Here is a 57425-nt window from a genome sequence, read left to right as displayed (position 1 = left end):
TCGAGGACCTGGTCAGGTTGCTCGACCAACAGTTCACGGACCCTGGACAGACTGCGGAGACGATCCGGGTGGGGCATCCCCGCACTGCTGGTGACACGTGGTGTCGTGGGAAGGTGCACCGTCATGCTGCTCTCCTCGCCCGGCACGGTCGCCAATCCGACGCCCGTTGGTCAGGGTTCCCGACGAGATTGACAGCTTGTCATGCCATTCGTCAAGACAGGTAAAGATTGAGTCATGGTGAGTGGCGGTCGTTCGTCCGGTTGCCAACGGGCGTCGGGTCCGGCCGGCGCGGCTGAATCGTCGCGGATCCGTGGAGCGCCGGGACGGGGTCGAGGTCGAGGTCGAGGTCGTGCAGGCTGGACGAGCGCCAGGCGAGCAGAGTGACAAGTAGGTAACCGCTCGCCAGCGCCACCATTCCCGCCACCAGCCCGGCTGTCCCGACGATCAGCGTTCCGACAGCGATACCGACGGGCGCTCCAATGCCCGCACAGGTCGCCAGCGTGCCGGCCACCCGGCCGTACGCCCCTTCGGGAGCCGCCCGCTGGACCGCCACCGTGGTCATCAGGTCGACCGGCGCCGCCGCGCAACCGACCAGGCCCAGCAGCACCGCGCTGACGGCGAGCCGCTCCGCGCCGCCACCTCCCGCCAAAGCCAGACCACCCACCCCCGCCGCCACCACGAGGCCGGCGATCAGATAGACCGGTCGACGAGGAAGCCGTCCCCCCAGGGCGCCGTAGAGGACGCTCCCACACAGCGCCCCGGCGCCGAACGCGCTGACCAGCACGCCCAGGCTGGCGGGATCACCGATTCGCTCGTAGGCGAACACGATGAGCAGCACTCCGACAAAGGCGCCGTCGAGGACGCTGTAACCGGTCGCCACCTTGACGAGCGTCCGGAGCAGGCGCGTCCGACCGATCACCGCGAGGCCGTCCCTGAGCTCGCCGCTGTATCGGCGGAGCCCGGCCGCGCCTGCCGGTCGGACCTCCTCGTCTGCCGACTGCGGCCCTACGGGGCCGCCCGGCGGGGCGCGCTCCGGTCGGGCGGCAGGTCCGGCCGTTCCTACCACCACCGCCATGAGCAGGCACGCCAGGGCATCGATTACCAGAACCCAGGTGGCCGATCCGATCGCGATGACGCCCGCCCCCAGTGCCGGCCCGAACAGCCCGGCGGAGTTCGCGGCCGTCTGCATCACCCCGTTGACCGGCTCCAGCTCGACGCGACTTGCCCGCGCCATCTGGCGCACCCGGCCGCGCAGCGCGACCGTGCCGGGAGTGTCCAGAACACTGCCCAGGACGACCAGGAGCAGGAGCACCGGGAACGACAGCAGGCCACGCGAATCAGCCAACGGCACCGCCCCGACAGCGAGGCCGCCGAGCGCATAGGTGACCACGGACGCCCGGCGGTGACCGACGCGGTCTATCAGCGGCCCGACCAGGAGACCCACGAGGGCCGAACTGATCGCGGCGACCGCGACGAGCAAGCCGGTTCGGGTCACGCTGCCGGTCGTCTCGAGAACGAACCACGGGATGGCCACGAGGGTCATCGACTCCGCGACAGCGGAGACGGTGTACGTGCCCAGCAATGTCCCCAGGGCGGATCGGCCGGCTCTCGCGTGCCGTCCGGCTGTCATGGAGTTCGACATTACCATGACAATCCTTGATCGTGACAGTGCGTCATGACAAGTCGACTCGTCACTGGTTGCATCCGGGATCTGTCGGTAAACTGGGGCTTCGACCAGTTCACGCGGTGTCGAGCCGTTTGTTGATGTTGATCGCACCTGCGGTACCTTGCTTAATCGTCGCGGCGACGCATCCCCGGTTGGAACGGATTGTTTCGCCACAGCCCGCGCCGCGGTAGGGAGGTCGTCTGCGACGTGACAAAATCAGTGACGCGGTCGCTAGGCACACGGGACCTCCGACGATGAGCGTTCGGGTGCCCACGGGATTCGGGAGGTACGGGGTGGAGCAGCCCGCTTTTGGGCTTCGGCTCAGAGAAGTGCGACGCGCCCGCGGGCTTTCCCAGGCCCAGGTCGCGGGGGACCACATGTCGCCCAGCTACGTCTCACTGGTGGAGAGTGGTCGTCGTACTCCGAATGCCGACGTCGCGAGGGCGATCGCGAACGTCCTCGGGGTTCCGCTGAGTGAGCTGCTCGAGACCCCGGAGTCCGGCGCACGCAGCCCGCATCGCATAGAGCTGATCAGCAGGCTGCTCGCCGCTCGATCCGCTCGGGCCGGCGGCGATCACCGCGTGGCCGCCGATCAGCTCCGCAGTCTCGTCGCCGCATCGGCCTCTGCCGATAACGAGGACATCATGTGGGAAGCCAGATGGGAACTGGCCGAGGCCCTCCGACTGTCGGACCAGACGACCGAACGGGGTGAGCTCCTGACCGAGCTCCTGAATGACCCCCTGACCGTCGACTCGGCCCTGCTGCACACCCAGGTCGCCACCGCGCTGGCCGAGGTGGCGCGACAGAACGCCGCTCTTCGCGAGAGCACCCGGCTCGCCGAGAGGGCCGTGGCGGCGGCCGAGCACCTGGACGCGACCCAGCCGGAGCGAGTCCGTGCCCAACTTCAGCTCGTGATCACCTACCTCTACATCGGCGAGTGGGAGCAGGGCAGGAAGGTCGCCTACGATCTACTGCAGATCGTCGACGACGTTCCACTGCGGTTGCTACGCGGTCTGGTGCACTGGGTCGCCGGTGCGGCGGCGTTCCTGACGGCACCCGAGACGCCCGACCAGACACGAGACCTGTTCTGCCGGGCGGTGGACCTGATTCTGCCGGAGACCGACCTGCGGCTGTGGGCTCAGCTGTGCCGCGCCACCGCCGCGCAGCACGCAGCGATCGGAGATCACGCGGAGGCCAAGCATAGCCTGCAGCGAGCCCGACAGTCGGCCGAGCTGCTGACCACCGAGGTGGATCGGACCCGGCTGACCGCAGTGGAGGCGATGGTCGCCCTGTCCTCCGGTGACCTCGACGTGGCAGCCGAGGCGGCCGCCCGCCTCCTCCCTGAACAGATCGATCGACTGGGCGTGCAAGACCAGGCGAAGGTACTGATGGTCGTCGCGCGGGTCGCGCGATCGACCGGAGACGACGCGCTCGCCGAGCGGAGCTATCAGAACGCGGCTTCTCGTTACGAGGCGTGCGGAGCGTACCGGTTTGCTACCCGATCGTGGCGGGAGGCAACGGCGTACCTGTCCGACGTCGAATCGCTCCCCGAATCTGACGTTCACGCGCTGATCATGCCGTAGTCCACTGACCAGGTCCGGATATCGCGGGCCGGGAGTTCAACCGCGACCGCGCCGACGGCAATGCCTCCGAAATGAAGATCAACCACGCCGATCGGAGGCTCTCCCGCAACGGTGGCGACGGCGATTCCACCGGCTGGCGGACTCATCCTTACGCCGCTGGCAGCAGCGGACGGCAGTTGGCCGGTGAGCCGCCGCGCCGCATCCTTGCGGGCGAACATCTGAGTCACGGCCCTCGGCCGATCGGCGCTTGCCTCTTGCCGGAGGTGAAATAGTTCGTGGTTGGCAAATAGTCGGTCGACCTCGGGCCCTACCGTCGGCGGAACCGCGTGCAGGCAGACACCGAGTCGGCTGCGGGTGGCCAGAGCGACGAGTAATCGATCGTCGAGGCTGTCGCAGGCGAGATGCAGGGACAGGTCTCCGATGGCCGGCTGGCCGCTGCTGTCCGACGTGATTTTCAGTGCGTGGATCGGCTGCCCCATCAGCCAGGCAAGCAGTGTCCGTAGGGTGGCCCTCCGTCGGGCGTAGCCGGCTCGCCAGTCCGGCCGGCCGGAGCGGCGGACCCGGTCACGTTCCTCAGGGCTTAGCAGTTCCAGGATGTGTTCGAGTGGGCCTGCACAGTCAACGCGAACAAGAAAAATATTCACGAAACCGGGACGGGCTTGAGCAGGGTCGACTAATCTAGCCCAGGCGGACATAAACCCCCCATTGACACCCGCCGTTATTATCTGCGTGATACAGCAGTAGCAACACTGATGGCAAGCGGCACTGCTCCCCACGTGAGCACAACTGAGGTTGCTCACGCAACTTGCATCGATCAAGACTTGCAAGGCCACTCGTGGACGACTATACAGACGTATGCAGCGCGCTGCAGTCTTGGGACCTGATCGGGCTGGAGGGTGTGTTGTTTCATGACAGCGACTTGTTAGAGCGTTCCGGGCCGGTGTCACGGCAGTCGACACCCGACGTCGCGGTGGGCAGCACCGAGGGTCCGGCGCTGAGGGCACTCGAACGGTACGCCGCAGGTCTGACCGTCGGGTCAGCTGTCGGCGGCCGCGCACCAGGGGCGGTGGGTGCCGTCCTCTCCGCGCTGCTGGAGGACGTGTCGGAGCCGGCCCGGGCGAGGGCCGTCGTACTCGTGCTCGCAGACGCGTGGACGGACTGGACCGTTCGACGGTTCGCCCGTCGCCGTGCCGACCCCCACCGCGCTCTGCGCCCTTCCGACTCGACCGGACTCGAGACCTCGGAGCTCTTCCGGCCCTACGCCGCCGGCACGGCCAGTTGGCACGGAAGCACGTACCTCCTCGCCACGACCTCGGCCGTGGACGCCATCGGCATCGCCGGCGCGATGAGCCTGAGCGCGCCGGCGGTGGTTCTCTGTGAGGTCGCTCCGGTACGCGCCGACGACTTCACCGATCCCGGGTGCCTGGTGACGGCGGCGCGCTGGCCGGCCGTGCGGCACACGGGCCGGGCGCTCGTCGGCGTACCGGCGGCGGATCTCCCGGGCGATCTCCTCCCGGCACTGGCCGCGCTCGCGGGATCACAACCGGCAACGGGTGCGGAATGACGCCCACCGACGTTGTCATCAGCGGTATCGGACTTGTCACTCCGTTCGGTAGCGGTGTGCCCGCGTTCACGGACGGTTTCTCGGCGGGAGCAGTGGCGCTCGGGTCCGTCACCGGTCGCGGTAGCCTGCTCGAGAGCAGCATCGCGGGTCAGGGGCCGCGGCCGGAAGCACAGTCCGTACCGCGCAAGCAGTTCTACCTTGATCAGGCGGTCCACGAGGCGCTCACGGACGCTCGGCTGTCGTCTCTCCCCAGCCGTAGGGCACTTGTCGCCTTCGTCGGTCAGGCACCCTGGGAGCCGGCGCCAGCCGAGGCCGGCCCGGGGTGGGACGAGTTCGTGGGTCCGGCGACCACCATGCTGGCCCGCCAGCCGGATGCCTACCTCTCGCACGCCTGCGCTTCGGCCGCCTTCGCCGTTGGATTCGCCCGGACCGTGATCCGCGGCGGCCTGGCCGATGTGGCACTGGTCGCGGGCTCGAGCGTGCTCAACGAGTACGAGTACGCCAGCATGCAGGTCGTCAGGGCGATCAGCCCGTCCGGTGGGCGGCCGTTCGACCTCGACCGGAACGGCATCAGCCTCGGCGAGGGAGCCGGTGCCCTCGTGCTGGAGCGGGCCGACCACGCGCGCCGCCGGGGGGCCGCCGCTGACGTGCTGCTGGCCGGCGTGGCCGCTCAGATCGGTGGTACCAAACCTGCCGCGTCCGATCCCCTCCTCATCGAGCGTTGTATGCGCACCGCGCTGGCCGACGCCCAGGTGCAGCGACTCGACCACGTGCACGGCCACGCCACCGGGACCCCGCAGGGGGACGCCGCGGAGCTGTCCGCCATCGAGGCGGTCGCCGCCACGATGGAGCTCGACGAATTGCCGGTGACCTCACACAAGGGTGCCATCGGGCACCTGTTGCACGTATCGGCGCTGCCCAGCATCGCCGCCGTCGTGCACGCCCTTCGGACCGGACACGTGCCGGCGGTGGCCGGACTGTCCCGGCCGGAACCGACCCGACGGGTACGGTTCGGCCGGCTGCGGATCGCCACCGGTAGGGGGACGACCGCGGCGGTCAACAGCATGGGGTTCGGCGGCAACAACGCGACCCTGGTCCTGACCAGGGTCGGCTGACAGCCGGTGCCCCTGATCGGTGACGAGGTCGTTGTCCGGTGCCACCGTGACATGAGCCGATCCCGCCCGGCCAGTCGGCCCGGACGGCGGCCTGCGGCGCCCGAGGCCGCAACTGCTGTCAGTCGTCGGGTTGGACGATCGTCCGGAGCGCGGCCATGTCGATCTTGCCGTTGCCGTTGACCGGATACTCCGGCACGACGAGCACGCTGTTGGGGTGCTCGTAGGCGGCCAGGACCGCACAGAGCTGTTCACGCCAGTGCCGAGTCGGTCGGCCCTCCGGATCGGCGACCACGAAGGCCAACCGGGCGCCGCTCCGCTCGTTCTCGATCGCCAGCACCTTGACCGGCTGCCCGCAGCGTTCGGCCCGCTTCTCGATGCTCGCCGGATACAGCGTGTAGCCGTGCCGGTGTACGGCGTGCTTGCGGCCGATCACCTGGAGATTCCCCTCCGCGTCGAGCATGCCGAGGTCGTGAGTCTGGTACCAGTCGTCGGGTGGGGGCGTCACCCGGCCGTCGTCGCTGAGGTAGCCGGTCATCAGACCTGGAGAGCGAACCTCCACCTCACCCAGCGACCCGGGGGCGGCGAGCCTCCCGGAGTCGGCGCGGATCCGGACCTCGACGCCAGGCAGGGGCCGCCCACACGCTCGGGGATGCTCCGGGGTGGCGAGGGCAACGTTGCCGACCTCGGTGAGACCGTAGCCGTCAAGCAGTGGGCTGCCCACCGTGGCCAGAAAGGCGTCACCGAGCATCCCGGACAGCGGAGCGCCGCCGACGCCCCAGGCCCGCACCGAGCCGAGCTCGGCAACCGCCTCTGGACGACGTCTGATCAGGTTGACCAGGGTGTGGTAGGTGGACGGGGTGGCGTCCACCATGGTGACGCCGCATCGTCGGACGTCGGCCAACGCCCGATCGATCCGACGGTAGTCGCTGAGGGTGAGGCCGCAGCCGGTCAACCACCAGATGAGTACGAGCGACAGGCCGTACTGGTGGGAGAACGGCAGCCACGGCGCCAGGACGTCGTCCGGGCGGTAACCCATGGCGCGGATGGTCTGTCTGCAGTTCACGAACACCGAGTGGCCTGACTTCACCACTCCCTTGGCCGGTCCGGTCGTTCCGGACGACCAGAGGATAACCGCGTCCGACCGAGCACCCCACGCGACGAGCGAGATCTTCTCCGCGACCGGCGGCGCCGGGCCGTCGACGTCGTAGCGGAGCGTCCGACCCGACCCCAGGTCGACCGGCGCGGTTGCGCCGTCGTGCAGGAGCCAGCGGGCGTTGACCCGGGTCAGGGCGTCTTCGGTTTCCGTGCGGGTCTGCCGGTGGTCGACGAGCACGATCGAGGCATCGAGATGCATCAGCGCCAGCAGGGTGACCACGTACGCGACCGAGTTGTCGCCGTGCACCATCACCCGGTCGCCGGCGCCGATGCCGGCGGAGCGGAACCGGGCCACCCGGCCGGCCACGACGGTGTGCAGGTCGGCTCCCTCGAGGCGAACGTCGGAGCCGGCAATGCGGGCCGCTCCTCCATCCTCGGCGAGGGTTGCCGAAGCTCCGAGCTTCATCGTCATGCAAGCACGATGCCGGGTCTGTAAAGTTCAGTCAAGGGCATGACAAGATGTCATCGACCGGCTCGACCGCGCCCTGCTGAGATGCCGAGGACCCGCGATGAATGCCACGCCTGACGCCTCTCGCCGAGACAACTATCTATCCCAATATGCCGATACTGACCGATTTAGTCGTGGTGCGCCAAAAATGGTGGGGCTGTCCGAGGACGGATTACGGGTCTTCTTTCTCCGCTCCGGCGGACCGACCGACGGTGAAGACCACCTCTGGGTGTGCGACGCCACCACCGGCCACACCCGACAGCTCTCCGAGGGGCAGCCCGTGATCGGCGGGTACGCCCTGAACCAGTCCGGTACGGCGGCGGCGTACCGGACCCGGGACGGCCTGCGTCTGGTCGACGCCGTCGGCGGGACGTCGACGGCACTCCCGGCAGCCCTCGACGTCGCCGACCCCCGTCCCGACCCGACCGGGCGGCTGGTCGCGTACGTCGGCAACGGCGATCTTCGGGTGACCGGCGCCGATGGCGACCGGGTGTTGGCGTCATCCACCGGGCCGACGACCAGGTGGGGCGAAGCGGAGCTGGTGGCGGCTGCGGAGTTCGGCCGGAACCGAGGCTTCTGGTGGGCGCCGGACGGCGGCCGTCTGATCGCCGCCCGGGTGGGCACGGGCGCGGTCACACCCTGGCACCTGGCGGATCCGGAGGCGCCGGCGGAGCCTCCCCGGGTCGTCCGGTACCCCTGTGCCGGAGCCGCCAACGCCGACGTGAGCCTGCACCTGATCGATCTGGCCGGCCACCGCCGCGCGATCGACTGGGACAACGCTCGATTCCCCTACCTCCACCACGTGAGCTGGTCGGCCGGCCGACCGCCGCTGCTCCTGGTGCTCGACCGGGCACAGCGCGTCGCTCAGGTGCTCCAGGTGGAGGTGCCCACCGGTGAGACAAGTGTCCTGCACGAGGATGCCGACGACCGCTGGCTCGCGCCGGTCCCCGGTACCCCCTGCTGGTCGCCCGGGGGAGGAATCGTCCGGTCGGTCGACACCGCTGGCACCGACTGCCGGCAGATCCTGGTGGATGACCGACCAGCCACTCCGGCATGGCTCTACGTCCGGGCGGTCGTCGGCGCGCTCGGCGAAGACCTCGTGGTGATCGGCAGCGGTTCCTCTCCGGCCGAGCAGCACGTGTACCAGATCCGACCGGGCGGCGGTCAACCCGAGCGCCTCACCGGGCGGCCTGGTTGGCATGACGGGCTGGCCGCGGCCGGAACCCTGGTGGTGGGCTCCGCCTTGCAGGACGCGCCCGGCGTCCGGTGGACGATCCACGGCCCGAACGGGGAGCACCGGTTGGCGGACCAGTCCGCCGTCCCGGCGTGCCGGCCCGCGCCGGTTCTGGCCCGGGTAGGTGAACGGCGGATCCCGGCGGCGGTCCTGTTCCCGCGAGACCACCGTCCGGGGAACCGCCTCCCGGTCCTCGTGCAGAGTTATGGCGGCCCCGGCCAGCAGGAGGTACGGGCCGGCTGGTCCCCGTGGTTGAACCGCCAGTGGTGGGCGGATCAGGGGTACGCGGTGGTAACCATCGACGGACGCGGGACGCCCGGCGTGTCCCCCGCTTGGGAGAAGGCGGTGTGGCGGCGTCTCGCCGACGTGGTGCTGGCGGACCAGGTCGACACCCTGCACCACCTCGGCGAGCGGCATCCCGATCTGGACCTGTCCCGGGTGGGCATCCGCGGGTCGTCCTTCGGCGGGTTCCTGGCCGCCCTCGCGGTGCTCCGTCGTCCGGACGTCTTCCACGTGGCCAGCGCCATCGCTCCGGTCACCGACTGGTCGCTCTACGACAGCGCGTATTCGGAGCGTTACCTCGGTTTGCCGGCCGACGGGACGACCTATCAGGACAACTCGCTGATCGGCTCGGCCGCGGCGCTGCGCAGACCCCTCCTGTTGGTGCAGGGACTGCTCGACGACAACGTCCTTCCCGTGCACGCATTCCGACTCTCGGCAGAGCTGCTGGCGGCCCGTCGTCCACACTGGATGATGTCGTTGGGCGGGGTCGGTCACGTTCCGTCAGCGGCCATCCTGGCCGGCCTGTTGCCACTCGAACGGCAGTTCTTCGACCAGGCGCTGAAGGGTTCACAAGTGCACAATACAGACGTATAGTGCCGTCGCATGACGGACGGAAAGCCGGCCAATCAGCGGCGGCGGCAACTGGCGGACGCTGTCCTGGCCATCGCGGGTGAGCGCGGGCTTGACGAGGTCAGCATCCGAGAGGTGGCCGCTCGGACCGGAGTGTCGATCGGTGCTGTGCAGTACTACTTCCGCACCAAGGACGAGTTGCTGCTCTTCGCGATCGAGCAGGTGACCGAACGACTGATCTCGCGGCTGGACGCGTTGCCGCCGGCGGCGTCGATCCGTGCGGAGATCCACCGCGAGATGGCAGCGATGATGCCACTCAACCCGCCCGCGGAGCTCGCGAACCGGATCTGGCTCGCCTTCGCGGCGCGGAGCCTCGTGTCCGAGTCGCTCGGTGAGGCGCATGCGACAGGTCTGCGGCAGATCCGCGCGCACTACGAGAGCAGGCTGAGCGAGGCACGTGACGACGGGAATCTGTCCGACGTGGACCCGAAAATGGCGGCCACCATCCTGCTCGCGCTGGTCGACGGCCTCACCATGCACGCACTGCTGAGTCCCGATGAGTTGCCGGCGGACTTCCTCCGTCGCGCTATCGACGTCTACCTGGATTGGATCTTTCATGTCCCGTGACGCCAGAAGCGCACCGTCGACGGCGCCCAACGCAGCTGCCCTCACCCGCGCGCCCGCCGAGGTGGTCGACTTCCTCGTTCCGCTCTGGGCCACCGCCGAACTCGGGGCCACCCCGGCTCAGGTGGGGGCCGTCGTCGCCGTCGAGGCTGCGCTCTCCCTGGTGGCCCGACCGCTGGCGGGCATCCTCAGCGACCGGTTCGACCGTGGTCGGATCGCCGCACTGGGGGCGATTCTCTACGCGATCTCACTCGGTGGCTACGCGCTCGCACCCAACCTTGCCGCGGCCTTCGGCGCCGCCGCGGTGGGTGGTGTCGGCGGTGCTCTGTTCTGGGTGGCCGTGCGCGCGAAGGTGGGGGAGACCGGTGGTGTCGCGGCGTACGGTCAACTCCTCGCCGCCGAGGGGCAGGGCGCTTTCGTCGGCTTCATCGGGGCGTTCGTCCTGCTGGACTGGCTCGGCTATCCCGCGGTGTTCGCCGCTGGTGGGGTGGCGGCTCTGGCAGCCGCGGCGGTTCTGCTCTCGGAACGGTCGGCACCGCGTCCCCGGCCGTCCGACCGGGGGATGGGTCAGGTCGGCCGGAAACTCATGCCGCTTCTCGCGCTGACCGCGGTGACGGCCACCGCCGAGGCGGGAGTCGGCCTGCTGCTCCTGCTGCATCTGCAACGCGAGTTCGACCTCAGCCCCGTCGAGATCGCCACCGTGTTCGCCCCGGGATTCCTCGTGTTCATCCTGCTGGCGGGCAACACCCACAAGGTCACCAGAGCCATCGGTCGCGGTAGCACCCTCGGCCTCGCGCTGATCGCCAGCGCCGCGACCGCCGGAGGGCTGGCCCTCGCCCCTGATCCGTGGCTGATCACCGTGATCTGGGCCGGAGCCAGTGTCTGCTTCGCCGCCGCCATCCCGGTCCAAGAGGCCACTGTCGCCGAGGCGTCAGGGGCGGCACTCGGCCGCGGGATGGGTCTCTACGAGGGTGCCCAACTGGTTGGCGCCCTGATCGGCCCGGCAGCCTTCGGCCTGCTCTACGGTGCCGGTGGTTGGCGGGCCGCGTGTTTCGCGGCGGCGGGGGTTCTTTTGGTGGCGGCGCTGCTCGTGCCGTTCGCGGTGGCGTCCCTGGGGCTGCCGAGCCGGCCGCGGACTTCGCCTCGCGAGACCGCCACGACCGCCGTCACCGGCACGGCGGCCGGCTCGCACACGGATGAGACCCGACGACAGACGGGCAGTGGCCAACAGGCAACGCCGGACGTGCCAACCGGGCCAGATCTTGACCACGCGCGTAAGGAACGGGTGCGTTGGTTCCAGCATCTGGCGCTGTTCGTCGCCGCTCAGGCGGGCATCTGGTTCGCCGGTGACTCCTGGATCCAGGCCAAGTTGCGCGGTATGGTCCCGGATGACGCCCCGACCCTGATGACGGTCAGTCGGATCTGGGTGACCGTGCTGATCGTGGACTTTCTCTGGTCGTTCTCCTACACCATCTGGCCCCGGCAGAAGCGGGCCGCCGAGACCTCGGCCCCGGCCGCCGACCGGTCATGAGAGGCCGGACCGACGGTGCTGCTGCGGCCTGCTCGACGCCATCGTTAGCGGCGGTCCCGGTCACTGGGATCGAGGACCGGCAGCGGTGCCACGGCGAGGTGGCCCGCGGATTCGAGCGGGTACGCGAGGTGTTCGAGCAGAACTTCGACCGGTACGACGACATCGGAGCCGCGGTAAGCGTCTATCACCACGGCAACCTGGTGGTCGACCTGTGGGGCGGGATCAGCGATCCCCGGACCGGGGCTCGCTGGCGCCCGGACACGCTTCAGGTGATCTACTCGGCGACCAAGGGCGCTGTGGCCACCTGTGCCCACCTGCTGGCGCAACAGGGCCGGCTCGATCTGGACGCCCCGGTCGCCGACTACTGGCCGGAGTTCGGCGCCGCCGGGAAGGCACACATCCCGGTGCGATGGCTGCTCTCCCACCAGGCCGGGCTGCCGGTCCTGTACCGCAGGGCCACCCTCGAAGAGATCATCGCCTGGGCGCCGGTGGTGACCGAACTCGCCGCTCAACGACCGTGCTGGACGCCGGGCACGCTCAGCGGCTACCACGCCTTCACGTACGGGTGGCTGGTGGGCGAGGTCGTACGCCGGGTGGCCGGGCGTGAGGTCGGCACCTACTTCGCCGAGGAGATAGCCACGCCTCTCGGGCTGGACTTCTGGCTCGGGCTGCCCGAGTCCGAGTTGTCCCGGGTCAGTTGGACGACGGAACCCGAGGCGATGAGAGGGCCAGCCATTCCCCTCGACGCGATCCACAGGCCGTGGCGGAAGGCCCTGACCGCGTACGCCGATCCTGACTCGCTCACGACGCGTGCGCTCTTTCCCACCGCCGGCGAACGCGTCGATCTCAACCGGGCCGATCTGCTGACCGCGCAGATCCCGGCGATGAACGGAGTCTGCACAGCCCGGGCGCTGGCCCGGTTCTACGCTGCGCTGGTCGGCGACGTGGACGGGTACCGCATCCTCACTCCCGCCACCCTCGCGACGGCCACGGCTGAGCAGGCCAACGGCCTGGACGAGGTTCTCCGCCTGCCGAACCGGCAGGCGCTCGGATTCGTTCTGTCGCACCCCGGCCTGTCGTGGTGTTCACCGTCCACGTTCGGCCATGGCGGGGCACGGAGGGACGCTCGGCTACGCCGACCCGGAGACCGGTATCGCGTTCGGCTACGTGACGAACCGCCTGCATGGCATGAGCCCGAATCACCGTGCGTCCTCGCTGGCGCGGGCCGTCCGCATCGCTGTGAACGGGGACTGATACCTGCTCGACACAGCTCTCGTCGACCGACTGTGCCCACGGGACGCAGGTCAGGCGCGGTCAGGCTCCGACGGCGTGCCGGCCGCCGTCCACGTGGAGGATCTCGCCGGTCGTCGCGCTGAACCAGTCCGACAACAGGGCCGTGCAGGCGCGTGCTACCGGTTCGCGGTCCTGCGGGTCCCAACCGAGCGGCGCACGGATGGCCCAGTCACTCTCGATTCCGGTGCCGTCCGGCACACTGAGCGCCGCGACCGTCCGCAGGGGACCCGCCGCCACCAGGTTGACCCGGATTCCCTCGGGCCCCAGATAGCGGGCGAGGTATCGACACGTCGACTCGAGGGCCGACTTCGCGACGCCCATCCAGTCGTAGTCCGGCCACGCCTTGGTGGCGTCGAAATCGAGGCCGACGATGCTGGCGTGGGCACGTAACAGAGGTCGGCACGCCGCGGCGAGGGCGGCAAGGGAGTAAGCCGACACCTCCATCGCGGTCGAGACGTCGGCCCACGGCGCGGTGGGAAAGCCGCCGCCGAGGCACGTCTGTGGTGCGAAGGCGATCGAGTGGAGAATGCCGTCCAAGCCATCCACGTGCGGATCCAGCCGGGCGGCGAGGCTGGCGAGCTGTGGCGTGTCCGTCACATCCAGCTCCACCACGGGAGCGGGCTGTGGCAACCGCCTGGCGACCCGCTCCACAAGCGACAACCTGCCGAACCCGGTGAGTACCACCGTGGCACCCTCCAACTGGGCGCGACGGGCGACGGCGTACGCGATGGATCTCTCGGTGATGACACCCGTGACCAGGATCTGCTTTCCTGCGAGGATTCCGGACATGTCTGCTCCTCGATAGCCATCGCACGCGGCAGAATGCACGCGTGTGAGCGGGGACAGGGCCTGGCATTGGTGCCGGTGTGCCGTGCAGGACACGGCACACCGGCACGCCACGTCGGTCTCAGAGTCAGCAGCTGTTGCTGACGGTGCTGGCCGGCGCCGCGATTTCCGCAGCGGGGCCCTCGAGACCCTGGAGGTCCAGGACGATCGACATGTACTACCCTCCCTTCCCAGTCGTGACTGACGCGTACGCACGCCCCGCGGGGCGATGGTCCGCTCAGAAACAGTTGTTGCTGACGGTGCTGGCCGGCGCGGCAGTCTCCGCAGCCGGGCCCTCGAGACCCTGGAGGTCCAGAACGATCGACATGGTGTTTACACCTCCCCCCGTTGGTTTGGTCTTTCAACCGACGATGTCACCGGTTGAGTCAATGGGGCGGGTGGGTCCAGAAATGGGAGGAAGCCCAGGTCTGGATCACGCACCGCGCCGAGTGCGAGCAACACCCCCGCGCTGCCCGTCGCCACATCCATCGAGAGACGCCGTCCCTGGTCACCGGGGAAGGCGAGGTGGCCTTCGTAGGTGATGGCGTGCCACCCGAGTCGCTCCAGGTGACGGCGGACAGCCGTACTCAATCGGTGGTTGTCGGGATGTCTGCGCGACAGTCGTCGGAGGGTGGCCAGCAGGCCCGCGCGACCGTTGAAGAGCTGCGGTTCAATCACGAACTCCGGCATGCAGGCGAGGCTGAGCGCGTCAACCGCGGCCCGCATCGCCGGATCCGGTCGCCGGTGATCGATCTCGGCGGCGACCAGTGCGATCCCCGCGCTCCCGATCTCCAGGTACGGCAGGAGCCGGAAGTCCCCGTCCACCTGGAGCGATCCGTCGACGTGGGATCGGCAGGAGGCGAGATCCCGTCGTACGGCCTGGACGGCGTGGTCGAGGAAGCGACTGTCGCCGGTGCGCTCGTGCAGGTGCAGGAAGTAGAGACCGACCCCGGACCAACCACGCAGCAGGCCGGCTCGGCTACCCGCACTCTGCCGCGCCTGGCCGGCTACCGCGTCGATGCCCTGGGCCTGCGGATCGTCGAGAGCGGCGATGAGCCGGTCGGCGATACGAAGGGCTTCGTCCACCGCCGCGAAATGCAGGTAGGTGAGGCCCAGCCCCGCGAGACCGGAGAAGAGAGTGACGTCGCGCATCGCGGGGACCATCGAGCGCGTGCGTTCGAGCAACGCCCGCGCCTCGTCCTCGTGGCCGAAGTTCCCGAGTACGTAGGCGATGCCGCTCAGACCGTCGCAGAAGCCAGCCCCGCCCTGGCGGAGCTTCAGGGCGGAGGTGACCAGCCACTTCTCATGGTCCGGAAAGCGCCCGTGGCCCGTCCTGTCCAGCGCCCACAGAATCCCAGCCGCACCGTAGGCGAACGTGTCACCGCCCGACCGAAACTGCTCGATGTCTCCCGGGAAGAGGCGATCGGAGCGATCTGGAGTGGCTGACCCGAGGATTCCCGCCGCGATCGATCGGCACGCCGCCAGCCAGTCCGGGTCCGGGCCGGTGAGCTCGACCTCCGCCGGACCACCGAGTGACCTCGATGCCGGAGCGGACGGAGTCAGGTCACCTGCGACGGTCGCGGCATACTGCGCCGGCAGATCGAAACGCGCCATCGCGATGGGCGCCAGTTCGGCCATCCGCCCCGGGTCGAGCTCGAACGTCGACGCAAGCGGAAGGAAGATCCAGAGCCGGAGGACGGCCAGGGCGTGCAGATCCCGGGCGCGGCCCCGGGCGGTACGGCTGACGAAACCGGGGTAGCCCATCGCGGGCTTGACGTCCGCCTCCGCGGGGCATACCAGCTCGAAGTCGACCAGGGAGACGCGATCGTCGTCGCTGATCATGATGTTGTTCGGATGTAGGTCACCGTAGACCAGGCCGCGCTCGTGAATCCGCTCGATGATCTCGGCCACCGCCGTCAAGATGGCCAGGGCCCGCCGGGTGTAGTCAGAAACCTGTTCCGCGGTGGGAGCCGCCATCGTCAGCGGATAGTTGATCGCCAGCCAGCTGTAGAGGGACTGTCCCGGTAGGTACTCCTGCACCAGGAACTCGTGCTCCCACAACGCGAGGCGGTCGTAGACGGCTGGCACCCCGGCTACGCCGGCCAGCTGCCTCAGTGCGGTGTGTTCCCGCACCAGTCGGGTCACCGCATCCTCGCCGGCCCCGTCGATACCCGCGTGCGGACGAGCCTCCTTGAGGACCACCTCGACGTTGTCCGACTTACGACGTGCGAGATACACCCCGCCAGCATTGGAGAAGTGCAGAACGCGTGAGATGAGGTACGGGAACTCGCTGGGGTCACCCGCATTGCGAGCGGCCAGGTGTGGTGCCAGGAAGGCCGGCGTGTCGACCCAGGGCGCGACGGTGAAGACGGGTTTGCGGCTGTCGGGGACGAGCGTTCCGTCCGGTTTGGCCAGGGCGAGGACCGTCTCGCCGTTCTCGTCCAGACAGTAGCGGTCCACGAACGCGCCGTACCGTACGAAGAGTGGGCCGGCGCCCCAGCGGAGGTCGGTCAGGATGTACGGACCCGGCTCCCCCTCGAGCTCCTTGCCGAGGTCGGTGAGGACGCCGTGTAACGTCTCCTCGTCCGACGGATAGATCGTCACCAGTTTGCCACTCGCGGTGCGGGACGCGTACTTGTAGTTGTGCGCACGGTGCACGTTGGCGCTGCGCAGAAACTTGAACGGCAACCGATTGCGCAGACAATGGGCATGCACCGTCCGCAGGACCTGAGAGGCGTTCTCGGGCCGCGCCGAGACGTGGACCTTCCAGCCCTGCTGCGGCAACTGCACCCCGACGGGGTTGAGGCAGATCCAGACGTCCCGCTCCGAGCGGTACCACCCGTCAGGCGGGCTCGACAACGTCTCCTCGAAGGCTGACGACTCGGCCTCCCAGCGGCTGTGGCTGTCGTAGAAGACCGGATCGGCCAAGCAGTACGCCTCCGGCTGCTGCCTCACTGAACCTGCTCCCGCTCGGCCACGGCCGCCGGACGGTCGTTGAGGAACTGACCGATCGAGGTGGTGTCCCGGTCACCGGCCAGGAACCGGGCCAGGGTCTCCCGGGCGGCAGCCTTGTCTCGCTCAGGAATGATGTCCGGCAGCCGGTATCGGTCGGAGATCCGGGCGGCGATCTCGGCACCGTGGTAGAACTCGTCCCGGAGCACGGACCACAGCACCGCGTCGTGCCAACGGCCGTCGAGAAAGTAGTACTCGCGTAGAATGCCTTCGCAGACGAATGCCGCCTTCGTCACGGCGTTGATGATGTGCCGGTTGTAGATCGCGGTGGTGAACTGCACCCGGTGGGCGTTCCCGGCGTGGAACAGGTGGTCGACCAGAAGAGTGAACGCCTCGATACCGTAGCCGCGTTGCCAGATGTCGGCCTCGCCGATGGCGCCGCCGATCTCGAAACAGCCGGCCGGTCCGCTGCGCTTGTAATTCACGCATCCCACCGCGCGATCCTCATCGAGGAGCCACACCATGTAGTGACGCATGGCTCCGCTCTCGTTGAGCTCCCGTACCTGCCGGGCGGTGACCAGACCGCCGGCGTCGGTGGTCAGCACCGCGGTCATCGATTCGGGGGCGAGCCACTGCTCGATCAGCTCGAAGTCCGCGTCGTACGGGCGCCGGAGCGCAACGAATCTGCCCTTCATGGCGCTGGTCTCCCTCACCTCGGCGGCTTCGGCTAGTGGGCCCACGGACGGACGACGAGCACCGCGTTGTGCCCACCGAAGCCGAAGGAGTTGCTGATGGCGGCACGGACGCGATGTTCCTGCGGCTCGTGCGGCACGAAGTTCAGGCCGGTGTCCTCGGGGTCGTCGCAGTTGACGGTCGGCGGTACGACCCCTTCGGCGGCAGCCCGGGCGGTCGCGATCAGTTCCACTGCCCCGGCCGCGCCGATCATGTGACCGGTCATCGACTTGATCGAGCTGATCGGAATGCGCGTTGCCCGGTCGCCGAAGACGGATCGAAGGACGGCCGTCTCCAAGCGGTCGTTGATGACCGTGGAGGTGCCGTGAGCGTTGACGTAGTCGATGTCGTCGGGACCCAGCTCCGCGTCGTCGAGGGCGGCCCGGATGGCAGCACGGGCGCCGGTGCCGGTCGGGTCGGGCGCAGTCGGGTGGTGCACGTCGGTCGTGGCGCCGTATCCGGCCAGCTCAGCGAGGATGGGTGCACCGCGTCGGCGGGCGAACTCGGCCTCCTCGAGCACCACGACACCGGCACCGGCACCCATCACGAAGCCGTCGCGGTCCCGGTCGAAAGGGCGGCTGGCGCGCGACGGGTCACCGTTGCGGCGGGAGAGCGCGCCCGTGTTGGAGGCGGACACCATGTCGAGAGGCGTGATTGTGGAGTCGGTCCCGCCGGCGAGCATGACGTCGCTGTAACCGTGTCTGATCTGGCGGAACGCATCACCGATGCAGGTGGCGCCTGTCGCGCAGGCGGTCGACACGGCGGCGGACGGACCGCGGAGCCCGAGCTGCATCGCGAGCGCACCCGCCGCGCTGTCGTTCGAGGCAGCCGCTGCCATGTAGGCCGGAACCTTCTGGGGTCCACCGGCGGCCATGGCGAGCGTCGAGGTCTGGATGAACTGGCCCGGTCCGTAGGCCGACCCCAGGAGTGCCCCGGTACGCCACACCAGGTCGTCGTCGAGGTCGAGCTTCGCCTCCTCGACGGCCTGCAGACCAGCCGCCAGGCCGAACTGGGCGAACTTGTCCAGCCGGCGACCGACCCGGTAGGGCATGTAGGCGAGGTGGTTGAACCCTCGCACCTCCGCGGCGATCCGGGTTGGGAGGTGGCTGGCGTCGAAGGAGGTGATCTCGTCCACGCCAGTACGTCCCGCGAGGAGCGAGGACCAGAAATCCGAGACGCTCAGGCCGATCGGGGTGATGACACCGGTTCCTGTGATCACCACCCGACGCCTGGAAGCCGACTGCCTCACATGTGCCCCTCTCCTGGGGACGGATGATCACGACACCGGCACTTCGGATGAGACATTGACACGCCAAGACACTTCTTGTCAACAGTCATGACTGCCCTGCATTCCTGTTTCGAGGCATCATGAGGCAGACGCCAACTCATGAAGGCGGTGCTTCGGGCGGCTAGCGTTGACTATTGCTGTCAACTAGCATGACAAGCGTTGCACATGGCTAAAACGGACTATTCAAGCGCAGGGACAGAGGTGCCACTCGATGTCACGCTGGAGCACACTACTTATTGACCACGCGTCACTCGGACTGCTGCCGAAGGTCCCCACCGCGGAGGTCATGCGGCACGCCGAGTTGGTGGCAGAGGCAAAGCCCAAGCCGAAGCAGCTCTATGAGCGGTGGGAGAGCCAGCAGTGGTCAGCTGAGGCGGTGGAGCTCGAGCGGGACCGGCGAGCCTTCGACCGTCTGCTTCCTTCGGACGCCAAGGAGAGTCTGTCCGAATCGATAGCGACGTTCATCATCGGCGAATACACCGGCCTGGACCTCCTCGCGCCCATCCTCACCGGTGCGCCCGAGGAGCAGGACCACCTCTATCTGGGTACCCAGATCGCCGACGAGACCCGACACACCCGACTCATGCTGCGTCTCGGCGAGGAGCTCCTAGGGCTGGACCGCGACCCCAAGATGATGCTCGCCCAAGCGTGGGCCCTGGTCACGCCGACCCACCGGACGCTCAGCGTGCTCGAGACCGAGGTGGTCCGCGAGTTGCTGAACCACCCCGGTGACTATCGTCGATGGCTGCGGGCGGTGGCGCTGTTCCACCTGGTCACCGAGGGAATGCTCGCCCTCGTCGGGCAGCGCGCCATCGTCAACGCCCTCCGCGACGCACCCTTCCTCGAGGGCGTGCGGAGTTCCTTCGTCGCCATGTGCCGGGACGAGTCCCGTCATGTGAGTTACGGACTGCACGCCCTCCGCATCGGGGTCCAGGAGGGCTACGCCGACGACATCTGCGAGATCATCGAGCAGGCAGCGCCCCTCGCGATGCAGATCGGTGACGAAGGTGCCACCGACGACACCGAGGAAGGCCGGACCCTCTGGCGGATGAGCCGGGACTCCCTGCGTCGTCAGCTCCGCCTCATCGGCGTCGACGACATGCTCACGCAACACATCGTTCAGCGTGCCATCACCCCGTCGGCACGCGACCAGTCCTGAGGAGACAAACATGAACCGTGACGAGATCCGCGCTGCCCTGGCGGAGATTCTGGAAGAAGTGGTCGGTCTGGACGCGGCGGAGGTCACCGAGGACAAGTCGTTCATCGACGACCTCGACGTCGACTCGCTCTCCATGGTGGAGGTGTTGGTGGCGCTCGATGAGCGGCTGGGCGTCAGGATCCCGGATGATGAAGTCGCCAATCTCGTCACTATCGGTGACGCCATGACCTGGATCGAGAAGAGCTCGAAGTGACCGGCAGTCTGTCATGAGGGAGGTCGGACGAGCGGTACAGGCCTTGTTCGGCCCGGCCGGATGCGCCGAACCGTACCCCCACTACGAGGCCCTGCGCCGTGCGGCGCCGGTCTGCCCGCTGCCGGACAACATCGTGCTCGTGAGCCGCTACGCCGAGGCCGAGCGGGTCATCCGCGACCCGAGGTTCCTGATGGAGGACGCGGCGTGGATCGGCCAGAGCCATCCGGGATGGACCGAGCACCCGTCATTCCGGTCGCTCATGCTTGAGATGGTCAACCACAACCCGCCCGATCACGCCCGGCTCCGGCGGCTGGTCAGCCGCGCCTTCACGCCACGGCGGGTGGCCGAGTTGCGCCCGGCGGTCGAGCAGCTCATCGACGACCTGCTCGACCAAATGGCGGCGAGGGAGGGTGGCACGGCGGACTTCATGGCTGACTTCGCTCTGCCGCTACCGGTGACGGTGATCGGTGAGCTGCTCGGAATCCCGCCGGCGGATCGGATCTGGTTCGCGCCCAGGGTCGAGGCGTTCACCGACGCGATAGAGGAGTCCATGAGGGGTCCGTCGCTGGCCGAGGCGGACCAGGCGGTCAAGGAGCTGTGGGCACGCCTCGGTGAGCTGGCCGATGAGCGTCGCCGCAATCCACGGAACGACATGGTCTCCGAGCTCGTCTCGGTCTCGGATTCGGGCGACGATCGGCTCAGCCATGACGAACTACTGGCCAACCTAGTCCTGCTCTACGCGGCCGGCTACGAGACCACGAGCAACCTACTGGGCAACGGGCTCGCCGCTCTGCTCGAGAGGCCGGCCCTGAAGGAGCGGCTGCGCCAGAATCCGACGCAGGCGTCCGCCTTCGTCGAAGAGATGTTGCGGTTTGACCCGCCGATCCAGATCGCGACCAGGTACACCGCGCAGGCGACGACGCTGGGCGGGCTGAACATAGACGCGGGAACGCAGATCATCGTGCTCATCGGCTCGGCCAACCGGGACCCGGACCGCTTCGCCGATCCAGACGAGTTCGATCCTGACCGTGCCGATGGTGGCTCGATGGTGTTCGGGGTGGGGGCGCACTACTGCCTCGGCGCCGCACTGGCGCGGATGGAAGCGGAGATCGCGTTTCCTCGGCTGCTCGATCGATTCCCGGCCATCACCGGGCACGCGCCCGGCGTGCGTCGGCGGAAGTCGCTACGCGGCTTCACCCAACTGCCGATCAGTCTGTCCTGAGATCGGGCTGGGCGGCGATCTCCCGCACCGGCGCCATACATGGTGCGTGACGCTCCTGGTCGAGGACGATCCTCGCGCCCAGCTCGACCAGCTACCGACGACAGGATGGGTGAGGTCGCCGACCCCGGTCATCAGCAACTCTTCACCGTCGGGTGCCCCGACCGGCCGATCAGTCCTGGACGACGGCGCGCTCGGCCGGGGGCCTGGCGACGCTGCCCAGCGCCCCACCAACTATGCGCGTGATCGCGACGGCGATCAGCCGGTGACCGGCCCGTGGCAGGAGGAGGGACAGGGTCGGTGCCACGACCGGTACGCCTCCGGTGCGGCCGGCGAACGCGTCCCAGAAGCGGGCCAGGCTCCTCGATGAGGCTCGGCCCATCTCGGAGATCGACGTGCGAAGCAGACGAGCACACAGCGCCTGCAGTCGCTTTGCTCCCGGATCGCCGTACATCCGGATGTACATGTCCAGGGTGTTGAACGCGCCGGCGGCCACGTCATCGTCGTACGAGGTGAGGTCCTCGCGGATCTCCTCGATCGCCAGCCACGGACGGACCAGGCGGAGAAAGCCCTCGTCCACCCGTGTCGCCCGGAAGAGGAAGGCGATACGCACCATCAGGACGACGTCGGAGGAGCGCAGCCGGGCGAGCTCGGTCATCATCCGCTCAGTCGGAGGGGTGGGCGATGTGACCATCGCGCTCTCCAACTTGAAGTAGCGGCGCAGATCGTCGATGGCCGACCGGATGCCGGCATCGTCCGCGCCGATCGAGCTGAGGTAGTCGGCCAGGTCTCGATGCCAGCCTCCCTCGGCCGTACCACCGCGTTGCCAGTCTTCGTAGTCGTGGTCACCGCGGTACACGAGGCCCTCGACGATCAGCAGGATCGGATAGATCGCACGTATCGAGCGACGACCGTACCCGGCCACCCGCAGCAGCGGCAGGGACTTCTCGATCACCTTCGCCGCCTTGAGCATGTCCCGGCCACTGAGCACCGTGCGCGCACCGATCCCCGAGCGCCCGGCGGTCAGCACCTGCCCGTGGATCCGTCGGGCGAGACGCCGGTCGGCGCGCTCCGCGAGGAGCCACACCAGGATGAGCCCGGCCAGAGCCGCTCCCAGGAGTGTCATGAGCGTGATGAGCATCGAGGACCTCGTTCCTTGATCGATGAGACCTCGCAACCGTCACAGTCCTGTCATGATCGGTCGCCGCCAAGAGGTCGCGATGTACGGACCTTGCTGCCGCGTCAGACCCTCAGTTCGCCCAGGCCCGCCACCACCAGCGGCAACGTGTTGACCGCCGTGTGCACGACGAGCAGCAGCCAGAAGTTGCGATAGCGCATCCAGAGCAGGCCGGTGAACAGCCCGAAGGCTCCGTGATAGGCGACTGCCTCCGGGAGTGCGAGAGCGGGGTCACCGGAGAGTTGGACCGGCACGTGCGACAGCGTGAAGAGGACGGCGCCGGCCAGAACGCCGGGCCAGGCGCCCAGGAGTTGCTCCAGCCGGGTCTGCAGCAGCACCCGGTAGAAGAACTCCTCGAGAAGATTGGCCGTGACGAAGGTCAGGCCCGCCGCCACGACGATGAAGGCGGCTCCGACATCCGACGGCACCTGCCAACGGGGCGCCAGCGGGCTGAGTGCCGCCAGGTAGGTGAAGATGACGACGGCTGGCAGCGGCATCAGCCAGCGCGCCCGCCCTACCGGCCGCCACAGCCGTTCGACCGAGCCAACTGGAACGAGTTCGGCGAATCGATGGCCCAGCGCCCCGCCGACCACGAGCACCGCCGCCAGCAGCAGGAGTGCCAGCTTCACCAGGTGATAGAGGGGATAGGCGGGCATGCCGCTGGCGACGGCCAGGGTCATCAGGCCCGGCGTGAGAAGTGCCAGAACGCAGAGAGCGGCGCACTGCCCGACAAGGGCTTCTCTGCCGCCCCCGTACCCCGGTGACAGCGGTTGCGCGTTCCGTGAGATCAGGAGCAGCAGTGCGGCCGCCACCAGTGACGGCGCGAGGGCACTCCAGAGCGACTGGGTGGCGGTGGAGTCGGGGGACGTCGGGGCCTCGGCCGCGCCGAGGAGGATCAGCAGGACCGGTGCCGCGGTCAGGATGCAGGCGCTGCCGACGAACACCACCCGGCCGGCTGGCGAGGTGGCCGACTCTCGGGCCGCACCGATGCTGATGACGGTTGCCGCGCGCCACGACCTGACTAGAGCGGAGGTCATGTCATGACACTATAGTCAACACAGTCAAGCCCTCTTGTGGTAGCCATTTGGCCTGTTCGAGGGGTTGACGCACCCGGGTGTGTGTAGTGGAGTTTCGTCAAGCCTCCTGCCTGGACATGACCGAACATGACACGATCCTCGGTCGAGGCTGATCGGCGGCAGGCGCGGAACCTTGCGACCGGACGGCATCTCGGGGGAGCCATGATCCAGAGTCGAGCCCTGACAGCTGTGCGAACCAGCAGAAATCCGTCGCCGCATTGCGATGGACTAACGAGTCTTCGCGCGCTGAGGCCGATGGTCGGGCGCGACGACGACCTGGCTGAGGCATGCCGGCGCACACTCGGCGCCGCCGAAAGGCTGATCACCATCACCGGCCCGGTCGGCGTCGGGAAGAGTCGCCTCACGATCGCGATGGCGGCGGCGCTCGCCGAAGAGGACGGCCTGTCGGTGTACGTGGTGGACCTCGCCACGGTCGTCGACCGGACCGGCCTAGCCGCCGCGGTCATCGAGCACCTCGGGATCTCCACCGCCACCCCGCCCACCCTGGGCGGCCTCGGTGCTGCCTTCCCGCAGACGGAGCTGCTGCTCGTGCTGGATCGGTGTGACCAGCTGCGCGCAGAGATCGCCGAGCTCGCAACGACAGTGCTGGCCAGTTCCCCCCGAGCCCGGGTGGTCGTCACCAGCAGGGAACCCCTGCACATCTATGGCGAGCAGCTACTGGCGGTACGACCGCTACCAGTTCCGGACGTCGCCTCGGACCAGACCGCGTCGGAGCTGCTCGAGCTGCCGTCGGTCGCCCTCTTCATCCAACGACTGGCAAACGTCCGGCCGTTCTTCCGGCTCACCGACAGCAACCGCGGCATCGTTGCCGAGCTGTGCGCCCAACTCGACGGCCTGCCCCTGGCGATCGAGCAGGCCGCGGCCCAGCTCAAGGTGGTTCAGCCGCAGACTCTGCTGAGCCGGCTTCAGGAGAGCATCGAGATCCTGGACGGCGCGGCCAACGCCTCGCCGGTCCACTCGGCCAGCCTTCCCGCCGCGCTGGCTGACCATGTCGCCGAGCTACCTCCGGAGGCGCGGGCACTCCTGACCAGGCTGGCCGTCGTCAACGGGGAGTTCCGCCTGCAGGATGTCGAGGCGGTGGCCGACGCCCCGACCGGGCACGCCCAGCATCTGCTCGAGGTGCTGGTGGACAGGAACCTGGTGGAGGTGTGCGAGAGCGCCGGCGACGACCTGCGGCTCCGGCTGCTGCACACAACCCGGACGTTCGTTCGTGGACTGCCCGCCGCCGACCGCGAACAGACCACCCGACTGTACGTCGATCGGCTGGTCGCCGACGTGACGAAGAGGGCCGGCGGGCACCTCGAACCGCTTGGTGGGCCAGCGGGTTCGCCTGCCGAGCAGGAGGACCTGTCCGCGGGGTTCGCCTATCTCCGACGAACGGGACGAGCGGAGGACGCCCTTCGCAACGCGGCTTCGCTGGTACCTCATTTCGTCGCTCGTGGCGACTGCACCCAGGGTCTGGCCGGCCACCGGTCGGTTCCGGCTGCCCCAGATCCCGGCGACGGGCGGGAGCCGACTGGCACGGCGCTCACCGCCCGCCAGCGCGAGGTCGCCGAACTGGTCAGCCAAGGCTTGACCAACCGCGAGATCGCCCGCCGACTGGGTATTGCCGAATGGACCGCGGTCAACCACGTTCGTCACCTGTTGCGGAAGCTGCAGTTCACCTCACGGGTGCAGGTCGCGCGATGGGTGGCCCGCCAACCCGCCGTGAATCACCCACATCCGCCGGCCGAGTCACGGTCGTAGCCTCCTGCTCCGAGTACGGCGGAGGGAATCCCGGTCAGCCGGGTGTCGGTCGGGCGTGGTTCCGGGCGGCTCGGGGTCGCGGAGCCGCCCGAGGGGTCCTGGTTGGTACGCGCCGACCAGGCATGCAACGCCTCGATGAAATGGTCGAGCCGATCCAGCCCCCAGAACCGTTGGAACCCAAGCTTGAAGTAGGGGATGCCGAAGATGTCCTCGTGATACGCCTCGTTGAGGATCCGGACGCCCTCCGTTCGCACCTCAGGATCGTCGGCAGCGGCGAGGGTTCGGGTGGCGTCGAGCCCCGCCGACGTCGCCGCCCGACCGAGCACGTCGGGGTCACAGATGTTCTCGCCACGCTCCCAGCGGGCGGCCGTCACGGCGGCGTAGAACTCCCGATCGGCACCGAGCCGGCGAGCATACAGCCAGGCCAGGTGCGGCAGATCCCACTGCGGGTCGATGTCGATGGGCCAGGCCATCGAGTAGCCCAGCCGGTGGGCCAGCCGCTTGATGTCCGCCAACAGGTAGAGATGCTTGGCCTTGCTCATCGGGGTGTAGTGGAACTCTGCCCCGGTCAAGGTCAACTCATCCATGGTGCGGCGGTCAGGTTCCCAGTACGGCCGGTACTCGATGAGGTCGCGCGCCTCCGGTAGACGCTCCTCGAGCCGGCGCAGCGCCATCCAGCTGTAGGGGCTTCGGAAGGCGAAGTAGAGCCGTGGGCGCTGTCTCATGCCTTGTCCCCGTCCAGGCTCTCGGACGGGCCGTCACCCATCAGCGCCGAGCGGGTGGCCGCATCGAGAATGGCTAGTTGGCCGGCGTCGGGGCCGCGGCTGACTGCGTATCCGTGCAGGATCCGGCCGGTCGCCGTGTGCACCAACCTGTCGGCACGACGGACGTAGCAATCAATCCGTGCGGAGAACATCGCATTCTTGATGATTTCATCGACAACCATGACGGTCTGGACCGTCTCCTCCATGTGCACATCGGCAAGGAGGCGGATCCGGGCCCGTGACACCACCGGGATCCAGCCCCGCTCGTCGAGCAGGGTCCGCACCGAGAGGCCACGGTCCGCGAGGAAACGATCGACGGCCTCCTCCATCATCCGTACGTAGCCGGAGTGCTGGAGCCGATCGGAGAAGTGGCAGTAGAAGTAGGGGACCCGCCAGGACCAGGTGAACGCGTTCCGCTCCGACGACGGCTGCTGCTGCTGCTGAGCATCCGCACCCTTGGGGAGGGCTCCGATCTCGGGGACCACGAAAGGCTCGTACTCGGCGGGTACCGGCTCCTGGCCGGGGGCGTCCTTCTCCCGGACGAGAGCGACCCGCACCCAGCCGCGCAGTGCGATCTCCGACCCACCTGGCCGCTCGACGGTGAGTCGTACGTCCAGCCGGAGCGTGCCGTCATCGCGGGCTCGCGCCTTTCGGACCGTCAGCGTCGCCACGTCGTCCACCTCGACGGTGCGCGGTAGCTGCACCGATGACTCGACGAAGGTCAGACCCAGGCCGAAGCGGTGGTAGCAGGCCTGCGGGCCCAGGCCGAGCTGCCGGAAGTGATCCAGGACCGCTTCCTCCACGAGGTAGATAAAGTGCTTGAACCCGATCCACGTCCGGATATTGGCGCCCTCGTAGCGAGGCCTGCCCCGGTAGACGGTCTCGGTCGGTTCAGATACGGGGATCACGCGAGTTACCTCCCTGGGATGTCAGCGCCCACAGTGATCGGGTGCAGCCGGACACGGCGTCGAAGAAGCTGCCGATCTCCTCCGCCACCTGGGCGGCCTGCTGCACGTGACAGAAGTGACTGAGCTGCGACAACCGTCGTACCGTGGCTGTCGGCATGGCCAGGGCCAACGCCTCGGCCCGGTCGGCGGTGAATGCCGGGTCGTCGGTGCCGGCGAGGGCGAAGGTAGGCACCGTCACGCCGCTCAGCGCCAAGTGGCCGGTGGCGGCGAAATGGGCGAAGAGGGTACGCAGGCCGGTCCCGCCGATTCGTGCGACGGCGTGATCCACCATCCGGCGGCGCAACCCGCGGTCGAGCTGCCGGTTCCGCTCGGCCGCACGGAGACGTATCCGCTCGTCGATGACCGCGCGGAGCCGTTCCCGTTCCCGAGCCTCGACGTCCGGTCCCACCGGCGTCCTCGGCACGCGGAAGGCCGGTGCGAGCAGCACCACCGCGGTCAGCCGTGCGGACGCCTGTGCGCCGGCCGCGAGCACCTGCATCAGCGCGGTGGCACCGAACGAATGCCCCACCGCGCGGAAATTCCGCTCGGGCACCAGGTCGAGGGCTCGTCGCAACCATGCGCCCGCGTCCGCCTCAAGAGCCCACCGGTAGTCCCCACCGGCACGCCAGGGCAGGTCGAGCGCGTAGACCCGGTGCCGCTCGCCGAGGAGTTCGGCAAGTTGGCCCCAACTGCGCCAACCGTCCTCCACCCCGTGCACCAGGACCACAGGCGCACCGGGACCGTCGGCCACCTGCAGTCCGATCGGAGCGCCGGCCGTGGTCAATGGTTGCCAACCCAACCTGCTCACCGGGGTCGCTCCGGCGGCGACGCGGTCAGGACCGTGCTGGCGCGCCACCCGTTCCCGCAGTCGCCGGAGACATACGCGGTGTGGTCGGCCGATGCGTCGACCCACGCGGCTCCGACGGCGAGGTGCACCAGATCGAGCGTGCCGTGGACCCGTCCCACGCTGCGCTCCAACCGGAGAACCGCCGGCTCCGCAACGACCGGGGCGACCAGCCGTAAGCCGGCCAGCGCCGCCGTGGCCCGCTTCCGCTCGACCGGGTACACGTACGTGCCCTGGGACCGGTCGGCCGGATCGAGGACGAGACAGACCGCGACGTCCCGGGCCGGAGTGCCCGGTCGAGCCTCCATCGTGAGCAGGCGGCGCGTCACCTCGTCCGCGGGCTCGACGCCGACGAGGACCGCCCGCGCCGCCCGGCGGGAGGACAGCAGCAGCAGCGCGAGGCGAAGCGCGTCGAACCCGTTGCCCACGCCACCGCACGTGGTGAGGTTCGGTCCGGTCATGCCGTGTCGGATGGCGATAGTGCTCGCGACGACGTTGCTCGAGACGTTCGGTATCTGCAACGGACTGACGTCGCGAGCGGAGCCGGCCCGGACCTCGGTGACCACGTCACAGACCGACTTCGCCACGCCGTACCGGCTCGTGACCACCACCGCGACCGGGCCGTCCGGTTCTGGCAACGAGCGATCGGGATGCCCGGACGGTGACGTCAGTGCGTGGTGCACCGCGCACAGCGCCAACCGGGTAGCCCGGTCCTTGCCGAGCAGACCCTTGCGCCCGAGCAGGGTGTGCGCCTGCTCGGGCGCGACCACCGGCGTACGGGTGACCGCGGCCAGCTGCGGCTCGTCGAATTCGGGGCCAGGGCTGTAGACCACGCTTGAGGTGACAACCGCGCCGGTCATCCGTTCACCTCGAGCACCGCCACGGCGTTGACTCCGCCGAAGCCGAAGGAATTGATCTGGGCCACTCGCCCCCGAAGAGGAACAGGTGCCCCCGACACGAGCCGCAGGCCGCGGGCCTCCGGGATCGGATCGTGGAGACCGGCGATCGGTGGAACGAGCCCGACACGCAGTGCCTCGATCGCGAAGACGAGGCTCATGAGGGCAGCCGCGCCAGAGGTGTGACCGATGGCGCCCTTCACCCCGGTGACGATCGGTCCCGGTGAGATCCCCGCGAAGACCTCAGCCAGCACTTTCGCCTCGGTGGGGTCGTTGAGCGCCGTACCGGTGCCATGGGTGATCACCAGGTCGATGTCGGCCGGCCGGACGCCGGCCCGGTCGTGGGCGTCCTGTATCGCGGCCCGGATCCCGATCGGGTCGGGCGCAGTCTCGTGGGCGGCGTCGCACGAGAGCCCCACACCGAGTACGCCTGCCGCGGCACCGCGAGCATGACCAGCGGGCTCCAGGACGACGGCTACCGCGCCCTCGCCGAGCAGGACCCCGGTGCGATCCCTGTCGAACGGCCGGAGGGCCGTGGTGATGCCTGACGCGACTCGACCAATCATGGCCAGCATGCTCTCCGTGGTCGCGTCGACGCCGGCCACCACGACGGCGTCGACGTCACCGGCGACCAGGATGTCCTGGCCGACTGCCAGCGCGTGGCCGGACGCCGCGCAGGCGTTGACCAGGTTCAACACCTCTGGCGCATCCGGCAGCACCCGACGGACGGCCTCGGTGAAGTCGATGTCGGAGGGGTCCAGTGACCTGTCGTCGGCGGACCACCGCTCGACGGCCCGCAGGTCACGCAGGCCGGTGCCGATCACGACGGACACCCGTTGCCGGTCGGATAGTCCCGCTCTGCGAACCGCGGTGGCGACGCAGTCGGCCAACCAACTGGCGGCCCGTCCGGGAGCCTCCGCGACGCCGTCCAGAATCTGGTACCCGTGACCGACACCGACGGCGGGAGTGTGGAAGCGCAGAGGGCTCACCCCGGCCTGGCCCGCCAGCAGCGCGTCGAAGGTCTGCCGGGTTGACCCGAGGCAGCTCACGAGGTCATACCCGGTGATCGCGACCGCCACGGTGCCACCCCCTGACCAGCGCGGCACCCACGGCGCCGTCGGCTGTATGTGCGGTGATCACGGACACCCGGCCGTGCAGGACGGGTTCGGTCCGGTGATGAGCGAGAACCTCGGCGACCTGGAAGGCCGCGGACGCCGCCTGGGAGTCTCCGACCAGGTCCGCCACTCGAAGGCGGCGGACGGACGGGTCGAAGAGCATGTCGGCGGCCAACCGCTCCGGGCCGCCGTCGGGTTCGGCGCCGGTCTGACCTGTCGAGACCGCCCAGACCTCATCCCGGGACAGCCCAGCACGCCGCAGTGCCCGATCGACGCAGCGGGCCAGAGCAGCCGCGACACCGGTCGGCGTGGTGTTGGTCGGATCGAAACCCAGCTCGACGGCGAGCACGTCCGCGTCGCACTGGCGGCCGGTGGCCCGTACCGTCTGCGGGTCCTCGGCGACCAGCACGACCGCGCCCTCGCCGACCGGGGCCGAATGCCCGCCCGGACGACGCAGGGCGCGCAGTCCCCACGCCGTCTGCGGGCTGAACTCCTCGACCGCGCCGGTGAGGAGGGCACTGGCGTACCCCTTGCGCAGCGCGTTGCCGGCGTACCGCAGTGCCGTGATTCCGGCTAGCGTGCCGCCGGCGACTGTCGCGTTGATGCCCTGGAGCTTGAACCTGATCGCGCACTGGCCGGCGGCGCCGTTCATCACGGCGTTGGGAAACAGCACGGGATTGACCAGGTAGGGCTTGTCCTGGGTCAAGGTCTCCCTGCTGTAGTCGCTGGTCGAGGCGATGCTGCCGGCGGTCGTGCCCAGCACCACTCCGACCCGGTGGCGATTCTCGTCGTCCACCACCAGGTCGGTGTCGGACAGCGCGAGATCACATCCCACCATCGCGAGCGCGGTGCTGCGATCGATGAAGCTCGTGCCCTTGCGGCCGAGGTAGTCACGCGGGTGGAAGTCCACCAGGACATGTGCCCGCTCGTCGGGCAGCCGCCGGTCGAACATGTCGGGCACGGCAACCGCCTCGGCGCCGGTACCGAGGGTGCCGGCGAAGTCGTCCGCGCCCACGGCGGTGGAGGACAGCACTCCCCAGCCGGTGATGGAGAGCAGCGGTGTCGCAATGGTCGGGTTCACGCCGCCCTCCCGAAGATCACGATGGCGTTGTTGCCACCGAAGGCGAACCCGTTGTTCTGCACGATCCGCAGCATCGCGGTGCGAGCCCGGTTGGCCACCGGATCGATCGGCGGCAGGTCCGGATCGGCAGCGGTGAAGTTCATCGTCGGAGGGATGAACCCCTGGGTCATGCCGAGCACAGAGGCGATGGCGCCGAAGCCGCTGGCCGCTCCCATCGTGTGACCCAGCATGGATTTGATGGAGCTGATCGGTGGGGGTTGTTCGAAGACCTCGACGACCGCGCGGGCCTCAGCCGAGTCGTTCGCCGGCGTACCGGTGCCGTGGGCGCAGATGTAGTCCACATCCGCCGCGGTGATGCCGGCGTTGCGGTGCGCCAGCCGCATGCATTCCGCGATGCTCGCCGAGTCCGGTGCGACCATGTGGTTGGCGTCGCAGTTCAAGCCGTAGCCCAGGATCTCGGCCAGGATCTCGGCACCACGGTCGACGGCCGAGTCGAGGCTCTCGAGGAACAACACCGCGCCGCCCTCCCCGGTGAGGATTCCCGAGCGGCCCTGGCTGAAGGGCGCACAGGCCTCGGCGGTCAACGCGCCGAGCCGGTAGAAGCCGGCGTGGGCCCAGCGGATCACCGAATCGGCGCCACCAGCCAGCATGTAGTCCAACTCGCCGGAACTGATCAGGTCATAGGCGTACCCGAGCGCGTAGTTGCTGGCGGCGCATGCCGTGGAGATCGTCGTGGCCTCACCGGTAAGCCCCAACTCCCGGTTCACCGCGTGGGCCAGCCGCGAGGCCGGCACCTGGCGGACCAGTGCCGGATCCAGGCCGGTGAAGCCAGCCGCCAACGACTGCTCGGTGAGGTGTTCGATCACCTGGGACTCGCCGCTGGTGGTACCGATGCTGGACCCTGCCGCCGAGGCGGCGAGTCGGTCCGGATCCATGCCCGCGTGCTCCACGGCCAACCGGGCCGCTGACGCCGCGAACAGACTAGTCCGCCCCCACTGCGAGGGATCGAGGACCTGGACGAACTTCGTGGGCTCGAAGCCCTGCACCTCACCGGCCATGAAGTGCGGAAAACCGGACGCATCGAAGCTCGTGATCGGGGAGATCCCGGTCCGGCCGGTACGCAGAGCGGCTCCGAACTCGACGGTCCCGATGCCGATGCTGGAGACCGGGCCGAGACCGGTGATCACGACGCGCCGGGTCACGGTCAGCTCCAGCCCGCGTACTTCGCCACTACGTCGTAGGTGGCGCGGAGGTGGATCATGTTGGGCAACTCCGTCTGCGGAATGTCCACCTTGAAGCGCTTCTCGATCCGGGCGAGGAGCTCGATGGCGCGCAGTGAGTCGGCGTCGTACTCCTCGCCGAACAAGCCGGTCTCGGTCAGCTCCTCCGGCTCCACTTCGAGGACTTCGGCGGCGATCTCGCGAAGCTCCGCCAGTTGGGGATTGGTTACCTGGGTCATGTCGCATCTCCGGTTTCGTGAGAATCGAGGATCGGACCAGCCGCCGAGGGCCTGTCCCCCGGACGACTGTCGATGTCTGGTCGGATGACGGCGAACATCGAGCCGGCAGTCAGGACGCGACTGTCCCCGACCCACGTCTCGCCGCCGAACATCGCGGTGCCGGCATTGACGTGTTGCAGTCGGACGAGGTGCCGGAGCACGTCGCCCGGTCGGACCCGCCCGTGCAGGCGGATGTCGGACGCCGAGCCGAACAGTGGGAAGCCGTTCCCCGGCGCCGAGTGGAGCCAGAGCAGCGCTCCGGTCTGCGCGAGCGACTCCAGCAGGAGCGAGACCGGGTAGTCGAACCCGGGGCCGTCGACCGCGTCGAGTCCCGCGTAGCAGGGCTCACTGCCGGTCACCGCCTTCAGCGCCTCGATTCGCGCGCCGCTCTCCAGGGTGAGCACCCGGTCGACGAGCAGCATGGGGTGGCGGTGCGGCAGGATTCTGCGGATGGCGGCGTGGTCGAGCATCATCGCGGGCCGTCCGGGTTTGCGCGGTTGCCCTGACCTGCCAGCTCCAACACCACAGTCGCTGCCGCCGTTCCGTCATCCCGTTGGCAGCGGGCCTTCACCAGCAGCTCGCCCGACGCCCCGGCCGGGAAGACGACGCATCGCGCGACGAGGACGTCGCCAGGTAGCAACGCCGCGCTGAACCGGGCCGACCGCACCGCGGTCAGCGCGACCGGCGCGGAGTCCGACCACTGGGCCACGGCCTGGCGGGCCGCCTGATAGACGGTCTCGATGACGAAGACGCCCGGATAGATGGGCCGACCGGGGTAGTGGCCCGGCAGGTAGGGGTCGAGTGCCTCGATTCGTTTGGTGGCGGTGACGACGAGTTCGCCCGCCGGGCCACGGGTGGCGCGGACATCGTCGACCGCCACCAGCGGGACGGCGTGATCGAGGGTCACAGGATCATCCCGCCGTCGACCTGGAGGACCTGATTGGTGATGTAGGAGGCCCGGTCCGAGGCGAGGAAGGAAACCAGCTCGGCGACCTCCTCGGGCGTTCCGAAGCGGCCCAGCGGGACCGACTTCACCGCCTCCCGCCGTACCTTCTCGGCGAGGGCCGCAGTCATGTCCGTCTCGATGAAGCCGGGGGCGACCACGTTGACCCGTATCCCGTACCGGCCGAGCTCCTTGGCGAGGGCTCGGCTCATCCCGATGATGCCGGCCTTGGCGGCGGAGTAGTTGGCCTGCGTGGCGTGTCCGTGCACCCCGGCGACGGAGGACATGTTGATGATGCCGCCGCCGCGCTGCTTCATCAGCTCGAAGACCACCGCCTTGCAGAGGTTGTACGTGCCGGTGAGGTTCGTGTCGACGACCGAGTCCCACTGCTCGTCGCTCATCAACACCAAGGGGTTGTCCCCGACTATCCCGGCGCAGTTGACCAGCACCGACGGGGGGCCGAACAGCGCCTTGGCGTCGGTGACGAAGCGTCGGACCGCCGCACGGTCGGTGACGTCGCACTCGGCGTGGTGGACGTACGCACCCAGCGCCCGCGCCTTCGCGGCGGTCTCCTCGCCCGCCCCGCCGGCGGAGCGGTAGCAGAGAGCCAGGTCGAAGCCGTCCTGCGCCAGTCGGACAGCGACCGCCCGGCCGATCCCTCGCGACGCCCCCGTCACAATGGCCGACGGTCGCTCGCCACGGGATGCGGATAGATGCTCGGACATACGCCCTCCGGAATCCATGAGGTAGGCGTGGACGTGTGGCACGGATCGTGCCGCGTTCCCGGCAGTGGAAGGTTAACCATTCCCCGCGACCGCTGACAAGCGCCGACCGGCCTTTCACCATGTTTATGGCTGACCCAATGTCGAGGTCGAGGGGGATGGCTAGAAATTGTCAGCACTACTGGAAGCAGCCATTGCGCGCCCGCTTTATGGGGAACGACCGAACCAGTTCCTGCCCTGGTCGGGGCCTCTATGGCTGAGGTCGGTCACGCCCCGCCGGCAAGGTATGCCCGATGTGGTGGAAAGACTGCGGTTATGCCCCCGGCGGCTGACCAACACGCCCCACACCACCGGCCCTTGACGCATTTCTGCTTCCGGTGTGTCATTAGCCGGCCACCTCGCCTGCTGATCTGCCCGCCAATTCAGCGGGCAACACCTGGCGTTCCGGTCGCACCCCGGTACCCGCATTCACCTAAGCACGAGCTATCGACGAGGTGAACACATGCCGCCCGCCATAGCAGCTGAACGACTTGTCAAGAACTACGGAAAGGTCAAGGCACTCGACGGTTTCGACCTGGAGGTGCCGACCGGCAGCATTCTCGGTCTGCTCGGCCCCAACGGCGCCGGCAAGACGACCGCGGTGCGGGTGTTCGCCACCCTGGTGCGGCCGGACACCGGCCGTGCCTTCGTGGCCGGGTACGACGTCGCGACCGCACCCGACGCGGTACGCCGGTCCATCGGCCTCTCCGGCCAGTTCGCCGCCATCGACGAGAACCTGACCGGCCGACAGAACCTGGACCTGGTCGGTCGCCTCTATCACCTGGGGGCGAGACGGGCCAGGGCGCGAGCCGCCGAGCTGCTGGACCGATTCGACCTGACCGATGCGGCCGACCGCCTCGCCAGGACGTACTCCGGTGGCATGCGCAGACGGCTCGACCTTGCCGGGGCTCTGGTCGCCGCGCCGCCGGTGCTGTTCCTGGACGAACCCACGACCGGGCTCGATCTGCCGAGCCGCCGGCATCTGTGGGAGCACGTCGCACACCTGGCGGCGGAGGGCACGACGGTACTGCTCACCACGCAGTACCTCGAGGAGGCGGAGGCGCTGGCCACCTCGATCGCCGTGATGGAGGCCGGGAGGGTGATCGCGACCGGCACCCCCGACGAGCTGCGATCGAAGGTTGGCGGCGGCCGGGTGGAAGCGATCCTGGCGGACGTCGACGACCTGGCTTCCGCCGCTACCTGCCTGCGGCGGCTCGACGGCGGAGACCCGCTGGTCGACGTGAACGAGCGGCGTGTGTCGATACCCGCCGACGATGCCGAGGTGCTGATCCAGGTGGTGCGGAGTCTGGACGAACACCGGATCAAAGTCGTCGACCTAGCCCTACGGCGACCCACGCTGGACGACGTGTTCCTGGCTCTGACGGGTGGGGACGCTGCCCCCCGACCCGCACACGAGAGCGAGAAGGAGGCGGCCCGATGACGACCTCGGCTCCCGCGCCCGCCGCCGGTGGACTGCGATGGATCGTCTCCGACGCGGCGACGGTGACCAAGCGGTACGCGATCGGCATGACCCGCACCCCCGACGTGGTGTTCTTCAGCACCGTCCAGCCGATCATGTTCGTGCTGCTCTTCGTCTTCGTCTTCGGCGGCTCGATCGAGACACCGGGTGGTGGTTCGTACGCGAACTACCTGATGCCCGGGATCCTCGTCCAGACGGTGGCGATGGCCACGGCGGTGACCGGGTCCGCCATCGCCCTCGACGTCCAACGTGGAATCGTGGATCGGTTCCGAGCGCTGCCGATGGCGCGCTCCGCGCTCCTCATCGGCCGCAGCTTCGCCGACCTGGTACTGAACGCGCTGTCGCTGTTGCTGGTCACGGTGTGTGGGCTGCTGGTGGGCTGGCGCCCCAGCGGCAGTGTGGCCGGGATCCTCGCCGGGATCGGCCTGGTGCTGCTCTTCGGCTACGCGATGACGTGGCTGGCGCTGTTCATCGGCTTGAGCGTGCCAACCCCGGAGGCGGCCGCGCAGGCGTGCATGCTGCCGATCCTGCCTGCCGTGTTCCTGTCGAACCTGTTCGTCGCCACCGAGAACCTGCCCGGCTGGCTGCAGGGACCGGCCGCCTGGAACCCCGTGAGCGCGATCATCACCACCGTCCGCGGGCTGATGGGGAATTCCACCACCAGCGGATCGGGTGGCCTGCCGGGCCGATATCCGGCCCTCGTCGCCTGCTTCTGGATCCTGCTGATCATCACGGTCCTCGTGCCACTCGCCGTCCGGCGTTACCGGCGCATCACCCGCTAGCCCGTTCCCCGCGAGGGCAGGAGACGACGTTGCTGGACCAGTACCCGCCTTACACGTTCGCCGACCCTCTGTTCTACGACTCGCCCGCCAACATCGGCCCGGAGTCGGACTACGAGGCAGCCGCTCGACCCGCTCCGGCCGGTTGGAGGCGTACTCGGCGGCAGGTGTGGGTGAACCTCGACCCGGCCGAGGTCGAGCTGCCCACGCAGGGCTGGAAGATTCACCTGTCCGCGACCCTCGCCAATGCGGCACGGGTGTTGGACGTGGCCTGGGGGCACTGCGTCGACAACCGGATTCCGTTCAAGTTCCTGCCCAACGAACGACTGCTGCGCATCTTCAACGCCAAGTACATGCCACGCCAGTCAAGTGGCAAGTTCGTGGTCCTCTATCCGGTTGACGTGGCGCAGCTACGGTCCAGTCTCGGCTTTCTGGCCGAGGAGCTGGCGGGCGAGCCGGGGCCACAGATCCTCAGCGATCTCCGCTGGGGAAGTGGCCCGGTGTTCATCCGATACGGCGGCTTCCGGGAACGACACTGCACGACCCCGGACGGCGAAGCGGTTCCCGCCATCGAGCGACCGGACGGCATCGCCGAGCCCGACCTGCGGCGACCGGTGTTCCAGACGCCGCCCTGGTTGGCCGTACCGGACTTCATCACCAAGCGGCGAGCGGAACGACCGGTCAGCCGGGCGGTCGACTTCCCCTATCGGGTCGAACGGGCGCTGCACTTCTCCAACGGCGGTGGGGTCTATCTCGCCGAGCGCGATGACGGCGTACAGGTGATCCTCAAGGAGGCACGACCACACGCGGCGCTCGACCGTGCGGGACGCGACGCCGTGCAGCGAATAGGTCACGAGCACCAGATGCTGCGCCGGCTCGACGGCATCGCCGGCGTACCCAGGGTGTACGACTACCTGGTCGTCGAGGGCCATCACTTCCTGGTGCTGGAGCGCATGCCCGGCGAGGTGATCTGGAAGTGGACCGCGGCCGTGCATCCCATGGTGGATGCGGCGCCGTCCGACCTGGACCGGTCCCGGTACGCGCAGCGGGCTCTGCGTCTGTCGGCCGACGTCGACCGGATTCTCGACGACATTCACGCCCGCGGCGTGATCTACGGCGACCTCCACCCGGGCAACATCCTGGTCACCACGGACGACAAGGTCTCCCTGATCGACTTCGAGGTGTGTGGCGAGGTCGACGACACGTCGTACACCCCTGGACTCGGCGCAGCCGGATTCACCCCCGGCAATCACGACATCTCCGGGCTTGCCTGCGACGACCTGGCCTCGGCTGCGCTCTCCCTGTGGCTGTTCCTGGCGCTCGATCGACTCTGGGAGCTCGACCCCGACAAGTTGAGGACGTCGATCGATCACGTCGTCGCCCGGTACCCCCTGCCGGACGCGGCAGTCGAGCGGCTCCGGCGTACCTTGCTGGGCGGGCCGTCCGGGGCAGAGCCGAGCCTGGCCCGGACGGCCGCGCGGGGACGCCCGCAAGAGGTGGACCTCGCCGCGGAGCCCGACCTCGGGGCCGTCTGCCAGTCCCTGGCGGACGCGATCCTGCTGTCGGCCACCCCGGAGCGCCACGACCGGCTCTTCCCCGGCGACATCCGCCAGTTCAGTGAGGGCGGGGCAACCTTCGCCCACGGCGCCGCAGGCGTGCTCTGGGCACTGGACCAGTCCGGGTTCGGGCGCTTTCCCGACCATGAGGACTGGCTGATCCGGGCTGCCAGCGAACCGCTCGTCCCGCGCCCCGGATTCTTCACCGGTCTGCACGGCATCGCGCACGTCCTGGACCACTTCGGCCACCGTACGGCAGCTCTCGACCTGGTCGGCCAGGCCATCGCCCCGACCGCGGTGGTACAGGAGCCCGACCTGTACCGAGGCCTCGGCGGCATCGGACTGAACCTGCTGCACCTCAGCCAGCGGACCGGCAGCGCCGACCTGCGGGCCATGGCCGTCGACGTGACGCAGCGGGTGGCGGACGCCCTCGAACTCGCCACCCGCTCCGGAAAGCCACGCCCGGCCGGTCTGCTGGACGGTTGGAGTGGTCCAGCCCTGCTGTTCGTGCGAATGCACCAGGCGACCGGTGACTCCGGATGGCTAGACCTGGCGGTCCGCGCGGTGCACCGGGACCTGGATCGCTGCGTCGTCCGGCCGGACGGCACGATGCTCGCGGGGGAGATGGGCGGCCGCGCTCTGCCGTACCTGCGGAACGGCAGTGCGGGTGTCGGCCTGGTGGTGGACGAGGTGCTGCGCCACCGCGAGGACGAACGGCTTCGCGAGTCGCTGTCCGCGGTACACAACGTCTTTCTGCCTGAGTACGTGGCGGAGAGCAATCTGCTGGACGGCCGGGCTGGCCTGCTCGCCGTCGCCGCCCGGATGTCGCTCAGCGCGCCCGGCGAGCCGATCGAGTCCGCGATCGCGCAGCACATCCGGAGGCTGTCCTGGTACGCGGTGTCCTACCGGGGTCACCTCGCCTTTCCCGGCCGGCAGCAACTGCGCCTCTCCATGGATCTGGCGACCGGCAACGCGGGGGTGATGCTCGCGGTCACCGCCGCCCGCCACCGCAAAACCAGCTTTCTGCCCTTTCTCAGCCTGGCCGCCGTCACCTAGCGAGCCAGCCTCAGGCCAGCCCGTCCCGGGCTGTAACAAATCGAAATCCGGAAGGAGGTGAATCATCGTGGAGATTCTCGAGCTGCAGGGTCTGGAGATCGCGGAGGCGGACTCCGACCTCGTCACCGCCAGCTTCGTCAGCAACAAGTGCTGATGTCGATGATCAATCAGTCACACCGTCCCCGGAAGGAGGTGAATCATCGTGGAGATTCTCGAGCTGCAGGGTCTGGAGATCGCGGAGGCGGACTCTGACCTCGTCACCGCCAGCTTCGTCAGCAGCAAGTGCTGAGGATGTCGCGTTCGCTCGTCGTGCGGAGCCAGGAATCGAGGTGACACACATGGAGATTCTCGAACTGCAGGGTCTGGAGATCGCTGAGATCGATTCGGATCTGGTGACGGCCAGCTTCAAGAGTGACTACTGCTAATCAGTACTGGTCGCGTTGACCATCCCGGCGGGCGCGGTTCGTCTCCGGACGTTCCGCGCCCGCCACCCCTGGATGCACGGCTCGAGCGCATGGAGGAACTGGTGAAGGGCGAATTGGTGTCACTCCGTCGGCTGACCGACGACGACTACGAGCTGTTGGTGTCGTGGCTCGACGGACAGGCGGGCGGTTACGCCAACGGAGGCCCGGTCCTGTGCAGCGGTGCCGAATTCAAGGCGGAATCGACGAGAACCGGCCACACCCACCTGATGATCGTGAGCAACGACGGGACACCTGTCGGTGCCCTGAGCTGGCGGACACTGAGTTATCCGGGCAACTTCTCGATCGGTCTGATCATCGGTGAGTCGCAGCTGTGGGGGCGCGGCCACGCTGCCAGCGCGTTCGGGCTGCTCCTGCAACACCTATTCCATACCTTGAACGCGCATCGGGTCGAGGTCACCACCGGGGTGTACAACCAGGAGACGATGAAGATCGTCACCCGTGGGCTGATGACGCTTGAGGGCATCCTGCGGGACTACGCGTTCGTCGATGGCGAATACCAGGATGTGGCGGTCTGTTCTCTTCTCCGAACCGAGTACGAGACGCTCCTGGCCCGCGGCGCGTTCGGTCGGCACACCAGTACGGTGCCGGCTCAGGAGAAACAGAAGGCGCTGAACTCCTTCCTACGCTTCCTGAGCGATACGGGCGACCTCCACCTGCACCGGATCGTCTCGCGGCGGCAGACCGCGACGCCGCCCGAGGCCGATGCACCCCATCCCGGGATCTCCGATCCCCGGGAGCGACCGGCCGGCGAGAACGGAGCGGAGCTCTCCAGGGCGGTGCGTCATGGCTGACCGGCCCGCCCCCGCCGACGACAACCCGCGGCCTCCCGGCATGCCGGCGAACGTGCCCGCCACGCTTGATCTAGCCCGGGGGAACCTGCTGCTGGTGGGGACCGGATCGTTCAATGTCAACCTGCTGCCGACCTGGGCGTTGATGCTGCGCAAGTGGTACGGCTGCCACCTGCGGGTGTGCCTGACGTACTCGGCCACAGCGCTGGTGGCCCGGGACGCGATCGCCGCCGCGACCAAGGAACCGGTATGGGGGCCGGACTGGCCCACCGCGAGCGGTTGCGTGCCGCACCAGGAACTCGCCGGCTGGGCGGACCTGGTGATCGTCGCTCCGGCGACCGCCGCCTTCGTCGGCAAGTGCGCGAATGGCATCTCCGACAGTCTCGCGCTCAGTGTCGTGATGAGCGTCTCGGCGCCGGTCGTGCTCGCGCCGGCGCTCGCCGAGGAGGCGATCTCTCGGCCGTCGGTCCAGCGAAACCTGCGGCTGCTCGACGAGGACGGCTACCACGTCGTACCGCCTCAGGTCGGCACCTCGGTGCACTCCGGGCGGCTCGGCATCGGTGCGATGGCCGACCTGGGCAGCATCCTGCGTACCGCCGCCGCCGCGCTGACCGCCGTGCGAAGAGAGCCGGGTTCCGACTCCCTGGTGACGAGCACACCGGTCAACGGGGCAGACGGCCACCGGTGAGTTATCCACACCTGCCCACCATCGCGGGGACGACCGTCGTCTTCCGCTGCGACGACGCGCTCTGGCGCACCGACCTCGGCGGGCACACAGTCGAACGACTCACCGAGGATGAGACAGTAGGCACACCCCAGCTCTCCCCCGACGGGCGGAGAGTCGCGTACGCCGTGGGTGACGGACCGCTGGCCGTCCGGGCGTTGACCAGCGCGGGGCGCGAACTGCTCGCCCACGGGCAGGGGGGCCAGGCGGTCACCTGGACTCCCGACGGGGCCGGGATCGTCTACACCGGCTGCGTCGACCGGCCGTTCGAGGTTGACTGGCTCCACCAGGTAGACCTCGACGACGGCGCCGTCCGTCGTCTGCCCTACGGCCCCGCCACCTCGCTCAGCTTCGGTCCCGGCGCTGCCCGCGTGCTGGGCCGCGGCGGCGTTGATCCGGCCGGCTGGAAGGGCTACCGCGGCGGACTGGCCGGAGAGCTGTGGTTGGATCCGGGGGATGGCCGCTTCGTACGGGTACCGACACCGATGGGCAACCCGACCGCGCCGCACCTGGTCGGCGGCCGCCTGTTCTTCCTCTCCGACCACGATGGCACCGGCAACGTCTATTCCTGCGATCTCGACGGTGCTGACCTGCGACGGCACACGGCGCATCGGCGGTACTGCGCACGGCACCTGAACAGCGACGGACGCCGGCTCGTGTACCAGTCCGGCGGGGAGCTGTTCCTGCTGGAGCCCAACGATGCCGAAGGTCGACGGCTCGACGTACGGATCGGGGGCAGGCGGCGCGGTCCACGGGCGGTAGCTGCGACCCGGGCCCTCGACGGTGCTGCGCTCAGCCCAGCCGGCGACACGCTGGCCGTGACGGTCCGGGGCGCGTTGGTGACCAGGGCGGTTGAGGGTGGTCCGTATCGGCGGCACGGCATACGGACCCGACGGCACCGCCGGCCGGTGTGGCTCGCGGACGGCTCGGCGGTGGTCGTGGCCACCGGGGACGGCGGCACCGACGAGCGGTTGACGTTGGCCCCCGTCGACGGGTCACCCGCATTCGACCTGGACCTGCCGCCACTCGGCCTGGTCACCGAACTCGCCGTGGCACCCCGCGGGCGTCGCCTCGCCGTGGCAAATCACCGGCACCAGCTCATGGACGTCCGGATCGACGTCGACCCCGCCACCGGGGCGGTGCGGTCGCAGGCGACCCTGCTGGACACGAGTCCGTACGACCAGATCTCCGACCTCGCCTGGTCGCCGGAGGCGTCGTTGCTCGCATACAGCTTCCCGGACACCGACAGCACCAGTTGCATCCGCTTCTGCCGGCTGTCGGACGGAGAGACCTTCCCGGTGACCGAGCCGCTGAGCCGGGACCAGTCACCCAGCTTCGATCCGAGCGGACGGCAGCTGTTCTTCATCGGCGTTCGCGCCCTGGACGCGGTCTACGGGGAGATCGAACCGAACCTCACCTTCGCGGCCGTGTCCCGTCCCTACACGGTGCGACTGGCGGTCGAGGACCAGCCGGAGACGGTCGACGTCGGCGCGGTCGTGCGGATCGACCGGGACGGCCTGTTCGACCGGGTCACCCCACTGCCTGTCCCACCGGCCCGGTACGGGATGGTGGTCGGCCTCTCCGACGGGGCGCTGCTCACCGCCCGGCCCGTACGGCCATCTCAGGCGCCCGACGGCGGTGGCACCGGTCGTGGTGGCGATCTCTACCGCTACGACGCCGTGGCTCAGCGACTCACCCCGCTCGCGAGGCGGGTGACCGAGTTGCAGTGCCTGCCGGACCTGTCCGGCGCCCTCGTGCGGACGGGCGGTCGGCTCGACCGCATCCGGCTCGACCAGCCCGGCCCTGCCGCCCGGGTCACCGTCGACGACATCGAAGTGACCGTGGACCCGTACGCCGAATGGCGACAGATCTTCCGGTCGGCCTGGACCTTGCAGCGTGAGTACCACTGGTCGCCGGAACTCGGCGGGGTTGACTGGCCGGCGGCGTATCGCCGGTACCGCCCGCTGGTTGACCGGGTGACCACCCGCGAGGAGCTGTCCGACGTCCTCGGTGAGCTGCACGGCGAGCTCTCCAGCTCACACACCGGCGAACGCGGAGGCGACCATGGCGCGACCGTCGGGTACGGCCGGCTCGGCATCGACTGGGACTGCCGCGACGGCCACTGGTACGTCGGCCGGGTGTGGAGAGTCCCTGGTACGGCCGGCCCCGCATTCGGTGTCGAACCCGGCCAGCGGGTCACCGCCGTCGACCTTCGCCCGGTCGGTCCGGGTGGCCCGATGGAGCTGCTCGTGGGCCGCGCCGACGGGGTCGTCGGACTGCAGCTCGTCGAGCCGGATGGCGCGATTCGTGCGGTGACGACACCTGTCCTGGCCGACGACCGCCAGTTGCGCTACCGGGGATGGGTGGAGGACAACCGGAAGCTGGTGCATTGGCTGACCGGCGGTCGGGTGGGTTACGTGCACCTGCCGGACATGGGTCCGCGAGGGTTCGCCGAGTTCCAGCGTTGCCTACTGGTCGAAGCCCGGCGGGAGGCGTTGCTGATCGATGCCCGATTCAATGGTGGTGGACACGCTGCCGACCTCGTCATCGAGCGGTTGGCGCGGCGGCGCGTCGGCTACCGGTTGGCGCGCCGGGGAGCGACGCAGGGGTACCCGCACCGGGCCGCCCCCACCGCACAGGTCGTCCTGATCAACGAGCGAACGGGATCCGACGGTGAGACGTTCGCCCAGGTCTTCCGGTCGCGGGGCCTCGGGACCGTGGTGGGCCGGCGGACCTGGGGCGGCGGCACCGGTATCCGACCGAGGCATCGACTCGTCGACGGCACGGTAACCACTCAGCCGGAGTACCGGTTCGTGTTCGACGACACCGAAAAGGGACTCGAGAACCACGGCTGCGAACCGGATGTCGAGGTGGACGTGAGCCCCGACGACCACGCCGCAGGCCGTGACCCACAGTTGGAGGTCGCCGCCCTGCTGGCAGCGAAGCGGATCGACGCGGCACCCACGATGAGTGACTTCCCGCGTATGCTCGGTGATCGAATCACGGCGAGCGCATCGGCTTCTATCGATCATTCTGCCCCGGCGCCAGAGCCACGAGGATGAGAACCCGGACGAAGGCAGGTACCTGGCCAATGACTCAGTTGATGGCTGACACTGAGGCTCCTACTCGCCGTAGATCGGTCTGGGCGGGTTACGCCGCCGCGACCTGGGCACTGCTGTTCGCCATCCGCGGCATCTACTGGGCCCTCGGCGGAAGCGTCGGACTCGCCACCCTCTCCGAGGGGATCAAGGACCTGCACGCGCAGGGCGACCGGATGCTCTTCGCGGCTCTGTGGATGACAGTGGTGCTGGAACTGTTCGGCGTTGTGCTGGGTCTGGCGCTCGTGCGTCCGTTCGGTGTGGTGTTTCCGCAGTGGGTGCCGGTGGTGGCGAAGCGGCGGGTGCCGAACTGGCTGCTGCTCGTACCCAGTTCGGGTGCCTCCGCTCTGCTGCTGGCGCACGGCGGCACGTTCGTCGGCTTCGGACTGAGCGCCCTGATCAAGGGCGAGACGATGACCACCGAACTCCGCTGGTACGCGATGTTCTGGGGTCCCTGGTTCATACTCGGAGGAGTCCTATTCGGCGCCGCGGCGCTTGCGTACCTGCGGTGGACCTCGGATCGGCGCTCGTGGCGACGCCGGATCGGGGTCGCCGCCGGTGTGGTCGCCTTCCTCGGTGGTCTGGTGGCTGCCGCCGCGCCGTTCATCGTCACCTGGCTGGCATCCGGCAGCGAGTAGTGGGCCCGTGGCCTCCCTGAGCGGACGCGGTTACGGCGTCTGGCCCGCCGCTGCCGCCACGTCGGCGGGTCCCTGCACGGATCGCCGCCGCGCGGTGAACAACTCGCGGTAGAACCAGCCCTGCCGGAAACCCGCTGGCTCGTAGGGCGACGAGGCCGTCGCCTCGACACAACCCTCGCTGGTCGTGAGGCGCACCACCGCGGAGTAGTCCGGGTGGACACCGTCACCGCTGAGAGCGCGCACGAACTCGACCTCCATCACGTCACCTGCTTCGACCTGGATCGGCTCGTCCCAGAGCGGCAGGTAGACGGGGGCGAAAGTCGTCACCTGCTCTGGGCGTCGACCGGCTCGTCCTCCCGGTGGCCCCACAGCCGGATCCACAGCAACAAGCCGTCAACGCGCCCCGGCTGACGCATCACCAGCACCCCGGTCTCGCGCCCCTCAGCCGATGCGCCGACCGAGAAGTCGAGGTCTTCCACTATGGCGGACGTGCTCAGCACGTGCCGTGGATCGGCCCCTTCGACGCACATGCGCACGTCGAAGGGGCCGCCCTTGACGCGGAAGAGCTCGTCGAGATAGTGGAGGGCGTATGGCGAGAACGACAGGGCAGGCGCCAGATCCCTAATGCACGTCGCGCCGGCCATGGTCACGGCCCGGGCCGGCACCATGTCCGCGCCGGACTTGGTGAGCCGGTTCTTGGCGTCGGCCAGGACGACGGCTGCGCCCTCCGACCCGGCGATGGTGCCAATGATCTCCGAGACACAGACGTCAGCCTGCGCCTCTTCGAAGCTGAGGTCCGTCGACCAACCGCCGACAAGTGTGACAAGCCCAGCCGGCAAGCGGGTAGCCCCACATGATCTTCGATGATGTGCGCGGTGTGTGCTCTCCAGCGGATGCCAACCCGGGTGAACCGGTGCCAACGCGGGTCACCACGGCCGACCGCCGGTCGCAAACCGGGGTTCGTGTGCTCCGGATGTGGTCCTGGGCTGGGCGAACGGCGGTCCGGGTGACGCGGGTGAACGTGGGCCACTCCCTGCCACCCCAGGTGAACCCCCAGGTCGCTAGACTAGGCCCTCGCGCCCTCGTAGCTCAGGGGATAGAGCATCGGTTTCCTAAACCGCAGGTCGCAGGTTCGATTCCTGCCGGGGGCACCTAAATAGCCAGCAAACACCATCCGAGCTGGCAATACTCACACTGATCAATCAAAGCGGAAGTGACGCGGATTTCTCGCCTCCCGGCCGAACCCATCGACGCTTCCGAGTCGGAGGACATGGACATTTTTCGCGAATTGCCACATTCCTCGATGCCACTGGAGAGGGCCCCAGGCGAGCGCTCCGGCGCCGACCGACCGAGACGAAAGGCGGGTCCTGCGCGAGCCCATCTCTGACCTGGCGAGGTAGCCCGTGGTGATGCTGACGCCCGTCCCCGAGGGGGAGCAACGGGTGGGCTCCAGAGAGTGAAGGCGGCCGGGTAAGCCCGCTGGTCTTTGCGGCGTGATGCAGCGCCCGGAGGACATCGGGGTCGACAAGGTATTCACCCACGCTCAACTTGAATGGGCAAGTGCAGTCATGGTGGATACCACGGTACGACCTCCCGGCACCGAACCGCGGGCGATAGCAGGGGCCCGGGTAGTGTCCGAAAATCGTTAGGATGCAGCGGCGTCGTACAGATGAGAGGTGAGTGCGACATGCTCCGCGATCGTCGTCGGCCTGCTGGTGCGCTCCTGCTGGCGCTGGTTGGCTCGACTGCCCTGATGCCACCGATGCCAGCCGCGGCCGCTCCGTCGGCTTGTGCCAATCCAAGCGAGCCAGGTCAGGTCATTAGTGACACCTCCTGGCACCAGCAGTGGCTTGCCCCGCAACGGGTGTGGCCCCTCAGCACCGGCGCCGGGGTCGAGGTAGCCGTCGTGGACTCGGGCTCCGACGGCAGCCATCCGCAGTTGGACGGCCGGGTAAATTCCGGGTTCGACGCCCTCCGCGGGACCCAGGGTGGTGACTTCGACTGCGTCTCCCACGGCACCGCGGTAGCCAGCCTGATCGCCGCGCGCCCACAGGATGGCGTTGGCTTCCACGGCCTGGCCCCGGACGCCAGGATTCTCCCGATCCGGGTCAGTGAACAGGCCGGCGGAGGCAACGAAGCCCAAGGCGAGAGCGTCTCCCCGAGAGTGTTCGCGCAGGCAATCCGTCGGGCGGTAGATAGCGGCGCCGATGTGGTCAACATGTCGGTAACGCTCTACCAGCCCGATACTGAGGTCGAGAGCGCAATCCGCTACGCCCAGCAGGCGAATGTGGTCCTGGTCGCCGCCGCCGGAAACCTCCACCGCACCGACGGCCGGCCCGATCCGGTGCCGTATCCCGCCGCGTACGACGGCGTAATCGGGGTCGGTGCGATCGACCGGCAGGGCGCACGGGTAGAGCAGTCACAGGTCGGGCCCTACGTCGATCTTGTGGCTCCTGGTGGTGCGGTCGTCGCGGCAACCCGCGTCGAGGGCCACAACGTCTGGAGCGGCACCAGCTTCGCGACCCCGCTGGTGAGTGCGACCGCGGCCTTGATCCGCGCTGCCGAGCCGCAGTTGTCGGCCGAGCAGGTTTCTCGCCGGCTACTGGCTACTGCCGACCCGGCGCAGGGGGGCCCGGAGCAGGGGTACGGGCAGGGCGTGCTCAGCCCCTACCGGGCGGTCACCGAGCGGTTGAGTACGGCGGCTCCGGTGGCCCCGGCCCCGTTGCCCGACCCGCCGTACGATGCGGCGGCGCAGGAGCGAGCAGAGCGGTGGCAGGTCTTCGGGCGGGTGGCCCTCTGGGGCGGCCTGTCGGTGACGGTGATCGCGCTTGCTATCGCCGCCACCGTTGCCTTGTTGCCGCGCGGTCGACGCCTCCGCTGGCGGCCGACGCGCCCCGGCGACCCACCGCCCCCGGCTCCGGAGATTGACGAGCCCGATGAGGCCTTCTTCCGGGTGCCCAACTCGCCGCCCCGTAACTGACGACCGGGCCGGCACCACTGCCACGCGGTCCGGCGGACCCGTCGTCCAGCCAGGTGGAAACGCCGATGGCCCGGCACAAGGCCGGGCCATCGGAACATCCGACGAGATCAGCCGCCGAACTTCGCCTGGTTTGCGGCCTCACGGGCCTGCATCCTGGCTGCCGACTCGCGCAGCGCCCGCTCAATCCGGCTAAGCAGCTCGCGGAGGTCGCTCGCCGCGGCCTCCCACTCACTCTGCCGACGGAAGTACGCTTCGCGCGCGTCACCGTCCCAGGTCGCGAGCAGGGGCGCGATGCTGGACTTGAGCCCTTCGAGCTCGCCGTTCATGTTTTTCAGGCTGCTGCCGCAGCTGTCCGCCGAAGCGGCCAAGGCAGCGAAGTTGTACCGGATTTCCATGTCCGAACCTTCTCCCCCGTCAGAGCTTCAGTGCCGCGGTGATCTGACCGGCAGTGGCGCCAGCGGAATCCATCTCAGACTTGATCTCTTCGTCTGCGACGTCGTAGGCCTTACCGGAGGACCCAACTGCTTCAGCGATTGCCCGCAGCGCCACGTTCAACCGCGCCATGTCCTGGTCGAACCGCTGGCGCACCTGCTGGAACGAGCCGGCACCAGCACCCTTCCACTGGTCGTACAGCGGCGCTAGCTGGTCCATCAGCTGGTTCAGGTTGCCGGTGAGCCGATCGGCCGTGGCGTTTACCTCGCCCTCGGTCTTCACCATCAAGGCGGTATCGGTATTCATTGACATGGTGGAGTCACCCCCGTCCTCATCGATCGCCCCGCATTGGTGGAGGCGGCCTCGTCGCGGTGCGCTCGCACCGCTTTCCATACGAACCGTAACGGGTCATGTCCAGCCCGCGCTAGGCCAGCCCGCTTTGATCCTATCTGAAACTCTACTGTGGTAGTTCCGGCTGGGATGGATCAAGGGCCTGCTTTGCCGCCGTTGGATCAAGTGCGGGACCGGCCGGAAGTCGGTCAACCAGGCTCGCTGGTAGTGCGACGGGCTCCACATCGCTATAGCCGAGAGTATTCGCCACCTCTCTTGAGGCAAGTGAATACCGGTAGCCGAGGTCGGTCACCAGACTCAACGCACCCGTTGCAGCGTTGGGTGCCGGCATAGCCTCAACCAGGACGCCGTGCCCCGGTTCGATTACGACCTGGTCGGCGAGTGGGATGCCCGCAGTGCTCTGCTCCGGAGTCAGAACTGGCTCCTGCAGCTGCTGTACCTGCCCATCCAGGAGCAGGGTCGGCTCGCTTCGCCCCGAATGGTAGGCGGCACAAACGGCCGTCTGATCTCCAACCTCCCGAATGATTTCGGGACGGTTCCCAGGTGCGCGGTGCGGCCCGTCGGCCGCTGGTGGCGCCTTGGGTGCCGCCGCCGCGGCACTGGCCGAGAGCGATATCGGCTCAGGCGCCGCCCCATTCGGATATGCCTGGGTGGCCTCCGGGTCAGCCAGCAGCACCTCGGCTTCAAGCTGAGTCAACGGCCGCAACTGATTGCGCTCCACAAGGTAGTATTGACGACCGCCACTCTGGCTCTCCACCACCATGACCTGACCGATCCGGGTGTTCGGCAGAGCGTCGGACGACTCACCCCGACCAACCACGTTCGGAATGCCGATCGGCTCACCGGAGGGTAGGGCGTTCAACCAGGCTCCGCCCACCTCGACCTGCCGCTCGGTCGTCATCGTCAGTCCCTCCAGGACGATGTTCTCGTCCTGGATCGCGTACCGGTAGTCCCGCCAGATCAGATGCAGTTGGTTGGTCGTGGTGTCGCGAACCAGAAGTGCCATCTCGCCGAACTCCCGCCCGTCACCGGGTGCTGCCCCGACGGTCAGCACGGTGGTGGCGACGTCCGCACCGGCCGAGTCGCGAACCGGCTGGGTGCAGAGCGTCCACGGCCCGGCGAGAAGCCGCTCCGAGTCCGGCAGCGCGTCGGGGGCGTCCCGGATGCCGATGGGGGTGCCGCGCGGCGTGCCAACCAACGAGTTTCGGGAAACAGAGACGGTGTCCGCAGCCGAGCCCAACGCCAGCAGTGCGGACGAGTAGTTGATCACCGGATACAGGCGACTCTCGCGGTAGATGTACCGCGTACCGGTCTCTTTTTCCAGAATGACCCTTCCCGACTCTTTCCACGTTGTAGCGCCGCCGGGACGCAGGATCCCGTAGACACCCACCGCGGCGAGACAGAGCACCGCCACCATGATGCTCGCGAAGCCGGCCCCGCCGAGCCGCCGAAACGGTGCGGCGTCCGGATCAGGCTCCCGGGCAACGAGCGCGGAGGTCATCCGCTGGACGAAAAACTGATACGACTGGACCTGGTCCCGCCGCGAAGACATGGCACCCTCCCCTTGCGTACGGTCGGCACAGCTAGAACCGAACCGCGATGCCTACGATAGGCACCGCAACGGCAGCCGTGGGCCCGGTGCCCGGCCGGTTCTTCCCACTCCACCGGCCGGTGGCTGGCCGACCGGTCAGCCGTTCAACGCCCGCATGAACCCGTACAGACCCATCACCCCGCACGCCACCGGCAGCACCGCGAGCTGCAGCACCACGTCGAGGAAGTCGCCGAACCGGGCCAGCCGGGGCGACGGGGGCCGTCGGCTGTACGTAAGCCCGGCGCTGACCGAGATCCCAGCCGCAACCATCGCCAACGGCAACGCCGTCAACACCCGTACCGCCGGTCCGGCATCGGCCGCGCCGATCAGGGACAGCAGGGCGAGCCCGACGAGCCCGCCGGCGAGCATCGGCACCCGATGCCGGACGGTGGGCATCAGCCGGGCCCGCAGCAGGTAGCCGAGGGAGACGATTCCGGCGAGCACCAGCGCGGCTACCGACCCCGATCCGGTCAACACAGTCAGGCAACCGAGGGTGACCACGATCGAGCCGAAGATCATGCCGGTGAGCACCTCGTCCGCGCGGGCCGTCGCCTGGTACACCGCCTCCCGCGGAGGTTGCGGCTCGTCGCGCAGCAGGTCCTGGGCGTTCCTGGGCAGCGCCGGCATCGGCAGCTTTCCCAGCCGCACCGCGAGCAGCGGCACCGCCGGCAGCAGCAGGGTCACCCCGCTCACCACGATCGCCGCGCCCTGCACCGCGTCTATCGAGCTAAGGGCGAGCAACCCACCGAGCATTCCCCAGAACCCGGTGTAGATCGCCGCGACGAAGACCCGGGCGGCATCACCGACGCCAAGAATTCCGATGAGGCCGGAGAGGAGTAGAACGGCAGAGCCGAGCAGCACATGTGGGGCACCGAGCGCCCAGACGGACTCCCCGGCTCCGATCACCAGAATCCCGCCGACGAAGGCGTAGGGCAGGCTGGCGGCGGCCAGCACCGCCCCGGCGAGTGAGTCGGCCATCGCCCGGGAGAGCATGATCCCGGCCAGCAGCAGCCCGGCGGCAGCACCGAGGGCAATCACACCGCCGAGCCAGCCAGGCTCGTTCGAGCCGATGATGACGGCCAGACCGATCAATAGCAGAGCACCGGCGACGATCAGGCCGGTCAGTCTGGTCGCGACTGGATTCCAGGCGATTCCACGACGCCGCGCGCCGGACGCGACAGCTTCCATCAGATCGTCGTACGCCAACTCTGGCCACTCGGTACGGCGGGGCCCAAGGTGCAGCGTCTCCCCGTCGCGAATGTTCTGTGCGGCCAACGTACGATTGAGATCAATGAGCGAGCCATCGGTACGGCGCAGCCCCCAACCGCCGTGAGCCGTTCCGTCGGACGGATGCTCCTCTGCCTGCCGTAACACCGCAGGAAGCATTCCGACCAGCGGTAAATGCTCTGGTAGGGCTATGTCTAGTCGCCGGTTTGGGGTAACGATGGCGATGCGCGCGAGTCCGGTTCCGACCTGGGTAACCACTGACGCTTCCTCCGACGAGGAGCGGGCCGATGGGCCCGCGGCTGTCATGACGAGAAGAGGCTACCTACCATGTGCCGGTGGCGTGGGCACCGGTTCGGTTAGGTCGAGTCCAGGCATCAACGGGGAGGTCTGATACGTGAGTACCGTCGTTGTGAAACGCCCGGCTCGGCAGCCGGAGCCGGAGTACCCGTTCGGCGAGATCGTGCTGGAGGCGCCGCCGGAGGTGCCACCGCCCGGTGGACGCAGCTGGGGGCAGATGCTGATGGTGCTGCCAATGCTCGCCGGTTCGTTCGCGATGGCGTTGATGTTCGCCAGTCAAGGCGGCGGCAACACCCTCCGCTACGTTACCGGGGGTCTCTTCGGCCTCTCCGCGATCGGGATGCTCGCCTCCCAAGCCGCCAACAACTCCGGCGGTCCGAGTAAGCAGGAAATGCTGCAGCGGCGACGCGAGTACATGACGCACCTGTCGCGGCAGCGTCGTCGGGTACTCAAAGCCATCCGGGGCCAGCGGGAATCCATGTTCTACCGGCATCCGGCACCAAGTGCGCTCTGGTCCGTACCGGTCGGCCCGCGGTTGTGGGAGCGCCGACGCGGTGACCCCGATTTCTCGACCGTACGAATCGGGCTCGGCCCGCAGGAACTGGCCACTCCCCTGGTTCCCCCGCCGCCGTCAAGTTTGGAACAACTGGAGCCGTTGTGCGCCCTGGCGCTGCGCCGCTTCCTGACGACCTACAGCGAGGTGCCGGATCTGCCGGTGGCGATGCTTCTCAGCGGCTTCTCCCAGGTGCACCTGCGGGGGGATGAGGAGGCCGCGCGGGGGCTGGTCCGTTCGATCCTCGCCCAGGCCACTGCCTTTCACGCCCCGGACGACCTGCTCGTGGCGATCTGCGTCGGCACCGATCGGCGTGCGGAATGGGAGTGGACGAAGTGGCTGCCGCACGGGCTGCACCCCAACCGTACGGATGCGTTGGGTCAGCTGCGGCTCGTCGCGCCCTCGGCCAAAGGGCTGGAGGAAATGCTCGACGACGTGCTGGCCAACCGACCCCGATACAACCCCACCGGTGCGATGTCCCAGCAGGATGGGCCGCACATCCTGGTAGTTATCGACGGCGGCAGCACGGCTGGTTCGGAACACCTGATGACCGATGGCGGGGTGGACGGGGTGACCCTGCTCGACCTCTCCAACCCGGCACCGCGGCTGCTGGACCGGTCCCGGCTGGTGCTCGAGGTTGACGCCGACCAGAAGCTCGTCGGTACGACTGTGGACGGCGTCATGGAGATGGGTCGCGCCGACGACTGCCAGCTCGCGGAGATCGAGACACTCGCCATGCAGATGGCTCCGCTGCGCCTCTCGGCCATGTCCCAGGGCAGCGACGATTCGGTCGCCGCCGAGCTGGGCCTGCCCGAGCTGCTCAACATCGGCGACCCGTACGAGTTCGACCTGGCGGCGGCCTGGCAGCCGCGGCCGAACCGGGACCGGCTGCGGGTGCCGATCGGTGCGGGCACCGACGGCGGTCCGGTGGACCTCGACATCAAGGAGTCCGCGCAGGACGGCATGGGCCCGCACGGCCTCCTGATCGGCGCCACCGGCTCCGGCAAGTCCGAGCTGCTCCGTACGCTGGTGCTGGCGCTCGCCGTCACGCACAGCTCGGAGAGCCTGAACTTCGTCCTGGTCGACTTCAAGGGCGGCGCGACCTTCACCCGGCTGGACGCCCTCCCGCACACCAGCGCGGTCATCACCAACCTCGCGGACGCGCTACCACTGGTGGACCGGATGGCCGGCGCAATCAGCGGTGAGCTGCTGCGCCGGCAGGAGTTGCTGCGCGCCGCCGGCAACTACGCCTCGCAGCGCGACTACGAGAAGGCCCGGGCCGCGGGGGCACCCCTGGCTCCCCTGCCGAGCCTGCTCATCGTCTGCGACGAGTTCTCCGAACTACTCACGGTAAAGCCGGACTTCATCGACTTGTTCGTGCAAATCGGTCGAGTTGGCCGGTCGCTCGGTGTTCACCTGTTGCTGGCCACCCAGAAGTTGGAGGAGGGCCGGCTGCGCGGCCTGGACAACCACCTGTCGTACCGGATCGGGTTGCGGACCTTCTCCGCCATGGAGAGCCGGGTGGTGCTGGGCACTGCCGACGCGTACGAGTTGCCCAACGCACCGGGCCACGGCTACCTGCGCTTCGGCACCGAACCGCTGGTCCGGTTCAAGGCCTCATATGTCTCCGGTACCTACCGCAGTGAGACGGCGGCGGCGGCCGCTGGCGGGGGCGAGACGCGGGTGTTGGAATACAACACCAGCTATGCCGCACCACCGGTGACACCGCCCGAGAAGGAAGTGACGCCGGAGCCGGAGAACACGACCGCCGTCGGTGGCGACAGCCTGCTGGACATTCTGGTCAACCGGTTGACCGGCCAGGGTACGCCGGCCCACCAGGTGTGGCTGCCCCCGCTCGCGGAGCCGCCGACGCTGGATCAGCTCCTGCCACCGCTGACCGCAGACCCGGACCGGGGCGTGACGGTGGCGCAGGCCGATCTGGTGGGCGAGCTCCAGGTGGCCACCGGCATCATCGACAAGCCGTTCGAGCAGCGTCGGGACGTGCTCTGGTTTGACCTGGCGGGCGCCGCCGGCCACGCGGTGATCGTGGGTGGTCCGCAGAGCGGCAAGAGCACCATGCTGCGTACGATCATCACTTCGCTGGCGCTGACCCACACCCCACGTGAGGCACAGGTCTACTGCCTCGACCTGGCCAGCAACGCGCTCTCCTCCCTGCGTGACCTGCCGCACGTCGGCGCGGTGGCGACCCGGCTCGACGCCAGTTTGGTCCGGCGGACGATCGCCGAGCTGCAGCTGCTGATGGGCATGCGGGAGCGGCGGTTCGGTGAGCGCAGGGTGGACTCGATGGCCGCGTACCGGCGGGCCCGCCGACAGGGTGAGCACACCGATGACCCGTTCGGCGATGTCTTCCTCGTCATCGACGGCTGGTCCACCATCCGGACCGAGTTCGAGGACCTGGAGCCGGCGATCAGTGACATCGCCAACCGCGGGCTCTCCTTCGGCATCCACCTGATCGTCACCGCCGGACGTTGGATGGACCTGCGCCCGGCGATCCGGGACGTCTTCGGCACCCGGCTGGAACTCTGGCTGGCGGATGCCTCTGATTCCATGCTGGACCGTCGCGCCGCGGTCAACGTGCCGGAGAAGTCTCCCGGTCGGGGCATCGACCCCGACGGTCAGCACTTCCTCGCCGCGCTGCCTCGCGCCGACGGCGCCCAGGAGCCGGAGAGCCTCCCCGAGGGAGCCCGCAAGCTGATCAACGACCTCGCCGCCGCCTGGGAGGGACCGGGAGCTCCGCCGATCCGACTGCTCCCCCCGGTGATCCCGTACGGCAGCCTGCCGTCCACCGGCCGGCCCGGCTTGCCGATTGGTCTCGCCGAGGTGGATCTCCAGCCGGTGCACCTGGACTTCGCCGCCGACCCGCACTTTTTGCTCTTCGGTGACGGGGAGTCCGGTAAGAGCACCTTCCTGCGGTCACTGGCCCAGTCGATCGTCGACCGCCACGAGCCGAACGAGGCACGGTTGGTGCTGGTGGACTACCGCCGCAGCATGCTCGGCGACATCACCACCGAACACCTGGTCGGGTACGGGTCGTCGGCGCAGCTCACCGAGAGCTACATCGCCGAGGTCGCGGCCGTGATGCGGGACCGGCTGCCCCCGGCCGACCTGACGCCCGAGCAGCTCCGCGCCCGCAGTTGGTGGAAGGGGCCCGACCTCTACATCCTGGTTGACGACTATGACCTGGTGACGGGGGTGGGCAGCAATCCGTTGACGCCGCTGCTGGAGTTCCTGCCGCAGGCCCGGGACGTCGGTCTACACCTGATCGTCGCCCGGCGCACCGGTGGCGCGAGCCGGGCCCTCTACGAGCCGGTGCTGATGCGGCTGCGGGAGATCAGCACCCCGGGCATCGTGATGTCCGGCAACCGAGATGAGGGGGTGCTCCTCGGCAACGTCCGTCCCGGGCCGCTGCCACCCGGTCGGGGCTGGCTGGTCACCCGGCGGGAGGGCACCCGTCTGGTGCAGTTGGTGAACCTTCCGTCCCGGACGTGAGCACCCGGCGGGGTTGCGCGATGACGCTATGCTCTACCAGAGTGGATTCTCAGCTCACGGCTGCAAATTAGTGCAATTTGGACACATCCCAATAAAACAGATAGCTGATTGGATCAAGTGCGCCACTGACGGCGAGCGATCGGGGGAGAGAGATGGGCTATGAACCGGGCCCCGGCCCAGCAAGCAACAACGACTGGCTCACTGGCGAACGTGTTGACGTCGACATTCAGCAGCTCGACGACTTCGCAGCTGCGATCATGGACGAGCTGAACGTGAACTTCACACCCAGCTATGAGCATGGCGTGCGTCCGACACTCCACGAACCGGCACCGTTCGGTGAGGGCGGGCTGCAGGAGGGCCAGTACTTTCAGGCCAGACACGAATACAGCCGCCTGGCGATAGATCAGCTCCTCGGAGAGGCGGCGCTGGGACTGGCTTCCCTCAGCACGGTCGCCAAGAGCATCTCCAACGACTACCTCACCGAAGACGCCCTCACCGCGGCGACCAACGACGACGTCTTTAACGCCTTCCAAGGCGTTGAGGAGCAGCCAACGCTCGGCAGCGCCTGGCAGCAGGGCGACCATGCGGTGGCTCCGCCCGCGGTTGATCCACGGGCCTGATCGGTGCGGACGGGACACAGAGCTGAGGAGCGGGGATGACAGAGCAGTACTACGAGTGGAGACCGACCCCACTACACCATCGGCACGGCTCCGATCGCAACGACGACTACGTCGACAACCCGACCGCGGACTACACCCCCACCCCCTGGGACGCGGTCGACATCGAACAGATGCGGACGCTTGTCCACGGCGAGAGCGACGAACGCACCCTCGCCCTCGCCGAGGCATGGCGCCGCACCAGCACCCTGCTACAGGCCACCCGGGAAAACCTGAAACGGCACGCCGACGGGCTGGCAGCGAGATGGCACTCACCCGCGGGCCAATACTTCATGAGCAGGGTAGGCGCAGCCCTCTACTCACTGGACGAGTGGACCGAGGTCGCCGAAAGACACGCCCGCGGTCTGGAACAGGTCGGCTACACGATCACCAAGACCCGACGGGAAATGGACGAGCTCTGGCAGAGCTACGTCGCCGAGCAGAAACGCCAATACCACATCCGTGAGGCAGACAAAGGCATTCAAGCCGGCGACTTGTTTGGCTTGAACAACGGCAAGACGTACGAGCAGGTCACAAAAGAGTTCCATGAGCGCGCGAAAAACATCGTCAAGCCGCTAGCCGAGCTGTACGTCGACGTCGCCCACACCAACATCCAACGCGGCGGCAGATACAAAGGGCCAAAGGAACTCCACGGTACATTTGACGGGCAGCTCTCGCCGCCCATGCTGCCGAACACCTCGATCGGGACGGGGCCATCCGGAGCGACCGTGCCCGGGGACCGACCAGAACTACTCCCCCGCCCCGACGCGACAACGCCCTCCCCGCTCGAGCCGACCGACGGCATCGGACTCGCCGGAGGCACCGTCACCACACCACCAACCCTCGGCCCCCCAGCAGTCAC

At 68.6% G+C, this 57425-nt stretch carries 50 protein-coding genes, 1 tRNA gene and 1 pseudogene (1 of these 52 cut by a window edge); 23 read left to right on the top strand and 29 right to left on the bottom strand.

All coding sequences use genetic code 11. From position 1 onward, the window contains the following. Together SALPAC2_RS25175 and SALPAC2_RS0119715 are read right to left on the bottom strand one after the other, a co-directional pair. Nucleotides 1-125, bottom strand: partial view of an aldehyde dehydrogenase family protein gene (locus tag SALPAC2_RS25175; RefSeq protein ID WP_018218351.1) — the 5' portion only. It extends 1156 nt beyond the left edge of the window; the window shows 125 of its 1281 coding nt (coding positions 1-125); its start codon is at nt 123-125; its stop codon lies beyond the left edge, outside the window. Nucleotides 126-232: 107 nt separating this feature from the next. Continuing rightward, on the bottom strand, nt 233-1630 hold the full coding sequence (locus tag SALPAC2_RS0119715) for an MFS transporter (protein WP_162561375.1): 1398 nt from the start codon (nt 1628-1630) through the stop codon (nt 233-235). Between the two features lie 290 nt (nt 1631-1920). Between SALPAC2_RS0119715 and SALPAC2_RS0119710 the strand changes: the two genes are divergently transcribed. Next, complete coding sequence (locus tag SALPAC2_RS0119710; protein ID WP_080636960.1) at nt 1921-3249, top strand: helix-turn-helix domain-containing protein; 1329 nt, start codon at nt 1921-1923, stop codon at nt 3247-3249. Here SALPAC2_RS0119710 and SALPAC2_RS0119705 read toward each other — a convergent pair. Then, nucleotides 3228-3728, bottom strand: a complete 501-nt coding sequence (locus SALPAC2_RS0119705) for a hypothetical protein (protein ID WP_018218348.1) — start codon at nt 3726-3728, stop codon at nt 3228-3230. The genes SALPAC2_RS0119710 and SALPAC2_RS0119705 overlap by 22 nt on opposite strands. A gap of 356 nt (nt 3729-4084) precedes the next feature. Between SALPAC2_RS0119705 and SALPAC2_RS25170 the strand changes: the two genes are divergently transcribed. Beyond that, nucleotides 4085-4813: a hypothetical protein gene (locus tag SALPAC2_RS25170; RefSeq protein WP_162561373.1), complete on the top strand. Its 729-nt coding sequence runs from the start codon at nt 4085-4087 to the stop codon at nt 4811-4813. Beyond that, a complete protein-coding gene (locus SALPAC2_RS0119695) occupies nt 4810-5928 on the top strand; it encodes a beta-ketoacyl synthase N-terminal-like domain-containing protein (protein ID WP_018218346.1) in 1119 nt (372 codons plus the stop codon). The genes SALPAC2_RS25170 and SALPAC2_RS0119695 overlap by 4 nt, the downstream gene beginning before the upstream one ends. 118 nt (nt 5929-6046) lie before the next feature. Here the strand turns inward: SALPAC2_RS0119695 and SALPAC2_RS0119690 are convergent, their stop codons facing one another. Continuing rightward, a complete protein-coding gene (locus SALPAC2_RS0119690; RefSeq protein ID WP_018218345.1) occupies nt 6047-7495 on the bottom strand; it encodes a class I adenylate-forming enzyme family protein in 1449 nt (482 codons plus the stop codon). A 184-nt stretch (nt 7496-7679) separates the two neighbouring features. On the opposite strand from SALPAC2_RS0119690, the gene SALPAC2_RS25165 reads away from it, so the two are divergent. The 4 genes and pseudogenes from SALPAC2_RS25165 (at nt 7680) to SALPAC2_RS25160 (ending at nt 13026) form a co-directional block, all read left to right on the top strand. Further along, on the top strand, nt 7680-9641 hold the full coding sequence (locus SALPAC2_RS25165) for a S9 family peptidase (protein ID WP_018218344.1): 1962 nt from the start codon (nt 7680-7682) through the stop codon (nt 9639-9641). Between the two features lie 9 nt (nt 9642-9650). Beyond that, the gene (locus SALPAC2_RS0119680; protein ID WP_018218343.1) at nt 9651-10244 is read left to right on the top strand and encodes a TetR/AcrR family transcriptional regulator; all 594 of its coding nucleotides are present in this window, start codon (nt 9651-9653) and stop codon (nt 10242-10244) included. Beyond that, entirely contained in the window at nt 10234-11772 is a 1539-nt protein-coding gene (locus tag SALPAC2_RS0119675; protein ID WP_018218342.1) for an MFS transporter, read from the top strand. Before SALPAC2_RS0119680 ends, SALPAC2_RS0119675 begins: the two co-directional genes overlap by 11 nt. A gap of 98 nt (nt 11773-11870) precedes the next feature. Beyond that, nucleotides 11871-13026 (top strand): annotated as a pseudogene (locus SALPAC2_RS25160) (serine hydrolase domain-containing protein). Between the two features lie 60 nt (nt 13027-13086). On the opposite strand, the gene fabI reads toward SALPAC2_RS25160, so the two are convergent. The 6 genes from fabI to fabF all read right to left on the bottom strand — a co-directional run bounded on the left by fabI (nt 13087) and on the right by fabF (nt 18823). Further along, complete coding sequence (gene fabI, locus SALPAC2_RS0119665) at nt 13087-13854, bottom strand: enoyl-ACP reductase FabI (protein ID WP_018218341.1); 768 nt, start codon at nt 13852-13854, stop codon at nt 13087-13089. 124 nt (nt 13855-13978) lie between these two features. Next, nucleotides 13979-14065: a class III lanthipeptide gene (locus tag SALPAC2_RS28555; protein WP_188115901.1), complete on the bottom strand. Its 87-nt coding sequence runs from the start codon at nt 14063-14065 to the stop codon at nt 13979-13981. A gap of 63 nt (nt 14066-14128) precedes the next feature. Next, entirely contained in the window at nt 14129-14218 is a 90-nt protein-coding gene (locus SALPAC2_RS27605) for a class III lanthipeptide (protein ID WP_018218340.1), read from the bottom strand. 5 nt (nt 14219-14223) lie between these two features. Then, nucleotides 14224-16845 (bottom strand): class III lanthionine synthetase LanKC, encoded by a 2622-nt coding sequence (gene lanKC / locus SALPAC2_RS25155; RefSeq protein ID WP_018218339.1) that lies wholly within the window; start codon nt 16843-16845, stop codon nt 14224-14226. Next, nucleotides 16842-17537: a GNAT family N-acetyltransferase gene (locus SALPAC2_RS25150; RefSeq protein ID WP_018218338.1), complete on the bottom strand. Its 696-nt coding sequence runs from the start codon at nt 17535-17537 to the stop codon at nt 16842-16844. The genes lanKC (SALPAC2_RS25155) and SALPAC2_RS25150 overlap by 4 nt, the downstream gene beginning before the upstream one ends. Before the next feature lie 32 nt (nt 17538-17569). After that, nucleotides 17570-18823, bottom strand: coding sequence for a beta-ketoacyl-ACP synthase II (gene fabF / locus SALPAC2_RS0119640; RefSeq protein ID WP_050563133.1), 1254 nt, complete (start codon nt 18821-18823; stop codon nt 17570-17572). A 250-nt stretch (nt 18824-19073) separates the two neighbouring features. Between fabF and SALPAC2_RS0119635 the strand changes: the two genes are divergently transcribed. From SALPAC2_RS0119635 to SALPAC2_RS0119625, 3 genes are read left to right on the top strand one after another with little or no spacing between them, the layout of a single operon-like run. Continuing rightward, on the top strand, nt 19074-20021 hold the full coding sequence (locus SALPAC2_RS0119635) for a ribonucleotide-diphosphate reductase subunit beta (protein ID WP_018218336.1): 948 nt from the start codon (nt 19074-19076) through the stop codon (nt 20019-20021). Between the two features lie 10 nt (nt 20022-20031). Beyond that, entirely contained in the window at nt 20032-20274 is a 243-nt protein-coding gene (locus tag SALPAC2_RS0119630) for an acyl carrier protein (protein ID WP_018218335.1), read from the top strand. 13 nt (nt 20275-20287) lie between these two features. Next, nucleotides 20288-21496: a cytochrome P450 gene (locus SALPAC2_RS0119625; RefSeq protein WP_018218334.1), complete on the top strand. Its 1209-nt coding sequence runs from the start codon at nt 20288-20290 to the stop codon at nt 21494-21496. Nucleotides 21497-21665: 169 nt separating this feature from the next. Here the strand turns inward: SALPAC2_RS0119625 and SALPAC2_RS0119620 are convergent, their stop codons facing one another. Together SALPAC2_RS0119620 and SALPAC2_RS25490 are read right to left on the bottom strand one after the other, a co-directional pair. Beyond that, complete coding sequence (locus SALPAC2_RS0119620; protein WP_018218333.1) at nt 21666-22634, bottom strand: hypothetical protein; 969 nt, start codon at nt 22632-22634, stop codon at nt 21666-21668. A 101-nt stretch (nt 22635-22735) separates the two neighbouring features. Beyond that, the gene (locus SALPAC2_RS25490; protein ID WP_018218332.1) at nt 22736-23707 is read right to left on the bottom strand and encodes a CPBP family intramembrane glutamic endopeptidase; all 972 of its coding nucleotides are present in this window, start codon (nt 23705-23707) and stop codon (nt 22736-22738) included. Nucleotides 23708-24001: 294 nt separating this feature from the next. On the opposite strand from SALPAC2_RS25490, the gene SALPAC2_RS0119610 reads away from it, so the two are divergent. Beyond that, nucleotides 24002-25513, top strand: a complete 1512-nt coding sequence (locus tag SALPAC2_RS0119610; protein WP_018218331.1) for an ATP-binding protein — start codon at nt 24002-24004, stop codon at nt 25511-25513. Here SALPAC2_RS0119610 and SALPAC2_RS25140 read toward each other — a convergent pair. Genes SALPAC2_RS25140 through fabG form a run of 11 tightly spaced genes read right to left on the bottom strand, consistent with a single transcriptional unit; the run spans nt 25480 to nt 34326 of the window. Beyond that, nucleotides 25480-26238: a 2-hydroxychromene-2-carboxylate isomerase gene (locus SALPAC2_RS25140; RefSeq protein ID WP_018218330.1), complete on the bottom strand. Its 759-nt coding sequence runs from the start codon at nt 26236-26238 to the stop codon at nt 25480-25482. The genes SALPAC2_RS0119610 and SALPAC2_RS25140 overlap by 34 nt on opposite strands. Continuing rightward, on the bottom strand, nt 26235-27185 hold the full coding sequence (locus SALPAC2_RS25135; RefSeq protein WP_018218329.1) for a thioesterase family protein: 951 nt from the start codon (nt 27183-27185) through the stop codon (nt 26235-26237). The genes SALPAC2_RS25140 and SALPAC2_RS25135 overlap by 4 nt, the downstream gene beginning before the upstream one ends. Beyond that, entirely contained in the window at nt 27169-28032 is an 864-nt protein-coding gene (locus tag SALPAC2_RS27385; RefSeq protein WP_162561371.1) for an alpha/beta fold hydrolase, read from the bottom strand. The genes SALPAC2_RS25135 and SALPAC2_RS27385 overlap by 17 nt, the downstream gene beginning before the upstream one ends. Then, complete coding sequence (locus SALPAC2_RS25485; RefSeq protein WP_018218327.1) at nt 28029-28928, bottom strand: beta-ketoacyl synthase N-terminal-like domain-containing protein; 900 nt, start codon at nt 28926-28928, stop codon at nt 28029-28031. Before SALPAC2_RS25485 ends, SALPAC2_RS27385 begins: the two co-directional genes overlap by 4 nt. Continuing rightward, nucleotides 28925-30043, bottom strand: a complete 1119-nt coding sequence (locus tag SALPAC2_RS0119585; RefSeq protein ID WP_018218326.1) for a beta-ketoacyl synthase N-terminal-like domain-containing protein — start codon at nt 30041-30043, stop codon at nt 28925-28927. The genes SALPAC2_RS25485 and SALPAC2_RS0119585 overlap by 4 nt, the downstream gene beginning before the upstream one ends. Continuing rightward, nucleotides 30018-31160, bottom strand: a complete 1143-nt coding sequence (locus tag SALPAC2_RS25120; protein ID WP_018218325.1) for a beta-ketoacyl synthase N-terminal-like domain-containing protein — start codon at nt 31158-31160, stop codon at nt 30018-30020. Before SALPAC2_RS25120 ends, SALPAC2_RS0119585 begins: the two co-directional genes overlap by 26 nt. Further along, complete coding sequence (locus SALPAC2_RS0119575; protein WP_018218324.1) at nt 31157-32362, bottom strand: beta-ketoacyl-[acyl-carrier-protein] synthase family protein; 1206 nt, start codon at nt 32360-32362, stop codon at nt 31157-31159. The genes SALPAC2_RS25120 and SALPAC2_RS0119575 overlap by 4 nt, the downstream gene beginning before the upstream one ends. A 2-nt stretch (nt 32363-32364) precedes the next feature. Beyond that, on the bottom strand, nt 32365-32619 hold the full coding sequence (locus SALPAC2_RS26735) for an acyl carrier protein (RefSeq protein WP_018218323.1): 255 nt from the start codon (nt 32617-32619) through the stop codon (nt 32365-32367). Then, nucleotides 32616-33131 carry a 3-hydroxyacyl-ACP dehydratase FabZ family protein gene (locus SALPAC2_RS25115; RefSeq protein ID WP_018218322.1) on the bottom strand — a complete coding sequence of 172 codons (516 nt, stop codon included), beginning with the start codon at nt 33129-33131 and terminating at the stop codon, nt 32616-32618. The genes SALPAC2_RS26735 and SALPAC2_RS25115 overlap by 4 nt, the downstream gene beginning before the upstream one ends. Continuing rightward, entirely contained in the window at nt 33128-33565 is a 438-nt protein-coding gene (locus tag SALPAC2_RS25110; protein WP_018218321.1) for a hypothetical protein, read from the bottom strand. The genes SALPAC2_RS25115 and SALPAC2_RS25110 overlap by 4 nt, the downstream gene beginning before the upstream one ends. After that, nucleotides 33562-34326: a 3-oxoacyl-[acyl-carrier-protein] reductase gene (gene fabG, locus SALPAC2_RS0119555; protein WP_018218320.1), complete on the bottom strand. Its 765-nt coding sequence runs from the start codon at nt 34324-34326 to the stop codon at nt 33562-33564. The genes SALPAC2_RS25110 and fabG overlap by 4 nt, the downstream gene beginning before the upstream one ends. A gap of 499 nt (nt 34327-34825) precedes the next feature. Here fabG and SALPAC2_RS0119550 point away from each other — a divergent pair, with 499 nt between their 5' ends. From SALPAC2_RS0119550 to SALPAC2_RS0119505, 7 genes are all read left to right on the top strand, one after another. Beyond that, nucleotides 34826-35803, top strand: a complete 978-nt coding sequence (locus SALPAC2_RS0119550; protein ID WP_018218319.1) for a daunorubicin resistance protein DrrA family ABC transporter ATP-binding protein — start codon at nt 34826-34828, stop codon at nt 35801-35803. Continuing rightward, nucleotides 35800-36624, top strand: coding sequence for an ABC transporter permease (locus SALPAC2_RS0119545; protein ID WP_018218318.1), 825 nt, complete (start codon nt 35800-35802; stop codon nt 36622-36624). The genes SALPAC2_RS0119550 and SALPAC2_RS0119545 overlap by 4 nt, the downstream gene beginning before the upstream one ends. 29 nt (nt 36625-36653) lie before the next feature. Beyond that, nucleotides 36654-39233 (top strand): class III lanthionine synthetase LanKC, encoded by a 2580-nt coding sequence (lanKC, locus tag SALPAC2_RS25105; RefSeq protein ID WP_018218317.1) that lies wholly within the window; start codon nt 36654-36656, stop codon nt 39231-39233. Nucleotides 39234-39759: 526 nt separating this feature from the next. Then, complete coding sequence (locus SALPAC2_RS0119520; RefSeq protein WP_223874121.1) at nt 39760-40509, top strand: GNAT family N-acetyltransferase; 750 nt, start codon at nt 39760-39762, stop codon at nt 40507-40509. Next, nucleotides 40502-41194: a flavoprotein gene (locus SALPAC2_RS0119515; RefSeq protein WP_018218315.1), complete on the top strand. Its 693-nt coding sequence runs from the start codon at nt 40502-40504 to the stop codon at nt 41192-41194. The genes SALPAC2_RS0119520 and SALPAC2_RS0119515 overlap by 8 nt, the downstream gene beginning before the upstream one ends. Next, the gene (locus SALPAC2_RS28045; RefSeq protein WP_018218314.1) at nt 41191-44292 is read left to right on the top strand and encodes a S41 family peptidase; all 3102 of its coding nucleotides are present in this window, start codon (nt 41191-41193) and stop codon (nt 44290-44292) included. The genes SALPAC2_RS0119515 and SALPAC2_RS28045 overlap by 4 nt, the downstream gene beginning before the upstream one ends. Before the next feature lie 41 nt (nt 44293-44333). After that, the gene (locus SALPAC2_RS0119505; RefSeq protein ID WP_223874122.1) at nt 44334-44966 is read left to right on the top strand and encodes a DUF3995 domain-containing protein; all 633 of its coding nucleotides are present in this window, start codon (nt 44334-44336) and stop codon (nt 44964-44966) included. A 30-nt stretch (nt 44967-44996) separates the two neighbouring features. Here SALPAC2_RS0119505 and SALPAC2_RS0119500 read toward each other — a convergent pair whose 3' ends face one another. Beyond that, the gene (locus SALPAC2_RS0119500) at nt 44997-45293 is read right to left on the bottom strand and encodes a hypothetical protein (RefSeq protein WP_018218312.1); all 297 of its coding nucleotides are present in this window, start codon (nt 45291-45293) and stop codon (nt 44997-44999) included. Continuing rightward, entirely contained in the window at nt 45290-45805 is a 516-nt protein-coding gene (locus SALPAC2_RS28040) for an SAM-dependent methyltransferase (protein ID WP_018218311.1), read from the bottom strand. The genes SALPAC2_RS0119500 and SALPAC2_RS28040 overlap by 4 nt, the downstream gene beginning before the upstream one ends. 239 nt (nt 45806-46044) lie before the next feature. Here SALPAC2_RS28040 and SALPAC2_RS0119490 point away from each other — a divergent pair. Both SALPAC2_RS0119490 and mycP read left to right on the top strand, forming a co-directional pair. Then, nucleotides 46045-46117 (top strand) — tRNA-Arg (locus tag SALPAC2_RS0119490). Nucleotides 46118-46653: 536 nt separating this feature from the next. After that, nucleotides 46654-47946: a type VII secretion-associated serine protease mycosin gene (mycP, locus tag SALPAC2_RS0119485; protein ID WP_018218310.1), complete on the top strand. Its 1293-nt coding sequence runs from the start codon at nt 46654-46656 to the stop codon at nt 47944-47946. 107 nt (nt 47947-48053) lie between these two features. Here mycP and SALPAC2_RS0119480 read toward each other — a convergent pair whose 3' ends face one another. The 4 genes from SALPAC2_RS0119480 to eccD all read right to left on the bottom strand — a co-directional run bounded on the left by SALPAC2_RS0119480 (nt 48054) and on the right by eccD (nt 51805). After that, the gene (locus SALPAC2_RS0119480) at nt 48054-48341 is read right to left on the bottom strand and encodes a WXG100 family type VII secretion target (RefSeq protein WP_018218309.1); all 288 of its coding nucleotides are present in this window, start codon (nt 48339-48341) and stop codon (nt 48054-48056) included. Between the two features lie 19 nt (nt 48342-48360). Next, nucleotides 48361-48690, bottom strand: a complete 330-nt coding sequence (locus SALPAC2_RS0119475) for a WXG100 family type VII secretion target (RefSeq protein ID WP_026184911.1) — start codon at nt 48688-48690, stop codon at nt 48361-48363. 145 nt (nt 48691-48835) lie between these two features. After that, on the bottom strand, nt 48836-50281 hold the full coding sequence (gene eccB, locus SALPAC2_RS0119470; RefSeq protein ID WP_018218307.1) for a type VII secretion protein EccB: 1446 nt from the start codon (nt 50279-50281) through the stop codon (nt 48836-48838). 135 nt (nt 50282-50416) lie between these two features. Next, nucleotides 50417-51805: a type VII secretion integral membrane protein EccD gene (eccD, locus tag SALPAC2_RS0119465; RefSeq protein ID WP_026184910.1), complete on the bottom strand. Its 1389-nt coding sequence runs from the start codon at nt 51803-51805 to the stop codon at nt 50417-50419. Nucleotides 51806-51941: 136 nt separating this feature from the next. Between eccD and SALPAC2_RS0119460 the strand changes: the two genes are divergently transcribed. From SALPAC2_RS0119460 to SALPAC2_RS25095, 3 genes are all read left to right on the top strand, one after another. After that, a complete protein-coding gene (locus SALPAC2_RS0119460; RefSeq protein WP_018218305.1) occupies nt 51942-55907 on the top strand; it encodes a type VII secretion protein EccC in 3966 nt (1321 codons plus the stop codon). Between the two features lie 152 nt (nt 55908-56059). Next, nucleotides 56060-56527, top strand: a complete 468-nt coding sequence (locus SALPAC2_RS0119455) for a hypothetical protein (protein ID WP_018218304.1) — start codon at nt 56060-56062, stop codon at nt 56525-56527. Between the two features lie 35 nt (nt 56528-56562). Then, on the top strand, nt 56563-57425 hold an 863-nt coding region (locus SALPAC2_RS25095; RefSeq protein WP_033775299.1), incomplete at its 3' end, for a WXG100 family type VII secretion target.

This window comes from Salinispora vitiensis (genome assembly GCF_000378825.1).
GTDB lineage: Bacteria > Actinomycetota > Actinomycetes > Mycobacteriales > Micromonosporaceae > Micromonospora > Micromonospora vitiensis.
This window is presented reverse-complemented; position numbering and strand designations above follow the sequence as displayed.

What these genes read in the sequence shown, in the direction of transcription:
- SALPAC2_RS25485 (WP_018218327.1), bottom strand. Translation starts at nt 28,928, where the DNA reads ATGACCGGCGCGGTTGTCACCTCAAGCGTGGTCTACAGCCCTGGCCCC.
- SALPAC2_RS26735 (WP_018218323.1), bottom strand. Translation starts at nt 32,619, where the DNA reads ATGACCCAGGTAACCAATCCCCAACTGGCGGAGCTTCGCGAGATCGCC.
- SALPAC2_RS0119690 (WP_018218345.1), bottom strand. Translation starts at nt 7,495, where the DNA reads ATGACGATGAAGCTCGGAGCTTCGGCAACCCTCGCCGAGGATGGAGGA.
- SALPAC2_RS0119680 (WP_018218343.1), top strand. Translation starts at nt 9,651, where the DNA reads ATGACGGACGGAAAGCCGGCCAATCAGCGGCGGCGGCAACTGGCGGAC.
- SALPAC2_RS0119475 (WP_026184911.1), bottom strand. Translation starts at nt 48,690, where the DNA reads ATGTCAATGAATACCGATACCGCCTTGATGGTGAAGACCGAGGGCGAG.
- SALPAC2_RS25140 (WP_018218330.1), bottom strand. Translation starts at nt 26,238, where the DNA reads ATGAGACAGCGCCCACGGCTCTACTTCGCCTTCCGAAGCCCCTACAGC.
- eccB (WP_018218307.1), bottom strand. Translation starts at nt 50,281, where the DNA reads ATGTCTTCGCGGCGGGACCAGGTCCAGTCGTATCAGTTTTTCGTCCAG.
- fabG (WP_018218320.1), bottom strand. Translation starts at nt 34,326, where the DNA reads ATGTCCGAGCATCTATCCGCATCCCGTGGCGAGCGACCGTCGGCCATT.
- SALPAC2_RS0119710 (WP_080636960.1), top strand. Translation starts at nt 1,921, where the DNA reads ATGAGCGTTCGGGTGCCCACGGGATTCGGGAGGTACGGGGTGGAGCAG.
- SALPAC2_RS0119455 (WP_018218304.1), top strand. Translation starts at nt 56,060, where the DNA reads ATGGGCTATGAACCGGGCCCCGGCCCAGCAAGCAACAACGACTGGCTC.
- SALPAC2_RS0119625 (WP_018218334.1), top strand. Translation starts at nt 20,288, where the DNA reads ATGAGGGAGGTCGGACGAGCGGTACAGGCCTTGTTCGGCCCGGCCGGA.
- SALPAC2_RS0119635 (WP_018218336.1), top strand. Translation starts at nt 19,074, where the DNA reads ATGTCACGCTGGAGCACACTACTTATTGACCACGCGTCACTCGGACTG.
- SALPAC2_RS0119610 (WP_018218331.1), top strand. Translation starts at nt 24,002, where the DNA reads ATGGTCGGGCGCGACGACGACCTGGCTGAGGCATGCCGGCGCACACTC.
- SALPAC2_RS0119515 (WP_018218315.1), top strand. Translation starts at nt 40,502, where the DNA reads ATGGCTGACCGGCCCGCCCCCGCCGACGACAACCCGCGGCCTCCCGGC.
- SALPAC2_RS28555 (WP_188115901.1), bottom strand. Translation starts at nt 14,065, where the DNA reads ATGTCGATCGTCCTGGACCTCCAGGGTCTCGAGGGCCCCGCTGCGGAA.
- SALPAC2_RS0119630 (WP_018218335.1), top strand. Translation starts at nt 20,032, where the DNA reads ATGAACCGTGACGAGATCCGCGCTGCCCTGGCGGAGATTCTGGAAGAA.
- SALPAC2_RS0119620 (WP_018218333.1), bottom strand. Translation starts at nt 22,634, where the DNA reads ATGCTCATCACGCTCATGACACTCCTGGGAGCGGCTCTGGCCGGGCTC.
- SALPAC2_RS0119715 (WP_162561375.1), bottom strand. Translation starts at nt 1,630, where the DNA reads ATGACAGCCGGACGGCACGCGAGAGCCGGCCGATCCGCCCTGGGGACA.
- SALPAC2_RS0119545 (WP_018218318.1), top strand. Translation starts at nt 35,800, where the DNA reads ATGACGACCTCGGCTCCCGCGCCCGCCGCCGGTGGACTGCGATGGATC.
- SALPAC2_RS0119705 (WP_018218348.1), bottom strand. Translation starts at nt 3,728, where the DNA reads ATGGGGCAGCCGATCCACGCACTGAAAATCACGTCGGACAGCAGCGGC.
- SALPAC2_RS0119675 (WP_018218342.1), top strand. Translation starts at nt 10,234, where the DNA reads ATGTCCCGTGACGCCAGAAGCGCACCGTCGACGGCGCCCAACGCAGCT.
- SALPAC2_RS25115 (WP_018218322.1), bottom strand. Translation starts at nt 33,131, where the DNA reads ATGATGCTCGACCACGCCGCCATCCGCAGAATCCTGCCGCACCGCCAC.
- SALPAC2_RS0119695 (WP_018218346.1), top strand. Translation starts at nt 4,810, where the DNA reads ATGACGCCCACCGACGTTGTCATCAGCGGTATCGGACTTGTCACTCCG.
- SALPAC2_RS0119550 (WP_018218319.1), top strand. Translation starts at nt 34,826, where the DNA reads ATGCCGCCCGCCATAGCAGCTGAACGACTTGTCAAGAACTACGGAAAG.
- SALPAC2_RS0119480 (WP_018218309.1), bottom strand. Translation starts at nt 48,341, where the DNA reads ATGGAAATCCGGTACAACTTCGCTGCCTTGGCCGCTTCGGCGGACAGC.
- SALPAC2_RS25165 (WP_018218344.1), top strand. Translation starts at nt 7,680, where the DNA reads ATGGTGGGGCTGTCCGAGGACGGATTACGGGTCTTCTTTCTCCGCTCC.
- mycP (WP_018218310.1), top strand. Translation starts at nt 46,654, where the DNA reads ATGCTCCGCGATCGTCGTCGGCCTGCTGGTGCGCTCCTGCTGGCGCTG.
- SALPAC2_RS25490 (WP_018218332.1), bottom strand. Translation starts at nt 23,707, where the DNA reads ATGACCTCCGCTCTAGTCAGGTCGTGGCGCGCGGCAACCGTCATCAGC.
- SALPAC2_RS0119505 (WP_223874122.1), top strand. Translation starts at nt 44,334, where the DNA reads ATGGCTGACACTGAGGCTCCTACTCGCCGTAGATCGGTCTGGGCGGGT.
- fabI (WP_018218341.1), bottom strand. Translation starts at nt 13,854, where the DNA reads ATGTCCGGAATCCTCGCAGGAAAGCAGATCCTGGTCACGGGTGTCATC.
- SALPAC2_RS25150 (WP_018218338.1), bottom strand. Translation starts at nt 17,537, where the DNA reads ATGAAGGGCAGATTCGTTGCGCTCCGGCGCCCGTACGACGCGGACTTC.
- SALPAC2_RS27605 (WP_018218340.1), bottom strand. Translation starts at nt 14,218, where the DNA reads ATGTCGATCGTTCTGGACCTCCAGGGTCTCGAGGGCCCGGCTGCGGAG.